At 56.7% G+C, this 57671-nt stretch carries 37 protein-coding genes, 2 riboswitches and 1 other annotated feature (2 of these 40 cut by a window edge); of the genes, 19 read left to right on the top strand and 18 right to left on the bottom strand.

The genetic code is table 11. The features are described 5' to 3' along the window. Positions 1 to 80: the beginning of a sugar phosphate isomerase/epimerase family protein gene (locus BN3911_RS00945; protein WP_066860093.1), read on the bottom strand. It extends 781 nt beyond the left edge of the window; only the first 80 of its 861 coding nucleotides appear in the window; its start codon is at positions 78 to 80; its stop codon lies off the left edge, out of view. 208 nt (positions 81 to 288) lie between these two features. Between BN3911_RS00945 and BN3911_RS00950 the strand changes: the two genes are divergently transcribed. Next, positions 289 to 1140 carry an AraC family transcriptional regulator gene (locus BN3911_RS00950; protein ID WP_066860096.1) on the top strand — a complete coding sequence of 284 codons (852 nt, stop codon included), beginning with the start codon at positions 289 to 291 and terminating at the stop codon, positions 1138 to 1140. A gap of 105 nt (positions 1141 to 1245) precedes the next feature. Here the strand turns inward: BN3911_RS00950 and BN3911_RS00955 are convergent, their stop codons facing one another. The 8 genes from BN3911_RS00955 to BN3911_RS00995 all read right to left on the bottom strand — a co-directional run bounded on the left by BN3911_RS00955 (position 1246) and on the right by BN3911_RS00995 (position 11452). Beyond that, on the bottom strand, positions 1246 to 1896 hold the full coding sequence (locus tag BN3911_RS00955; protein WP_066860099.1) for a hypothetical protein: 651 nt from the start codon (positions 1894 to 1896) through the stop codon (positions 1246 to 1248). A gap of 429 nt (positions 1897 to 2325) precedes the next feature. Continuing rightward, positions 2326 to 4614 (bottom strand): AMP-binding protein, encoded by a 2289-nt coding sequence (locus BN3911_RS00965; RefSeq protein WP_074039095.1) that lies wholly within the window; start codon positions 4612 to 4614, stop codon positions 2326 to 2328. Between the two features lie 571 nt (positions 4615 to 5185). After that, a complete protein-coding gene (locus tag BN3911_RS00970; protein ID WP_082941994.1) occupies positions 5186 to 6610 on the bottom strand; it encodes a GntR family transcriptional regulator in 1425 nt (474 codons plus the stop codon). 292 nt (positions 6611 to 6902) lie between these two features. Further along, a complete protein-coding gene (locus BN3911_RS00975; protein WP_066860525.1) occupies positions 6903 to 7754 on the bottom strand; it encodes an aldo/keto reductase in 852 nt (283 codons plus the stop codon). A gap of 201 nt (positions 7755 to 7955) precedes the next feature. Continuing rightward, entirely contained in the window at positions 7956 to 8606 is a 651-nt protein-coding gene (locus tag BN3911_RS00980; protein WP_066860103.1) for a rhomboid family intramembrane serine protease, read from the bottom strand. Between the two features lie 225 nt (positions 8607 to 8831). After that, positions 8832 to 9404, bottom strand: a complete 573-nt coding sequence (locus BN3911_RS00985; protein ID WP_066860105.1) for an N-acetylmuramoyl-L-alanine amidase family protein — start codon at positions 9402 to 9404, stop codon at positions 8832 to 8834. Between the two features lie 152 nt (positions 9405 to 9556). After that, positions 9557 to 10849, bottom strand: a complete 1293-nt coding sequence (locus BN3911_RS00990; RefSeq protein WP_066860107.1) for a glycosyltransferase family protein — start codon at positions 10847 to 10849, stop codon at positions 9557 to 9559. A 144-nt stretch (positions 10850 to 10993) separates the two neighbouring features. Next, on the bottom strand, positions 10994 to 11452 hold the full coding sequence (locus BN3911_RS00995; protein ID WP_066860109.1) for a hypothetical protein: 459 nt from the start codon (positions 11450 to 11452) through the stop codon (positions 10994 to 10996). A 220-nt stretch (positions 11453 to 11672) separates the two neighbouring features. Here BN3911_RS00995 and BN3911_RS01000 point away from each other — a divergent pair, with 220 nt between their 5' ends. Together BN3911_RS01000 and BN3911_RS01005 are read left to right on the top strand one after the other, a co-directional pair. Beyond that, positions 11673 to 12512: a DegV family protein gene (locus tag BN3911_RS01000; RefSeq protein WP_082941995.1), complete on the top strand. Its 840-nt coding sequence runs from the start codon at positions 11673 to 11675 to the stop codon at positions 12510 to 12512. A 103-nt stretch (positions 12513 to 12615) separates the two neighbouring features. Continuing rightward, positions 12616 to 12894 (top strand): hypothetical protein, encoded by a 279-nt coding sequence (locus BN3911_RS01005; RefSeq protein ID WP_066860111.1) that lies wholly within the window; start codon positions 12616 to 12618, stop codon positions 12892 to 12894. A 210-nt stretch (positions 12895 to 13104) separates the two neighbouring features. Here BN3911_RS01005 and BN3911_RS01010 read toward each other — a convergent pair whose 3' ends face one another. Beyond that, positions 13105 to 14172, bottom strand: coding sequence for a CAP and S-layer homology domain-containing protein (locus BN3911_RS01010; protein ID WP_066860113.1), 1068 nt, complete (start codon positions 14170 to 14172; stop codon positions 13105 to 13107). 378 nt (positions 14173 to 14550) lie between these two features. Here BN3911_RS01010 and BN3911_RS01015 point away from each other — a divergent pair, with 378 nt between their 5' ends. The 6 genes from BN3911_RS01015 (at position 14551) to BN3911_RS01040 (ending at position 20261) form a co-directional block, all read left to right on the top strand. After that, positions 14551 to 15891 (top strand): hemolysin family protein, encoded by a 1341-nt coding sequence (locus tag BN3911_RS01015; protein WP_082941996.1) that lies wholly within the window; start codon positions 14551 to 14553, stop codon positions 15889 to 15891. 67 nt (positions 15892 to 15958) lie between these two features. Further along, a riboswitch (TPP riboswitch) is annotated at positions 15959 to 16066 on the top strand. A gap of 76 nt (positions 16067 to 16142) precedes the next feature. Continuing rightward, the gene (locus tag BN3911_RS01020) at positions 16143 to 16781 is read left to right on the top strand and encodes a YkoF family thiamine/hydroxymethylpyrimidine-binding protein (RefSeq protein WP_082942010.1); all 639 of its coding nucleotides are present in this window, start codon (positions 16143 to 16145) and stop codon (positions 16779 to 16781) included. 61 nt (positions 16782 to 16842) lie between these two features. Further along, positions 16843 to 17427, top strand: a complete 585-nt coding sequence (locus BN3911_RS01025) for an ECF transporter S component (RefSeq protein ID WP_207644489.1) — start codon at positions 16843 to 16845, stop codon at positions 17425 to 17427. A 1-nt stretch (position 17428) separates the two neighbouring features. Beyond that, positions 17429 to 18892: an ABC transporter ATP-binding protein gene (locus BN3911_RS01030; RefSeq protein ID WP_066860119.1), complete on the top strand. Its 1464-nt coding sequence runs from the start codon at positions 17429 to 17431 to the stop codon at positions 18890 to 18892. Continuing rightward, positions 18868 to 19593 (top strand): energy-coupling factor transporter transmembrane component T family protein, encoded by a 726-nt coding sequence (locus BN3911_RS01035; RefSeq protein ID WP_187127657.1) that lies wholly within the window; start codon positions 18868 to 18870, stop codon positions 19591 to 19593. Before BN3911_RS01030 ends, BN3911_RS01035 begins: the two co-directional genes overlap by 25 nt. Before the next feature lie 137 nt (positions 19594 to 19730). Next, on the top strand, positions 19731 to 20261 hold the full coding sequence (locus tag BN3911_RS01040) for an HdeD family acid-resistance protein (protein ID WP_066860122.1): 531 nt from the start codon (positions 19731 to 19733) through the stop codon (positions 20259 to 20261). Between the two features lie 264 nt (positions 20262 to 20525). Here the strand turns inward: BN3911_RS01040 and BN3911_RS01045 are convergent, their stop codons facing one another. Further along, positions 20526 to 22223 (bottom strand): proline--tRNA ligase, encoded by a 1698-nt coding sequence (locus BN3911_RS01045; RefSeq protein WP_066860124.1) that lies wholly within the window; start codon positions 22221 to 22223, stop codon positions 20526 to 20528. Between the two features lie 108 nt (positions 22224 to 22331). Further along, positions 22332 to 22592, bottom strand: a binding site (T-box leader). 198 nt (positions 22593 to 22790) lie between these two features. Here BN3911_RS01045 and BN3911_RS01055 point away from each other — a divergent pair. After that, positions 22791 to 23141 carry a sporulation initiation factor Spo0A C-terminal domain-containing protein gene (locus BN3911_RS01055; RefSeq protein WP_187127658.1) on the top strand — a complete coding sequence of 117 codons (351 nt, stop codon included), beginning with the start codon at positions 22791 to 22793 and terminating at the stop codon, positions 23139 to 23141. Positions 23142 to 23309: 168 nt separating this feature from the next. Here BN3911_RS01055 and BN3911_RS01060 read toward each other — a convergent pair whose 3' ends face one another. The 4 genes from BN3911_RS01060 to BN3911_RS01075 all read right to left on the bottom strand — a co-directional run bounded on the left by BN3911_RS01060 (position 23310) and on the right by BN3911_RS01075 (position 32833). Next, positions 23310 to 29000 (bottom strand): leucine-rich repeat protein, encoded by a 5691-nt coding sequence (locus tag BN3911_RS01060; RefSeq protein ID WP_066860133.1) that lies wholly within the window; start codon positions 28998 to 29000, stop codon positions 23310 to 23312. 299 nt (positions 29001 to 29299) lie between these two features. Beyond that, the gene (locus BN3911_RS01065; protein ID WP_066860135.1) at positions 29300 to 30145 is read right to left on the bottom strand and encodes a tyrosine-type recombinase/integrase; all 846 of its coding nucleotides are present in this window, start codon (positions 30143 to 30145) and stop codon (positions 29300 to 29302) included. Positions 30146 to 30405: 260 nt separating this feature from the next. Then, entirely contained in the window at positions 30406 to 31887 is a 1482-nt protein-coding gene (locus BN3911_RS01070) for a DUF1846 domain-containing protein (RefSeq protein ID WP_066860138.1), read from the bottom strand. Positions 31888 to 32050: 163 nt separating this feature from the next. Further along, a complete protein-coding gene (locus BN3911_RS01075) occupies positions 32051 to 32833 on the bottom strand; it encodes an AraC family transcriptional regulator (RefSeq protein WP_242871051.1) in 783 nt (260 codons plus the stop codon). Between the two features lie 400 nt (positions 32834 to 33233). On the opposite strand from BN3911_RS01075, the gene melA reads away from it, so the two are divergent. The 7 genes from melA (at position 33234) to BN3911_RS01120 (ending at position 53593) form a co-directional block, all read left to right on the top strand. Continuing rightward, positions 33234 to 34556, top strand: coding sequence for an alpha-glucosidase/alpha-galactosidase (gene melA / locus BN3911_RS01080; protein WP_066860141.1), 1323 nt, complete (start codon positions 33234 to 33236; stop codon positions 34554 to 34556). Positions 34557 to 34825: 269 nt separating this feature from the next. Beyond that, complete coding sequence (locus tag BN3911_RS01090) at positions 34826 to 36592, top strand: phosphoenolpyruvate carboxykinase (GTP) (protein ID WP_066860147.1); 1767 nt, start codon at positions 34826 to 34828, stop codon at positions 36590 to 36592. Positions 36593 to 36833: 241 nt separating this feature from the next. Beyond that, positions 36834 to 37682: a tyrosine-type recombinase/integrase gene (locus BN3911_RS01095; RefSeq protein ID WP_066860149.1), complete on the top strand. Its 849-nt coding sequence runs from the start codon at positions 36834 to 36836 to the stop codon at positions 37680 to 37682. 380 nt (positions 37683 to 38062) lie between these two features. Further along, positions 38063 to 40321, top strand: a complete 2259-nt coding sequence (locus BN3911_RS01100; RefSeq protein WP_066860152.1) for an S-layer homology domain-containing protein — start codon at positions 38063 to 38065, stop codon at positions 40319 to 40321. Positions 40322 to 40406: 85 nt separating this feature from the next. Next, complete coding sequence (locus tag BN3911_RS01105; RefSeq protein WP_066860155.1) at positions 40407 to 45146, top strand: S-layer homology domain-containing protein; 4740 nt, start codon at positions 40407 to 40409, stop codon at positions 45144 to 45146. A 411-nt stretch (positions 45147 to 45557) separates the two neighbouring features. Beyond that, positions 45558 to 46601, top strand: a complete 1044-nt coding sequence (locus BN3911_RS01110; protein ID WP_066860158.1) for a sugar-transfer associated ATP-grasp domain-containing protein — start codon at positions 45558 to 45560, stop codon at positions 46599 to 46601. 386 nt (positions 46602 to 46987) lie between these two features. Then, positions 46988 to 47075, top strand: a riboswitch (cyclic di-GMP riboswitch). Positions 47076 to 47401: 326 nt separating this feature from the next. Beyond that, a complete protein-coding gene (locus tag BN3911_RS01120) occupies positions 47402 to 53593 on the top strand; it encodes an S-layer homology domain-containing protein (RefSeq protein WP_066860163.1) in 6192 nt (2063 codons plus the stop codon). A 398-nt stretch (positions 53594 to 53991) separates the two neighbouring features. Here BN3911_RS01120 and BN3911_RS01125 read toward each other — a convergent pair whose 3' ends face one another. From BN3911_RS01125 to BN3911_RS01135, 3 genes are read right to left on the bottom strand one after another with little or no spacing between them, the layout of a single operon-like run. Beyond that, positions 53992 to 54447 (bottom strand): hypothetical protein, encoded by a 456-nt coding sequence (locus BN3911_RS01125; protein ID WP_066860166.1) that lies wholly within the window; start codon positions 54445 to 54447, stop codon positions 53992 to 53994. A 14-nt stretch (positions 54448 to 54461) separates the two neighbouring features. After that, the gene (locus tag BN3911_RS01130) at positions 54462 to 54884 is read right to left on the bottom strand and encodes an HAAS signaling domain-containing protein (RefSeq protein WP_066860168.1); all 423 of its coding nucleotides are present in this window, start codon (positions 54882 to 54884) and stop codon (positions 54462 to 54464) included. After that, positions 54871 to 55230, bottom strand: coding sequence for a PadR family transcriptional regulator (locus BN3911_RS01135; protein ID WP_066860172.1), 360 nt, complete (start codon positions 55228 to 55230; stop codon positions 54871 to 54873). Before BN3911_RS01135 ends, BN3911_RS01130 begins: the two co-directional genes overlap by 14 nt. A 252-nt stretch (positions 55231 to 55482) precedes the next feature. Between BN3911_RS01135 and BN3911_RS01140 the strand changes: the two genes are divergently transcribed. Then, positions 55483 to 56547 (top strand): sigma-E factor regulatory protein RseB domain-containing protein, encoded by a 1065-nt coding sequence (locus BN3911_RS01140; RefSeq protein WP_147578476.1) that lies wholly within the window; start codon positions 55483 to 55485, stop codon positions 56545 to 56547. A 373-nt stretch (positions 56548 to 56920) separates the two neighbouring features. Then, positions 56921 to 57671, top strand: the start of a protein-coding gene (locus BN3911_RS01145) for an S-layer homology domain-containing protein (RefSeq protein ID WP_066860178.1). It continues 824 nt past the right edge of the window; 751 of the gene's 1575 nt are visible here — the first part of the coding sequence; its start codon is at positions 56921 to 56923; its stop codon lies beyond the right edge, outside the window.

A 57671-nucleotide genomic window follows, 5' to 3' on the forward strand; every position in this document is an offset into this window, starting at 1 on the left:
CCTGCCTCATGAAGCTGACGGAACATCTCTTCAAACCCGGTTTCAGGGTCCACAGCCCAGGCATTGATCGATTTTTTCATGGAAATGCGTCTCCTTTCCAGTTGCCGCGGGAGGCACGGTTGATTCAGAGGCCGTCTGGAAACGAACCTATTTGCCTCTCAAAAACACCCTCGCCTCTTGTTTCTTCTGTGATTTCAGTATAGACTGGGACCAGGGGAAAGCATATACAGAAAACGCCTTATTCTATGGATAAATCGCCTGTTATAAAACGGAAAGGAGTGACGGCGGATGCCTACGGAGCAATCCTACTATCTCTCCCTGGAGGTGGAGGGGAACAACGTGTGCCGTACGGACCGCAGGCTGGTGATTAACTGTACCGGCGTCTGCGTCCTGCCACGGCCCTTTGAAACCCGCCTGCTGGCGGGCCGGGAGGATTACTATCTGCAATATCTGGTAAAAGGGGAGATGCGGGTATGGCTGGACGGGGAGGAACGGCTGATGCAGCCGGGGCAGGCGGTGCTCTACTACCCCCATACCGGTTACCGCTACGCCATGAAGGGCAGGGAAGAGGTGCAATACTATTGGGTTCATTTCACAGGTACAGACGCGGACTCGCTCATTGCCGGCTGCCGTCTGCCCACCTGCACGCTTCTGCAGGTGGGCGGCGGGGCGTCCGTCGCCTCCGGCTTTGAGGAACTCTTTCATGATTTTATCCTTCGCGACCACTGCTTTGATCTGTCGGCGTCCTCCAAACTTATCTCCATATGCGTGGAAATCAGCCGCTGCCTGGATCCGGTGCAGGGCGGCCGTTCCGGCGCCGGAGGCCGCATCCGCCGCGCCCTCATCTATATCCACCAGAATTATGAGAAGGAGATCAGCGTCCCGTTTTTGGCGGAATTGGCGCATCTGAGCCCGAGCCGCTTTCGCGCCCTGTTCCGGGAGGCAACCGGCCTTTCTCCTCTGGACTACCTGTTGGTTTTACGTCTGAACCATGCCCGCCAGCTGATGCTTCAAACAGGGAGTTCCATCGGAGAGGTTGCCAGGGCGGTGGGCTACGAGGATCAGCTCTATTTCAGCCGTATTTTTAAAAAACGTACCGGACTTTCCCCCTCTGCCTACCGCCGCGGCGCACAGAGGTGAGGCGTTTCGGAAGCGGACGGGTACGCCGTGGGGAATAGGAGAAGGGGCTGATGCAAAACGCTGCGTTTTGCATCAGCCCCTTCTAAAATGGGAGTAATCTCTTGTTTACGGCAGCTTGGGCTTCCAGCGAAACCAGAGGGAGAGGATAAAGGTGCTGCCATCCTCCGGGCCCGAAAGCATGCTGTTTGGAATCAACTCTGCAGACAGTACGGCCTCCATTCCCTTGTGGCCGGTATCCGCCCAGCTGTCCACGCACCGGCTGACCGAAGGGCCCTCCTTGAGCTCTTCCAGCCTTTCCAGGGACTGAAAGTGTTCGTTGCCGTCCTGAACCGCCAAAGGCTCGGGATCTCCGTATTCCGCCTTTATTCCCGCATAGGCCGCGTTGGCCAGTTCGTACTCCTGCGGCCCGGGTTCCGGGGAACTATGGAGGAATTTGACAGAGACCAGGAGCGGGGCGTCTGTTGTCTCGCCGGTTTCCGGATCGGTACTGTCGAAAAAGAGCTGTGTGGAAAATTTTTGCCCGCAGAATTGCTCGTTGCTGTCCAGAACAGCGCAGATATCCGTGCTGTCCGGGGAGAGGTCCCCTTCGGCGAGCTTCAGTCCCGTCAAAACCTCTTCCCGGGTTTTCCCCAGAAAGGCAAGATATTTTTCTGCCGCCGTACGAAAGCCGGCTTTTGGTTCTCCGCAGGCCGAAAAACAGGCGCAGAGAATCAGAATGGCCGGAAGAAGGAGGGAAACGCCCCGCTTAATGTTCATCCCATGCACTCCTCTCATCTCAAGGAGCGGCCGCCGCAGGCAGCCGCCCTAAGGGTATGCTCCGGATTACTCAGGCAGGCACTGGCGAAATCCGGTGAACAGCCTGCGAACGGCTTTTGAGGCAGGAACGCCCTAAAGCTGTCCGCAGAACCTGCACGTACGGAAGGCGCAGTTGATGCAGCGGTTTCCCCGGACAGCGTCCTCAGTACAATTCCATGATAGGCCTTTTCTACAGACCTGTCAAGGAGAAACCGGAGCAGGGCGGGCCCCGTTGAAAACAGTCCGGGGAAAGGCCTGCGGAAGAAACGGAAAGGAGGCGCTGCAAAGCTCAGCCTTTGCAACGCCTTCCGGGGAATCTACAAATTTTTCAAGACGGGGGTCTTTTCCAGCGCGCCCTTCGGGCAGGGCAGGCTCCGCTCGCGTCGTGTATCAGCCCTTCAGTTCCACCCTTCTGATCTTGCCGCTGATGGTCTTGGGCAGATCGTCGCGGAATTCCACAAGGCGGGGGTATTTATAGGGGGCGGTGTGTTTTTTGACATAGGTCTGAATCTCTTTTTTCAGCGCGTCGGTGCCTTCCGTGCCCTTGGTAAGCACAATGAAGGCTTTCACCACCTGGCCGCGTACGGGGTCGGGGGCGCTGGTGACGGCGCATTCCAGCACATAGGGCAGTTCCATGATGACGCTTTCGATCTCAAACGGCCCGATGCGGTAGCCGGAGGATTTAATCACATCGTCGGTGCGGCCTACATACCAGAAGTAGCCGTCCTCATCCCGCCATGCGGTGTCTCCGGTGTGGTATACATTGTCGCACCAAGCTTCCTTTGTCCTGTCTTCGTCCCTGTAGTAGCCCATAAACAGGCCGCAGGGGGTCTTCCTGTCCGTGCGCACCACGATTTCTCCGGTTTCGCCCACCGGGGCGCTGGAACCGTCGGGCAGGATGATGTCCACGTCGTACAGGGGGCTGGGCACGCCCATGGAGCCGGTCTTGGGCACGCTGCCCACAGGGTTGTAAACGGTGAGGGTGGTTTCGGTCTGGCCGAAGCCCTCCATCAGGGAAAGGCCCGTGGCCCGCTTCCACTGCTCATAAACTTCGGGGTTCAGCGCCTCGCCTGCGGTGGTGGAGTATTCAATAGAGGAGAGGTCGTATTTCGACAGATCCTCTTTGATGAAGAAACGATACATGGTGGGCGGCGCGCAGAAAGTGGTGATGTGGTATTTTGCAAACATGGGCAGGATGTCGTTAGCGTCGAACTTGTCAAAATCGTAGGTAAAGATGGCGGCCTCGTTCATCCACTGGCCGTAATATTTTCCCCACAGGGCCTTGCCCCAGCCCGTGTCGGAAATGGTGAAGTGCAGGCCGTCCGGATTTACGTTATGCCAGTATTTGGCGGTGATATAGTGGCCCAGGGCATATTTGTAGTTGTGCTCTGCAATTTTCGGATAACCCGTGGTGCCGGAGGTGAAGAACATCAGCATGGGATCGGAGCCGCAGGGTGCGTCCGGCTTCCTCCCGTAGGTGTCGGGGAAGCTTTCCACCTCTTTGTCAAAGTCATGCCAGCCCAGGCGGTTTTCCCCTACCATGATCTTCACGTCCACGGTATCGCTGTTTTGGGCCGCCCGGTCCGCCTCGTCGGCCACCTGGCCGTCCGAAGTGCAGATGACCGCTTTGACGCCGGCCGCCTTGTAACGGTAGTCAAAGTCGTGCTCCATCAACAGGTTGGTGGCGGGGATGATCACCGCGCCCATCTTGTGCAGGGCTGTGATGACGAACCAGAATTGATAATGGCGCTTGAGCACCACCAGCACCCGGTCCCCCCGGCGGATGCCCAGGGATTCCAAATAATTGGCGGTTTTCGACGACCATCTGCTGATATCGCCGAAGGTGAAGCGGCGCTCTGTCTTATCCCGGGACACATGGAGCATGGCAAGCTTTTCCGGGCATTTTTCCGCCAGCTTATCCACGATGTCAAAAGCAAAGTTAAATTTTTCCTCATTTTTGAAGGTCATGCCGTTTAAAATCCCGTTTTCGTCCAGGGTGGTCTCCACAAAGGGGGTGGACACGGTTTCCCGGTCCTGCCGGGCAATCTTTGCGTCGATGAGCTTCTGGAAGCGGTCCTGCTCGGGGACGAATTCCTCCGCGCCCTTCAGGACGATAGCGTAGATCTGGCAGTCCGCGCCGCCTGTGGCGATCATGCCGTGGGGAGCGGCGGAGTTGTAGTAAATGGAATCCCCCTCATGCAGCAGCTCCACATGGGAGCCAACCTGCATTTTCATGGAACCCTTCACCACAATGTCGAACTCCTGGCCCGCATGGGTGGAGAGCTTGATAGCCACGTTTTGCTCTGCCTCAGAATAGGGCATGGTGACGAAAAAAGGCTCTGCTGTCTTGTTTTTGAACAGGGGGGCCATGTTCAGATATTTGAATCCGTGGCGCCGGGTGATGGGCAGGCCGTCGTCCTTGCGCACGATGGTGTAGGTGGAAAGGGTGGGGCTGACGCCCTTGATCAGGTCGGTGGGGTCGATGCCGAAGCGCTGCGCGCATTTGTAGATAAAGGTAAAGCTGAAATCCGCTTCGCCCGCCTCGCATTTCTGATATTCCTCTTTGGTGACGCCGGTGCATTTTGCCATTTCATCCTCAGAAAGGCCCGTGATTTCCCGCATGGTGCGGATGCGTTCCGCGACCTCTGCTAGCTGGGTCTTCAAATCTGTTTTCTCCATGGTAAGTTTCCCCTTTCTTTGGCTTATTATGAATGAGAAGCCGTTTAAATTGAATGACGCGCTGGCAGCTTTGTCCGGCGGCGTTGGCTTTTCGTTTTATCCGCGGATTCTACAGGACCAGGCCAAATAAAAAACCGTCTCAAAAGATGATATGCTCATCTCTTGAGACGGAATAAACTCCGCGGTACCACTCAAATTGCGCTTTCGCGCCACCTTGTCGGGCTCCAGCAAGCCCTATGCACTAACGCAGCATACGCAGGAAAGGCTTACTGCCCGGGAGCTCCGGGATTCGGCTTTCCGGCTCGGAAGGGATGGGCATAAGCCCCCAGAAGGGAAGGGCTTCAGGAATTCTCCGCATTGGCTCGCAGCAGCCGCCAACTCTCTGAAACGGATAAAATTCAGGCCGTCTTCGTCATCGCCTTTTCTTTTATACAGTTGTAAAAGATTGTAATTGATAGTACACCAACTTTCGCAGGTTGTCAAGAGCAATCCTGCAAAAAATTTTCATCTTCAAGGCGTTTCGGAAACGAGAACGTCAGAGAAAACCGGAATGGCGCGGCGATTCCTAATTTTATAGGGAAAGTGCCGCAGGCCCGGCGGATTCCGGCAGCAGGCTGCTGAAATAGTTCCGGAGCTTCTGTTCCTCGCCAGCCAAAAAGCTGCCCCAGGCGGCGGAAAAAATTTCCGGTCCGTCCTGCAGGCATTGCTCCAGATGGTAAGCCCTCTCAGAATATTCGTCATGGAGGCAGCGGCCCTTTAAGCGCAGCAGGGTAAAGGGATATCCCCAGAGGAGCAGTTCCCGGATTCTGCCGTAGCATTCCCGGATGGAGGCGAGAGGGCACTGCTCTTCTACAAAGGTGAGGCAGATGTCAAAACAGAGATATTCCTGCTTTTCCTCCCTCAGCCGTTTGAAACTTTCCAGCAGCCACAGGCGCTGTTCCGGAGAGACAGCCTCCAGCGTGTAGCGGGATACCTGGGGGATGGTCAGCGTCAGCAGCTGCAGGCTTTCCAGATAGAGCCGCAGGCCCACCTGGATTTCCGGCCTGGAATAATCGGTTTCCCGGGGCTCCATATAGACCAGCGTTCCCTTTCCCTGCTGGGGCAGTACAACGCCCAGCTGTTCCAGAATATCCAGGGAACGCCGCACCGTATTGCGGGAAACCCCGTATCGTTCCATCATCTTGGGGAGGGAGGGCAGATAGCTCCCCACAGGATATTGGCCTGAGAGAATGCCGGAGATCATCCGGGAAGCCAGGGAGTACCGCAGCTGGGGACGCAGCCGGCTGACGGTCCATCGGAAAGGCACCGGCTCTTCCTGATCCGGAGGGCATTCCGCTTTGACCTCCCGGAGAAAGGCAAACAGCGCCTCGGACGCCTTCCTGCAGGAGGTTTCAAAACGCCCGTTCAGGAGGGCTGCGATGTCTTCCCGGGAGCTTATGCCAGGCTCCAGACGAAAGGGCACCTCCCCTTTCGCCCCTTCCAGGTAGGGGAACTGAAGATAGCGGATGGCCTCCCAGTAAAGATTCAGCGCCAGCCGGTTTTTGAGAGAGCGGATGGCCAGCAGATGGAATTCCACCGGCAGGGCCGCCGGACTGTGAGCGGGGTCCTCCAGACCGTGCCGGAGCTGCGCCCAGTCCTCCTCCTCCCAGCAGTCCAGCCCCGCCCTCCAGAGAGGCTCCAGAAGAAGCTTCGCGGACAGCGCCAGATCCCGAATCCCCTCCTCGCGGGGAACAAAGTATCTGGCGGCGTTTTTCCGGAAACTGCCCTTGGGAACCCGGCAGGCTACCTTTGCCGTCTTTCTGGCGTCGACCTTCAGATAGCCCTTCTTCTCCAGTTCGCTGAAGGCACAGCGAACCGTGGCGGGCGCCAAATGAAACATGGCGCAAATTTTGGGAATAGAGGGCAGGCTGTCCCCACAGGAATAGAGTCCGTACAGAATACCGGCTTCATAATATTCGGAAACGAGCTTATAAAGACCTGCATCGAAATCCATCATTTTCACCCTGTTCTATCATATCACAAGTTCCAAAAAGTTTCCTCCAAGATTTTCTAAATACCACAGGGAAGAGTTCGCAGCCGCCTGCTTTTTAAGAAGCTGATTCCGGTTAAACTCACGAAACTGAAACAGACGGCAAAGGTTTCACCGTCACAAACAGCTGCCGGAAGTATAGCCCAAGCCGGGAGCTTGGGCTATACCCGGGCCGGAGCAGGGCGCCGGAAGATAAAACAAGGAAACCTGCCGGCAGGCAGGCTTCCTCGGAGGGATCGGCGGCATTCAGCCGGACCCGTCAGAACGTTGTGGTATCCGGGTCGGAGGAATAGCCCACGCAGCCCTTCAGGTCTGCAATCAGCTGCACGTCGGAGGAATCCAGCTCGAAGTCAAACACCTGGGTGTTCTCCCGGATCCTGGAAGGCGTAACGGACTTCGGCAGGGGAAGGTATCCGCGCTGCAGGCTCCAGCGGATACAGATCTGCGCGATGGACTTCTGGTACTTTTCGGCGAGCGCCTTCATTTCCGGCACCTCGAAAATCTTCCCCACACCCAGAGGGCTGTAGGCCTCCAGCAGGATATTGTGAGTGCGGCAGTATTCCACAACCTCATCCTGGGTATCTCCCGGGCACAGGCGGATTTGGTTGACCATGGGGGCGATTTCCGCCGTCCTGCTCAACTCCTCCATGTGGCGGGGCCGGAAATTGCTGATGCCGATTGCGCGGATCCGCTTGCTCCGGTACAGCTCTTCGAAGGCCTTCCAGGTGCCTGCGTTGGCCTCCTGCCAGTGGTCGCGGAAGGCGATGGGGTTGGGCCAGTGGATCAGGAACAGGTCCAGGTAATCCGTCCCCAGTTTCTCCAGGGTCGTCTCAAAGGCGGCAAGGGTTTTCTCGTAGCCATGCTCGCTGTTCGTCAGCTTTGAGGTGAGGAACAGCTCCTTCCGGTCAATGCCGCTCTGCTTTACGGCAATGCCCACGCTCTCCTCGTTTCCGTAGCCCTGAGCCGTATCGATATGGCGGTAGCCCGCTTCAAGGGCGCTGAGGACCGAGGAGACGGCCACTTCCCCGTTGGGCGTCTGCCAGGTTCCGAACCCGATGCAGGGGATTTTTACGCCGTTTGCCAGGGTATAGCAGTCTGTCAATGCTTTCATCATTTTAAATACCTCCCGTGTTTTGAGCCGGCATCTGCCGGCCCTACCGCTGTTTTCTCAATCATATACCTTAACGTCGGGGAGAAGTCAATAGGAAAAGGGGCCGCGGGAAAAATAAATTCTGGAAAAGCCGTCCTGTCGGAAACCCCCAGGGATGGGAAATGCCCTCCCGGGATCCCGGGAGGGCATAAAACAGGCAGCTCAGTACCGCCGGTTATTTTTCCGAAAGTTGTACCTGGTTTTCCAGAAACCCGCCTGCTGCTTTGCGTTGCGCAGGAGATCACCGCCGAAGAACAGCACGATGTTCAGCAGGGCGAACAGGATGGCAAGCTTTGAAGGCCAGCCACCCGCGAAGAATGCAAAGATAAAATACAGGGCGTCCAACAGGGCCAGCCATTTGATTTTGATGGGCAGGAAGAAGAACACCAGCACCTGATTGTCGGGATAGATGGCGGCAAAGGCCAGAAAGAGGGACATGTTGAGAAATCCGTTCGCAGCGTAGCCTGTGATCAGCCCGGAGCAGACGGCGCCCAGCACGCCCACCAGGTAAAAGATGTTGAAGCGGAAGCTGCCCCAGGCACTTTCCAGCCCGTTGCCGATCAGGCAGTAAAAATAGAGGCTGAACAAAATCCAGATGGGGGAGCTGTTTGGGGGGAGAAAGAGAAAGGTGACCAGCCGCCAGACCTCTCCCCGGAGGATGAGAGACCGGTCGAAATAGAGCGCGGCGGAGACCTGGCCGCCCAGGACCAGATCCGTTACATAGACGGCAAGCATGACGCCTGTGATAAAATACATCAGATGAGGGATGGAATGCCTGCCGAATTTGCGTTCGAGAGAGTCAATCCAGTTCATAGAGGGAATTCCTTTCTGCCTGTAAGCTTTGTTACAGCATACCAGCCTTTTGAGAGGCTGTCAAATCGCCTCGGCTTTTCAGAAAGGTTGCAGGAAAGGCCTTGCAGAGAAAGCCCCGTCCGCCTCCCCTCGGGCGAAGGGAAGGAAGACGGGGCCGTCGTGTCCCGGGCGTCCGGCAGAACCTGCAGGCGGGTGCGCCCCCGCTGCACCCTCAGCAGGGCGGAGTTACACCGGCCGGAACCCGAAGTAGCTGAGCAGGCCGTAGTAAATGCCCCGGGCAAAGCCCGGCTGGTCGTCCCGCAGCTTCCGGGCGTCTTCGGTATTGGAGAGATACCCCAGCTCCACCAGTACGGCAGGCATGGCGGTGCGGCGCAGGACGTAAAGGGATGGGTTCAGGCGTACGCCGTTATCCCTGGTGCCTGCCTGCGCCACAAGGGAATTCAGGATGTGCTGGGCCAGCCAGTAGGCTTGGGTGTAAGTCTGGTAAACGTAGACCTCGCTGCCGTTGATGGCGGGGTTTGTATTGGAATTGCAGTGGATGCTGACAAAATAGTCGGCGGGCCAGGAGTTGGCCATGCTGACCCGCTGCTGCAGGCTGCCGGCATTGCTGGTACCCAGGCTTTCCGTGGGCGTGGTGCGCGAGGTGCGGGCGGTAAACCGGGGATCGTCGTTGAGCAGCTCCGCCAGGTAGATCCCCACATTGTAGGTGACGTCCTGCTCCCGCAGGCCGTTGCCCTCCGCCCCCGCGTTGGGGCCGCTGGGATTGTGGCCCTGGTCGATAAAAATGCGGATTGGCAAGAAAAAGCCCTCCTTTCTTACTTTCTTTTACTCTATCCTATTCCGGAGAAACGCCGGAAGTGCGGAAAAGGCCTGGAAAGCAAAGGGGGACTGGCTGTGACGTCTTCCGCGCTTTTCCGCCATGTAGGCATGTCCTGTCAGCAGGAACATGCTTACATGATCTGCGCGCCGGAGACATAGGCGGACAGCATGACGCCCAGAAAAACGGCTTCCCCGGCCAGAAGCAGCCGCCGCAGGGTGGGACGGTTCTCTGTGAGGGCCGCCAAAAAAAGGAAGAAGACGAAGCCGCAGGAGAGATACCTGCCGCCGCTGATCAGCCAGGAAAGGGAATAGTTGGCGATCAGATAGCAGAAGCCGTAGGCCAGCAGGCTTGCCGGAAGCTTTCTGTTCCGGATGCCCGCGGCCAGCAGAAGGAAAAAGGCGGGAAGGAGAAGCAGCTCCGGCAGCCAGATGGCCCAGCCCAGGGTATTTCCAAAGTTTTTTACGAGGTAATTCCAGAGCGTGACCACCACCTTGGAAATCCACATGGGCCCCTGGTACCAGTGCTTTTGATGAGTCACAAAGGCAAAGGCGTCCCCGTCCACGATGAAATTCAGCAGCAGATAGGAAAGCGTCCCCAGCAGAGGGCAGAGCAGCAGCGGGATTTTGCGGGCAAGCGCCTTCCAGGCCGCCCGGAGGGACTGCCCTGCCGGGGGCCGCAGGGGCTGTACGGTTTTCAGCAGCTCCACAGCCGCCGGGACCAGGACCAGAAAGCCCGTCATCCGGGTCATGGCGGACAGGCAGCCCCACACCGCGTAAGCGGCCCATTTGTGCCGGAGCGCGCAGTAACAGGCGGCTGAGGTGGTCAGCAGGAACAGCCCCTCCGTCATCACGGTACCGAAGAAAAAGGAGTAGGGGAAAAGGGAGAGGAACAGCACCGCGTCCTCCGCTGTCTTTTTTCCGCTGCATTCGACGCCTGTTTTGTAAACCCAGCAGCAGCCCCAGGCATAACAAAGCGTGGAGAGCAGCGCGCCGGCCAGGGCGGTATTTGGGAGCACCCAGGAAAGCAGCCTGACCAGCCAGACGTAGCAGGGAAAGAATACGAGAAAGAGGTGTTGTCCGTCTTCCTGATAGCCGGAATAGCCCTGGCCGGCCAGATTGATATAGTGCCGCACATCCCAGAGTTCCAGCCGCTGGAAGCATTCCTGAAAAGAAATGGATTCCCTGGCCTGCAGCATGACGCAGGCTACTGCGGCAAAGAGCACCAGAAGCCGTATGGCAAGGGCGGTCAGGAAAATTCTCCGTTGTTCCGGACAGCGTTCCTCTTCCGTCCTCTGGGGTTCGCCCCACAGGGAGGGGAATCGTCGAAAGAGATTTGGGGAAGCCCCCCAGGCCGCGGCGCAGCGGAGGAGAAGGGCGGCCAAACAGAGCAGCATAGGCAGGGTGAGCAGCAGGTGGGACAGCACGGCGCTTTCTCCTTTCCGGGGGTTTATGCAGATCCGTCATCCTTTAGACGAACTGCCCGGGGAGTTCCTTACGGGGCTTCCGGCAAAAAAGGCCCGCAGATTATCTCTGCGGGCCAGAGCGGATTTTTCTGCCGCTTTTGGGGCTCATTCTTTTGTCCTGAGACCCGAACGCAGAAGGAATTCCCGCTTTGCAGCGGGGAACTTTCTGGCGGGATAGAATTTGGAGACAGAGGAACGGCTGAGCGCGGCGAATTGGAAACCCCGGAACAGTCCCAGATCGATCCCCAGAAAGTAGACGCCGTTGGCAAAGGCCAAAACCCTGCTGTCGGGGAAAATGGAGATGCCGTCGATTTCCACGCCGTTTTCGTAGAGCGTCAGAAATTCACAGACAGCGTCGTAGGCCTTGCGCAGCTTTTTGAGCATGGCCTTCTGGGCGGCGGTTTCCGTGCCGTCCGCCCGTCCGGCATAGGCGCCGTCCGGAAAGACGACGGCAAGCACCTCGCCGTCCAGGTGGAACTCAAAGGATTTGTCCTCCCGGCAGTATTTTGCGGTGCAGCCCAGCCTGGCGGCCTGGCGGGCAAGTTCAAAGGGCACTCTGCTCATGGCGATCCCTCCCAAAATAAGCTCTTGTTCCAGAGTATGCCGGGATTGGAATTTTGCCCCGAAAAAGAAAGAGCTGGGCCCGGCGTATAGAAAAAACTTCCAGCGCACAGACTAGAAAAGCATGGAGTAAACCCGGCGCGGTTTGTGCATCGGTCCCCAGGGAGGAACGGGTGCGCGCACGGCGGGCGCTCAACAAAAAACGAAAAGAGGAGGGGTTCTGATGCGGATTGTCACGGATTCGGCGGCAGATTTTGAACCGGAAGAGCTTGTCCGGCTGGGTGTGGAGAGCGTCTCTCTGGGCGTATCCTTCGGAGAAACCTTTTACCGGGAGAATGAGACGCTGACGAAAGCGCAGTTCTATACCCAGCTGCAGGAGCACAGAGAATTTCCCCAGACCTCGCAGCCCTCCCCTCAGGAATTCCGGCGGGTCTTCGGCCAGGCCCAGGAAATGGGGGAGGAGACCCTGGGGGTGTTTTTGTCCTCAGGCCTCAGCGGTACCTTCCAGGGCGCGGAACTGGCAAAAAGCGACCTGGAATACCAGGGCTGCTGTCTGGTGGACAGTCTCACCGCTTCTGCAGGGCAGCGGATTCTGGTGGAGCATGCGGCCGCCCTGCGGGAGTGCGGGAAGAGCGCAGTCGAAATCGCCGCCGCGTTGGAACAGCTGAAAGGGAGAGTGGTCCTCTATGCCTGCCTGGACACCCTGAAATATCTCCAGAAGGGCGGGCGCATTTCCACGGCGGCAGCTGTGATTGGGGCGGTGGCCGGCGTCAAGCCCATCCTCACCGTCACAAGAGAGGGAAAGCCGGAGATTGTTTCCAAGGCCCTGGGGATGCGGAGGGCCGTCGCCTATCTGCGGAAACAGCTGAGAGAAAAGAGGCCGGACGGCAGCTTCCCGGTGTACTTGATGTACACCCATGTCAGGGAAAACGCCCTGCTCCTGCAGCGGGCGGTGGAAGAGGAGGGAATCCTCGTGCCGGACGGCGCCCTTCTGGATGTGGGCGCCGTCATCGGCAGCCATATCGGCCCCAACGCCTGCGGGCTTGTCTATGTCAGGGAATAAAGGGAGCGCCGTCCTCCGGCAAAAACCGCCTTTCGGGCCAAAACCTTGATGCGCAGCGTCTTGTCTGGTATACTAAGCAGAGTATAAGCGGGAGATGATACCGATGGCACAGAAAACAGAATTACCGGATATCGCAAAGCTGAACCATTTTACAGAGGGGAACCTGTATACGGGCAGCAAGACCAAGGACTGGGAAAAGGGGACGGTGATCCGCTACAAGGTGTGGCCGGACAGGGAAAATGAAAAGCTGATTGCCAGCTGCTGGGCCCAGGACGTCTGCTATGAAAAGGCCCAGGATAAGGAGGAGCGGGAATTCCCCCTGACGGCGGAGGGCGTGGACGCCGTCAGGAACTGGCTGATGGAGCGTTATCTGCAGCTGTAGGCAGGGCGTTTTTGGAGAGACGCCCCGGCGCTTGAGCGAAAGGACGCAAAAGGACAAAAAGACACCCCTGGGGCAGGAAAGAAATGAACCCAACCAGTAAAAACGGACAGTGACAAAACACCCCCTGAAGTAGGAAAACAGACTACATCAGGGGGTGATTTCCAGGCTGGAGGCCGGACGGATGTGGGAGGGAAAGCGCGCTGACGGAGATCAGCCTGCAAAACGCTGCAGCATGGCGGCGGCTTCGGCGCGGGTGGCGCGGCCCTGGGGGTCCAGGCGGGAACCCTTTCCGGTGAGAATCCCCCGGTTTACGGCCCATTGAACGGCATCCTGCGCCCAGGGACTGACGGCTTCTCCATCAGAAAAGGCGGAGAGGCTGCCCTGAACCGGACCCTGTAGATTTGCGTAGCGGTACAGCATCGCTGCCAGCTGTTCCCGGGTGATGGGAGAGGACGGCTCGAACCTGCCGCCTCCCACGCCGGTGACGATGTTCCGCCGGGCCGCCCAGGCCACGGCTTTGGCATAATAGGCGTCCGGGGATACGTCGGTAAAGCCGGAAGCGGCGCTGGAGGCGGGTTTTCCTGCCAGGCGGTAGAGCACCTCTGCCAGCATTCCCCGCTCCAGCAAGGTGTCCGGAGAGAATGTTGCGGCCGACACACCGCCGAAAAGACCCCGTTCATAGGCCCAGCGGATGGATTCCCGGCCCCAATGGCCGTCGATATCCGTAAACGGCGTGCCGGGATAGGGCTGGGGCCCGGGGGAGGGCTCCGGAGAGGGTTCTGGCTTGGGCTGGGGATTGGAGCCCGTGTAGAAAATCTGCACCCAGTAATAGGTTCTGCCGGACTGGAACAGGCCGATCCCCACCTGTTCAAACTCCCCGTTTAAGATGTTGGCCCGGTGTCCGGGAGAATTCATCCAGTCGCTCATGGTTTGGGCCACCGTGTCGGCATAGCCGGAATTGTAGGCGATGTTCTCCCCTGCCCTGCGGTAGGAAAGGCCCAGGTCGTCCAGCGCGGTAAAGGGGCCGCGTCCGTCCGGGCGGGTATGGGAAAAGAGCCGCGGCAGCTCTTCCGCCCTCACATCGGCGGCCTGCTCCAGCAGGCTGTTGTCTGCTGTCACAGGGGTAAGCCCCGCGTTTTTTCGTTCTTTATTGATCAGCTCCACCATGCGGGCGGCCTTCTGGCGAAGGTCCGCGTCCTTGGCGGAGACGGGCAAGGCCGGCAGGACGCCCAGCAGAAGTGTCAGCGTCAGCAGCCAAGCGGCAAATTTCTTTTTCATGGAAATCTATCCTTTCCATCATGAGGATGCTATTATCATACAGGCTGTACCCGGCTTTTTCAACCCGCAGAATTTGGATGCGAAACAGGGATCTTGACAAAAGGCCGTTTTTCGTTATAGTATATATAATATAGATTTTATATTTCTGAATGAGAAAGGATTTTTGAGTTACCATGGACGACGCCGACGGCGGCTCAGACGGGGACGGCAAAGCCAATTGTTTTGACAGCAGAGTGATAGAATACAGGCATAGCTTGTGGAATCCGGATTCCACAGGTTATGCTTTTTTGTGTTTTGCAGTCCAGCTCCGGAAACGGTGTTAAAGAGGAACCGGAGAACTGTGGAAAAAATTTATTCTGCTGAAGAAAAAAGGAGTGCATGAATTTGAGTTCCATCCCTGCCCAGCTTTTGCTGCAGGCTGTTTTAATTTTGATCAACGCGTTTTTTGCCGCTACGGAGATCGCCGTAATCTCTCTGAGTTCCGCGAAGCTCAAGCGGCTGGAGGAGGAGGGCGACAAGACCGCCCCGAAGCTTTTGAAGCTGGTGGAGGAGCCCTCCGGCTTCCTTTCCACCATTCAGGTGGGCATCACTTTGGCCGGCTATTTGGGCAGCGCCTTTGCAGCGGAAAACTTTTCCGGCTATTTTGTCTCCTGGGTTTACGACGGCTTAGGATTTCACGCCCTCCCGGAAGGCGTGCTGAACGCCCTGGCCATTGTGGTCATCACCATCATCCTTGCCTATTTCACCCTGATTTTCGGCGAGCTGGTTCCGAAACGCATCGCCATGCAGAAATCCTTTGAAGTGGCGAAATTTGCCTGCCGTGTGGTATCGGGCATCTCTTTTGTCATGCGCCCGGTGATCTGGTTCCTGTCGAAATCCACCAATGGGGTTCTGCGGGTGCTTCGGCTCAAAACGGAAGCGGAAGAGGAAGCGGTCACGGAGGACGAAATCCGCATGATGGTGGACCTGGGCGGACAGCGGGGCGCCATCGACGAAGACGAGCAGGAGTGGATTCAGAACGTGTTTGAATTCGGGGACATGACGGTGCGGGAAGCCATGACGCCCCGTGGCGACGTGGAGGCCTTTTCTGCGGACGCTTCCCGGGAGGAGGTTCTGGAGACCATCCGGCGGACCGGCCTCTCCCGGTTCCCGGTGTATGAGGGAACCGTAGACACCATTGCAGGCGTGCTCAATACGCGGGATTTTCTGCTGAGTGTGGGCAGCGGGGAGGAGAAGACCGTGCGGGAACTGATGCGTCCGGCCTATTTCGTGCCGGAGTCCATCCATGCGGACCATCTGTTCCGGGAGATGCAGCAGAAAAAGGTGCATATGGCCGTGGTGGTGGACGAATACGGCGGTACCGGCGGCATCATCACCATGGAGGACCTGCTGGAAGAAATTGTGGGGAACATCTACGATGAGTTCGACCCGGCGGAATCCCCGGAAATCGAACAGCTGGGGGAAAACCTGTGGAGGGTGTCCGGCGGCGCTTCCATCGGAGACCTTTCCGAGGCGCTGGGGGTGAAGCTGCCGGAGAGTGAAAGTTACGACACGGTTGGCGGCCTGATCTTCACCCAGCTGGACTTTATCCCCAGGGACGGCTCTCAGCTGGACCTGGAGCTCTGCGGCCTTTCCCTGCATGTGGAGGAGGTTCGGGAGCACCGCATCGAACGGATTCTGATAAAAAAGCAGGAAAAGCCGGAAATCTCTGAAATTTGACAAATCCTGCGGCTTGTGTTACGATACTCCTGCCAGAAAAAGGTTCCGTCCGGAGCCTGAAAAAGTGAATCAGAACCAGGGGAGCCGGTTGTCCGGCTGAGAGGAAGCAATGGAACTTCGACCCTTTTAACCTGATGTGGGTAATGCCAACGTAGGAAGACGAAAAGCTTTAAAAAGCTCTTTTTGCGCAGGCATGCGCAGAAAGAGCTTTTTTGATGCGCCGGGACGGAAGAGGAAAAGGAGCGTTTTATATGCCGGAAAAAAAGAAAAAATACGTGGAATATGGGTGCTGCTGCGGATCCTCCTGCGGCAGGGTCGGCGGGCCTGAGGGTATTACAGGCTGCCGGTTCAGCCTGTCCCCCATGAGCGACGCCTATGTGGACATTATCCTGGAGGCGGTGCGGCAGGCAGACGTGTCGAAGGTGTACTCCCTCACCGACGAGCTCTCCACCGTGTACCGCGGCAGGCGGCAGCATGTGCTGGACGCGCTGAAGGCGTGCTTTACCGGCGCTTACCGGGAAGGGGTGCACATGGTGCTGGAAGCCACCCTGTCCAAGGGCTGCCCCGGCGATACAGAAGGGGAGAGCTATCTGGCGGCGGATGATGTCCTGCAGAACGAGCCCAGGATCCGGGACGTGCACTTCCCGGTAACCTCGAAAATTTCCCTGTACCCCATGGGGATGGAGGACTATATGCCCCACATTGCGGCGGTGGTCAACCGTGCGGTGGATCTGGGGATCTATGACCGCTCCGCCCATTATGTGACGGTGCTCAAGGGCGACGTGCAGGATCTGTTCTCCTATTTCGACTGGGTGCTCTGCTACTGCGCGGAGCATTTGGGGCACGCGGTATTCCAGGTCACCCTGAGCGTCAACAGCCCCAGCGAATGAGACGGGAGTCCGGATATTTTGAAAAAAGGCCGCTGCTGCGGCAGAAGAGAGGATGTCAGCCATGAAACTCAAACATATTCTGTTCATTGCCATTACCGCCGTGCTGTTCGGCGTGTTTTATCTGGGAACCACCTATGCGGGCACGTTCCTCACCGGGGTGCTCACGCCCATGGGCCTGGGTATCCTGGGGTACGAGCCCTTTTACGGCATCTGGTTTATGGCGGCGGTTTTCATCACCTATGTGATTCAGAAGCCCGGCGTAGGCCTGATCGCCGAAATGCTGGCATCCTTCCTGGAGGTGCTGATGGGAAACATGTTCGGCCCCATCATCTTCCTCAGCGGGCTGATTCAGGGCCTGGGGTCCGAGGTGGCGTTCGCCGCGTTCCGCTATAAAAAGTTCGGCTATCCCCAGACCATGCTGGCGGCTGTGGGCTGCACGGTGTTCAGCTATATCTGGACGGGGATCCGCCAGGGCTACCACACCTTTGCCCCCGGAATCCTCATTGCCATCTTCGCGATCCGGCTGCTCAGCTCCCTGCTGTTCTGCGGCGTGTTGTGCAAGCTGCTGGGGGATGGCCTGGCGAAGGCGGGCGTGCTCCGGGGCTTCGCGCTGGGCGACAGGCAGAAGCTGACGGTAGAAGACTGACATGGCGGCGTATCTGGAGCTTTGCAACGTGAGCTTCCGCTATTTGGAGGAAGCGCAGGCCGACGTGCTGCAGCATGTGAATTTCGCCCTGGAAGAGGGAAAGGTCACTGTGCTTTTGGGGGCCAGCGGCTGCGGGAAGAGCACCCTGGCCCTGTTGGCGGCGGGGATTTTTCCGGAAAACGGCGGGGTGATGGAGTCGGGGGAAATCCGGCTGCTGGGGCGGCCTCTCGCGGAGTACGCCATCCCCCAGCGCACGAAGGCCCTGACCGTGCTGTTTCAGAATCCGGACCTGCAGTTCTGTATGGACACCCTGCGCAAGGAGCTGTTTTTCTGCCTGGAAAACCTCTCGGTTAGTCCGGAGGAAATGGAGGCGCGGGTGGAAAAGTTCGCCCGGCTGTACGGGGTGGAGGAACTGCTGGACAGAAAGCTCTCCACCCTGTCCGGGGGAGAGAAGCAGAAGGCGGCCCTCTGCTGTCTTCTGCTTTTGGAGCCCCGGGGGATGATTCTGGACGAGCCCTTTGCCAATTTGGACCCGGAGTCCGCCGCGGGGCTGCTGGAGCTTCTTCGGCGGTACCGGCGGGAGCAGGGGGCTACTGTGGCGGTCATCGACCACAAATTGGACCGCTGGCTGGATTTTGCCGATGAGATTATGGTGCTGGGCAGCGGAGGAAAAACGCTTGCCCGGGGAATCCATCCGGAAAGTCTGGGGGAATACCGGCGGCTGTTTCAGGAGGAAGGGCTGTTTTTCCCCGGGGAGCCCCAGGCTTTCGAGGCCCGGGAGCAGTCCGGCGAGGTTGTGTTGGAGCTTCGGGATGCTGCCTATGGCTACCCGGGCCGGACGCTTGCCCGGGGGCTTTCAGCTTCTTTCCGCAGAGGAAGCGTCTCCGCCATTTTGGGGCCCTCCGGCTCCGGGAAGACCAGCCTGTTTTCCGTGATTCTGGGGCAGCTGCCCTACAGCGGCTCGGTGCGGGTGGCGGGCATGGAGGTCAAAAAGGCCGGAAAGAAAAAGCTGTACCGGGAGGTTTCGGCGGTGTTCCAGAATCCGGGAAACCAGTTTATTGCGCTGAATGTGCTGGACGAGGTGTTCAAAAGTCTGGAGCTCTGGAATCCACGGGAAAACGGGGAGGCGCTCCGGAGCAGGGCGCTGGAAATTCTGGACCGGTACGGTCTGAAAAAATACCGGCGCTATTCGCCCTACATGCTCAGCCAGGGCCAGCAGAGGCGGCTGGCGGTGCTCTCCGTGCTGGCTGGCGGCCAAAGGCTGCTGCTGCTGGACGAGCCCACCTACGGGCAGGACTGCAGGAGCACCAGGGCCATGATGGAACAGCTGAGGCAGCTGTGCGCGGAGGGCCTCACCGTGGTTTTCTCCACCCATGACAGGGAGACCGCCTGTCAATACAGCGACGCGGTCTATGAATTGCAGGAGGGAGGGCTGAGGCCGTGGAACGGATCAATCCGGCGGTAAAGACGGCGGCGTTTTTGCTGCTGGGCCTGGTGCTCTCCTTTAACGGCAGCATCGTGGCAAACCTTTTGCTGATCGTGCTGGGGCTGCTGTTCCTGTTCCTTGCGCCGGGCAGCAAAAAAAGGGCGCTTTCCATCGGCGGCGGGGCGCTTCTGGCGGCGCTGAGCCTGTTTTTTACCTCCCTCTGGTTCGGCAGGGAGGGCGGCGGAAGCCAGAGCGTCAATTTTGCCATGGCCGCCGTGTCCTCCGGCTCCCTGCGCAGCGGCGTGCTGCTGGGCACGCGCATTCTGGCCTTTGCCGCCATAGGGCTGCTGTTTGCCTTCACCACTTCCAGCGACCTTCTGGTGGCCTCCTACATCCAGCAGTTCCGTCTGCCGCCCAGGTATGCCTACGGCATTTTGGCAGCCTACCATTTTTCAGGGAGCCTCGCCCGGGAATTCCGGAAAGTGCGGCTGGCCTTCCGGGTGCGGGGAGTGAGGGTGGGGCCGCTCTCCCTGAAGCCGCTGTTCGTCATGCTGGTGAACGCGCTGCACTGGTCCGGGGACATTGCAGCGGCCATGGAATCCAAAGGATTTGACGGCAGCCGGAACCGGACCTACCGGCTCCGCCCCCGGGTGGAGCCGCGGGACTGGGTGTTTGCCGCCGGGGTGCTGGCGGTCATGGGCGCCATGCTGGGCTGCAATCTTCTGCCCGGCGTTTTGTAACCGGCGCGTGAGGTGCGCCCGGCAAAAAAGCAGGCGTCTATTTCAAACTTCTTACAGTTTTCTTTTTCCGTTGTAATCCCGGTGAAAAGCACCTATAATAGAAGAAAGTGAAATTCTGCCGCAGGGAGGCTTTCTTTATGTTAAAAGGGATTCGAAACAGTATTATCTTGACTTCGCTGCTGTACATTGTTCTGGGCGTCGTGCTCATCGTGTTCCCCGAGGTGTCGCTGGGGCTCGCCTGTATCCTCATCGGCGCGGTGACGCTGATCTACGGCGTGGTGCGCATTGTCGCCTTTGTGCGGGACGGCGGCGAGGCGTCCGGCCGGTTTGACCTTTTCGTGGGTGTGCTGCTGGCCGCTCTGGGCATCTTCCTGCTGGTCTGCCCGCAGGTGATCGTATCGCTGATCCCCATCGCCCTGGGCATCTATATCATCGTGGACAGTGTTTCCGCCGTGAAGAAAGCGCTGGATCTGAAGGCGCTGGGCTTTGAGCACTGGTGGGTCTCCTTTCTCGTGGCGCTGGCCCTGCTGATCCTGGGCGCGGTGATGGTGGTGCGGCCTTTGGCGGCGGCCAGCGTTCCGGTGGTCTTCATCGGCATTGTGTTCCTGTTTGACGGGGTTTCCACTCTGGCGAACACTGTGGTGGCCGACCGGGTCTTCCGGAACTGAGCGCACCGCAGGAGGGGGCCTCTCCCCAAATGCGGACGGGGCACAGCGTGCCCGTGAAAATGGGATCACAAGAGAGAAAAATTAAAAAATAGTTTCCTGAAAACACAGCGCGCAAAACCGGCGCCTTTTCAGAGCGGTTTTGACAGGCGCCCTATTTACTGGACGATTCAGTAGAGAGGGCGCCTGTCCTTTCAGCTCAAAAAGGACGCCGGTTTCTTTTTTAAGGGTTTTCCCGGCAGGCGGCGTTTCTGCCTTTCCGTTTCTTTATATCAAGCCAAGCAGATGGACGGCCGCTCCGGCCAGAGGGACCTTTTGGGTAAAGCTGTGGTCCCTGGCGGCAATTTCGCAGTAGCCCTCCCGCAGGTTCCGGGGGCTGACCACCACCCGGAAGGGCACGCCCAAAAGATCGGCGTCGGAGAACTGGACGCCGGCGCTCACCGGGCGGTCGTCGTACAGCGTCTCCACGCCTGCGGCCTGAAGCTCCCCGTAGAGACGGTCCGCGGCCTCCTTCACATCCGGGTTTTCGGCGCGCACTGCGCAGAGGTGCGCTTGCCAGGGAGCGATGGAGAGGGGCCAGACGGGTCCGAATTCATCGTGGCGCGCCTCGCACACCGAGGCGGCAAGCCGTCCGATCCCAATGCCGTAACAGCCCATCAGGGGGAAATGGAAATTGCCTTCCCGGTCCAGGTACCGCATGCCCATGGCTTCGGTATACTTGGCGCCCAGCTGGAAGATGTTTCCCACCTCGATTCCCCGGGAGATGGAAATGGATCGCCTGCCGCAGCGGGGGCAGATTCCTTCGTCCTGCAGTTTTGCAAAATCCTCATAGCGCAGCTCCCCCAGCTCCCGCCGGAGGTCCAGGCCCGTATAATGGAATCCCTCCCGGTTGGCTCCGCAGCAGAGGTTGTTGGCGTTCTCAAGGGAGCGGTCGAAGAGCAGGGTAAGCCCGTCCGGCAGCCCGCAGGGCCCCAGAAAACCGGGGTGCAGCCCGCTTTCCTCCGTGAGGGAGGCCGGGCGGATCCCGCAGCCCAGAAAATTCGTCACTTTGGTCTCGTTCACTTCCAGGTCGCCCCGCAGGAACAGCAGTACCAGGCCGCCGTCCGTCTCCTTTTCATAGGCCACTGCCTTACAGGCCTTCTCCCGGGGCAGATGCAGGAGCTGGCAGACCTCCTCAATGGTGTGGGCGCCGGGGGTGCCCGTCAGGGTCAGCGGCTGTGACTGTTCGTCCCGGCGGTTTTCCACGATGCACTCCGCCGCCTCCAGGTTGGCCCGGTAGCCGCATTCCCCGCATAGGGCGATGGAATCCTCCCCCACGGGGGTCAGCAGCATAAATTCATGGGAAAGGCTGCCTCCCATCATGCCGGAGTCGGAGGCTACGGAGATCACTTCGGGAATGCCTGCCCGGGCGAAAATGCGTTCATAGGCTTGCAGGCAGCGCTGGTAGAACGCCTCCAAGTCCTCCTGGGAGGTGTGAAAGGAGTAGGCGTCCTTCATGGAAAATTCCCGCACCCGGATCAGCCCGCCCCGGGGACGCGCCTCGTCCCGGAATTTTTCCTGAATCTGATAGAGGAAAAAGGGGTATTTGGCATAGCTTTGCCCGTACTCCCGCACCAGCTGTACCGCAGCCTCCTCATGGGTCATGCCCAGCACCAGGGGCGCGCCGTTCCGGTCGGAAAACCGCAGCAGCTCGCTGCCGATGGTATCGTACCGGCCGGACTCCTGCCACAAAGCGGCCGGAAGGGCAACGGGGAACTGTACCTCCTGGCCATCCAGGGCGTCCATCTCCTCCCGGATAATCTGTTCAATTTTCCGAGTGATCCGCCGCAGGGGCGGGTATTGGGAATAGATGCCGGAGGCCACGTATTTCATATAGCCGCCCCGAAGCATCAGGACATGGCTGTCGATGACGCAGTCCGCCGGCCGCTCCTTAAAACGGTCTCCAATCAGCTGCTTTATTTTCATAGTTCTTCTATTCCTTTCTCCCTGCCGGTTGTTTTGTACAGGCGCATGGCCTTGCCGGAAGAGGGGTGCGCAGGGGAAAAAGAAAACGCCCTAAACCGGTTTCAAACGGTTTAGGGCGAACAGGGTTCTGTCCGTGGTACCACCTAAATTCGGAAAATCCGCACTGAGGACCTTCCGCACTTTTCCGCACAGGGCTTTTGCCCGATACGGCTTCCCCTGTGACGGGAGGAACCCGGTGAGGCTTACAGGAAAAAATCGTTCGGCCCACAGCTCGAAGAGGGGTTCTGCGTCCTTCCAGCAAAGGCTTGCACCTGCCGCCTTCTCTCTGAGCGTTCCGGAACGCTTACTGTTTCTTCTCATCGCTTTTTTCATTTAATTTGCCCCATTAAACCACAGCGGATGGAAAAAGTCAAGGGGGAATTCCAGGCGGGGGCTGTCCTTTTTTGTCACATTCCCCCGAATTCAGGGAAAAACGGGGTAGAATTGACCGGAAACACCGGCAGGAACAGCGGCGTGATGCTTTTATCAAGCCGTCTGCCGGATTCTGTGACTGTAGGAGGGAGTTTGGTGACAAATTCGACCGGCACGGCAGGCGGGCTCTTGGACAGGGTGGCAAAACACCGCACCAGAATCGGATATGGTTATTTGGAAACCGCAGTCGAACTGGTGATCCGCAAAGGCGTCTTTCCTGCCAAAGGCCTGATGAAGCTTTACGGGGAAATTGCCGAGCGGGAGAAAAAGTCGGCGCGCACGGTGTCCCGGGATATCGCCCGGGCTGTGGAAGATCTTTGGGAATGCGGGGACGTAAAGCTATTGCAAAAGCTTTTGGACAGGCAGATGATTTCCGGAACCTCGCCCGGAGAAACCATTTTTCTGCTGGCAAACTATCTGTCCGGCGGGAAAATCCGGCTGAAATGAGAGAAACGGCCGGATTTTCCTCTTCAAGGGATACCTGGGCCAGTCAGACGGTTTCTTATCATCCGGCGGTTATACTCTCTTTGGGCCGCCCTTTGGCAAAGCGCCGCCCCCATTGCCGGCTGGCAATGGGGGCGGCTTGTTTCAGCCCAGTTGTTTTTTACAAGACTGTTATTTCACCAGGTTTTCCACAAAACGCATCAATATGGCGGCCACTTGGGCACGGGCGGCGTTGTCCTGGGGAGCCAGAACGCCCGTTCCCGTACCGCCGATAATGCCGGCGCTTACGGTCCAGCATATGGCGTCAACAGCGTATTCGCTAGTGCTTCCCGCATCCATGAAGCCGGACAGAGAGCCCTCTGCGGCAGGGCAGCCTGCGTAACGCCAGAGCATGGCGGCGGTCTGTTCGCGGGTAACGGCATGGTTGGGGTTTGAGCCGTCGGATACGCTGTTGGCGACTGCCCATTCCATCCCCTTCTCATACCAGACTGCTCCGCCCTCGGTATCCTGTCCGTCGAATCGGGCCAGAACCGTCATCAGCATAGCGCGGGTCATGGGGCTGTCCGGGGCAAAGGACGTCTCGCTAATGCCGCCGAACAACCCGCGTGCCGTGACGAAATCGATGGCGTCCTGGGCCCAGTGGCCGGTGGTGTCGGAAAAATCCTTGGCGTTGTTCACCAGCACCAGTTCAGCGGAGCCTTCCAGCTTGACCAGCATGCCGTCCCCGGTGGGAAAGGACAGCTTGATGAGTTCGCCGGTGTCCTCGTCTCTTGCCACCATGCCGTAGTCCACATCGGCGGGTATGGTCACAGTGGTACCGCCCACGTTCTGGGGGATGGTGACTTCGGCCGTCACATCCCTGCCGGGCTCATCCACGGTTTTGACCTTGACGCCGTCGGCGCGGGTCTCGGTGGTAATCACAGTGCCGTCCGCCATGGTCTCCACCACCAGCGTGGAACCGTCCGGATTGGTGGTGGTCTCCGTAGTGGAGCCGCCGCTGGAGGAGGAATGGGTGCGGATCGTCAGAGTGCCGCCCACATAGTTGAAGTCATAGTTTGTGGCGCTTCCACCGCTGGGGGTCAGCGTGTAGCTGCCAGCCGCCGTATGGCTGTTCTTGACGGAAGGAGCCGTATAGCCAGCGGCTGTGCCGGCTGTCTCGTTATTCACAAAGCCGGTGACGGTCACTTTCAGCGCAGGCGTTCCGCCCACATAGATTGTCTCGCCCGCGTAAGTGGCGGTCAGGACTGCTTTGTTAACCGTCAGGGTAAAGCTGTCAGAGGCGGTGGAATAATTGGCATTGCCCGCGAAAGTCGCCGTGATGGTGGTCGTACCCGCGCCGACGATGGTAACGGTATCTCCGCTTACAGTGGCGACTTTCTCATTGGAGCTGGTCACGGTTGCGGTTTTGTTGTCGCTGACGGTGTAGACAACATCAAAAGCTGCGCCGCCGTAGGCCGCTGTTTTGGCGTCCTCTGCCGGGCTGGTGATTGTTACATTCCCGGTATTAGTTGCCTTGGTGATGGTCACGCCGGTGCTGGAGACAGAATCGCTCTTGTCAGCGCCGTTCACAGCCGTCACCTTACAGTAGTAGGTGCTGTCGGAGGTCAGACTGCTGACGGTGTAGGTTTGACTGGTCGCGCCGCTAATTGCGGAGCCACTGTCGGGAGTGCCTGTATACCACTGATATTCATAGGTCACGCCCTCAAGCTCATGGATGGCTGCGGCGGTCAGAATCGCGCTCTGGCTGCTGGTGATGGAGGATGCTGAGGCGGTTACTTCAACTTCGGGTTTACCCAGCGTCCACTTGGCGTAGTAGGCCGTGGCGTTCTGAGGTGCTCCGCTCAACTTGGGTCCACTGAAATCCGCATTAACATACCACCCATCAAAGGTATAACCTTCTCTAACCGGCGCGTTCAGCGCTTCGGTTGTAAATTCTCCTGCGGGGACAACGCCTCCGTTGGTAATGGCGTATACCAACTGTCCGTAGTTTGTATCATTATGGGCCAGCTTTATTTTTGCGGCCTCCGATGCAAGATAGACCACAGTCCCATGAGCAAGCGAGCCCAGACAGCCTGTAAATTCAGCATCATCCGTAAGAGCAGACATGTTTATGGTAGCCAGTCGGTGGTCATGAAACATATTTGTGCCGATTTTTTTTACCGTTGAGGGGATGGTGATAGCGGTTATAGTGGACTGCTGGAAAACAGAATTACCGAGCTCTTCCAGGCCCTCCGGCAGAGAGATGGATGTTATAAGAGAGAACTTAAACGAATTGTTTCCTATTTTTTTAATTTGACTGTTCTCAGAAAAAACTACATTTGCAATCGTATTCGCATCTTTAGTTGATGAACTAAAAGCGGAATCCCCAATTTCGGTAACTTGCGAGGGGATGACAATGGAGGTAATCGGTACGTTGGAGAAAGCGCTCGTTCCAATGGAAGTGAGTTCGGAGGGAAGCTCAATTTCTGTGATGCCTTTACAACCATTGAAGGTATTCGCCCCCAGCTTTGTTAATCTGGAATTATTTGCAAATGTAATCTTTGACAGCTTTGCACAGCCCCAAAAGCTGCCGGTCAGTTCTTCAACCGCTGATGGAATTGTGATTTGTCCAATCATGTTGGAACAGTTTTGAAAAGCGTTTGGTCTAATTTCCGTGAGCGATTGCGGGAGGATTTCTTTCGCGTCTGATTTCTCAGTGTTGTTGAAATAGACCAGCTTGCTGCACGCCCCAAATGCGCTTTTACCAATTGCCGTGAGAATGTCTGGGTTTTCGAACGTGACGGTTTCCAACGTTGAGCAGCTATAAAAAGCCGCTTCTCCAATCACCTCCAACTGTGCGGGAAAAGTGATTTCGGTTAGTTTAGCCATAGAGTGAAAGCCATTGAGCCCGATCTCCCTCAACCGGCTGCCTCCTTCAAATTCCACAGCGGAAACATTCTTGCACCAAAGAAATGCGCAGCTTCCAAGTTTTGTAATGCCTGCGCCAATGACTATTTTCGTAATCTGGTCCTGATACGCATTATCAGGCAGCGCAATACACCACGGATTGTCTTTTTGATCAGAATAATCCGCCATTGCTCCGTTTCCGGAGATAGTGAGGGCATAGGCGGTTTTTTCTTCGCCATCTACCGTTACTGTTCCATTTTTGGTTAACGCCCAAGTGACATTTCTTCCCTCATTGACGGCAGGATCACCGCAGAAGCCGCCGGTGATGAGCCACTTGGCGTAGTAGGTGCTGTCAGCCGAGACGGTGGTTGCAGGTGTTCCGGTCAATTCCGCGTTATCATACCATCCATCAAAAACATAGCCTGTTTTAGTCGGTAGAGGGATTGCGGTTGCTTTAAAGATAGCCTCCTGTGTAAAGCTACCGCCTTTCGCATCGACTCCAGCACTGTTCTGCACGGTTCCTTGTCTGGTGCTGTGGGATGCGGGGCCTATAGAAAAGCAATTAGTAACCTTCTCTGCGTTCCAAATGCAGTTTTCGATCATTCCGCTTTCATTCGTCCATACGAAAGGGCCCTTGTCATTACCGCTATTGTTTCCAGTTACATATACATCGGAATAGCAATTTTTGATGGTTCCTGCATTTGTGCCTCCAAGGCCTCCAGTCATGATATTTGGCCCTGCGTTTCGTGTATCGCCAGTACTGTAGCATTGGGAAATACTTCCACTGTTCTTTCCAAAAATAAGTCCGCTGTAATGTCCTATGCCACCAAGAAATGCCGAGTTTGTTACAGCGCATTTGGTCACTTTTGCGTTTTCCGAAATTGTTCCAACCAACACTCCGCTGTTTGGTCCGCCGTTTAGATATGCATTATCTAAATAGAGGTCTGTAATTTTTCCTGATTCTTCTAATGCCTTAAACAGGCCGCTTCCTTGTGTATACTCATCGGAAATTATAAAATTAGAAATTGTGTGTTGGTTGCCTTGCACATTCATTACTGCCGGCACAGGTGTAATGCTTTTTCCCAAGCAATCAATATCAGCCGTAAACGAAATAAATGCGTTAGGAATATTTCTTTGACTTATATTTTCCGAGAGAACCTCCAAATCTTCCAAATTTGAAACGAGGATAGGACTTTGATCCGTCCCCTCTCCGGAAAGAACTTTCGGTCTATTTAATGTAATGCGAAATATTTTCACGGTTTCTCCAGGATATGTGACCTGGAATGTGCAGGATTTTACCGTATCCAAAGATTCAAATTCCACTGTGGCTGGAAGTCCAGTAAGCGTTGCGCCTGTACTTGCAGAGGCAGAAATCGCAACAGAACCGCAATTCATGGGAATGCTAATTGAAAGTTCCTGCGCCACAGCAGAACCCGTTCCATCATAACCGCCAATTACGGCATCTCCATCCATGATTTTTAGCTTTTCTGCATAAAATACAGTTGGAAAACCCGTCTTTGCTTGAAGTACAAGCCCTTGCGCTCCGTCAATACTCCAAATATTATCAAAATCTAATGCTGGAAAGTTAGAAGCATCCTTGAATTGATTGGCGGAAAGCGTCGTTACATCTGTTTCAGCACCCGCTCCAATTGGAGAGTATGTTTCATGGCCCTCAGCATAACACCGCATAATAGAACCACTGTTGTAATTTCCGACCACTGAGCCTATATTCATGACCGGATTCTCAGCGTTGACGGACGCGGAAAAGTTTAGGACGCAGCATTGCTCAACGCTTCCACCCAGGTTGAAGCCGGCAATACCGCCGACATCGAAACTCCTGCTTGATACACTATTTGTTAAACAAAACGTTACATCATAAACGAAGCAGTTTGTATATATATTTCCCTGACGAAGTTCTCCAGCGATTCCGCCGCCTCTGATATTGCTGTTTCCTGATAAATTAAATGTAAAGTCCGAAACAGAACAATAGGAGATAATTCCACCCGTATCTAAAATTGTCGAACCTACGATACCGCCCACGCCACTTCTTACTGTAACCGTGCCATTTGAAATACTGCAATTTGTAATGGTTCCATCTTGCAGTTGAGGAGAAATCACACCACATGTATCGACTACATGTCCTTCTTCTGCCGAAATATCAATCTGGGAAACCTTTAAATTTTTTATAGCGCCTCCATTCTTAATGATAGGGAAAAGGCCTTGCCAACTTGAAGTAGCGGAAATATAAAGATTAGAAATTGTGTGTCCATTCCCATTAAATTCTCCAGAAAACGCATAAGTATTATTCCATGATGCCCAATAGTGTGCACTCAGGTTAATATCAGACTCTAAGCTGACGCTATAGCCAGTATAGGCGTTAGTTTGAAGCTGCTTTGCAAACCATGCCATTCCCTCGGAAGATGAAATTGTGACTTTTTTATTTTCCTCGTCAGCAGTATACCCATTAGGGCATTCTGTAACAGCCTCAATCCATGTGCCTTCTGGCATCGGCTCACTGAAAGTATCGGTAGAATATAGAACAGTAAGGATCCTTTCAATGACGATTTCCTGCTCATTAGTCAATGTCAGTCCGTTCTCATCAGAAAAGGCGTAAATGTCGGTAATCTGATTGTAGACCGCCTCTATCTGCCCCTCATCCTCCGGGCTAATGTCCGTAAGGGCGGGCAGAGCCGCGACTAGCTCCGAAAGCCGCTCCTCAGCAGAGGACCCCTCGCCGGGCTCCGTCGGCTCCTCCGCAGGGGGGGCCGACGGTTTCACATAGAGGGGACAGCTCTCGTCGTGGGTATCCTCCGTACAGCCTTCCAATTCTGTGCAGACAATGGGCGCTCCGCCGTCCTGCGGTTCATCCTCCGCCGCCAGTGCAGCCGTGGGCAGCATACCGATCAGCAGGCACAAGGCCAGCAGACTCGACAGGATTCGGCTACTATAAGGCTTCCATTTGCGTTGCTTTTTCATAACGTTGTTTCCCTCCTAATATTGTCAACAGAATCAACATTCCGCATATTGCCCGGCCATCATTTATGGGCTGGATGTGAACGGAAATGGAAAAACATACGGCCTCATCACTCCAAAAAGGAGTGAAAGGCCGTAGAAAAATAGGCCGCAAAAAATCATCTTTTCGCGGCTGAATTTTTTGCGCCGAAAAGCCATGGAATACTTGCGTTTCTGCGGGATACATGCTACAATTTTTTTACAATATGTAATCCTGATAGTTCTATGTCTGTAGGCTATCTGGACGGAATGTTGATTTCGTCCTATGAGACGAGTCCCAGCCGGTTAAGCTGCCGTTGATGCTCCGCGCCGGAGGTCAGCAAATAAATCCGGGTCGTCTCAATGGTGGAATGTCCCAGCACGTCGGCCAGTTTGGCAATATCCTTGTAGGCCCGGTAATAGGCGGTTGCAAAGAGGTGGCGCAAATTGTGGGGGAACACCCTGGAAGGCGCCACGCCTGTATATTTGCAAAGCCGCTTCATTTCCGCCCAGATCTGACGGCGCGACAGACTTTTTCCGTTTCCAGTGAGAAAGATCTCACCGGAGACGTTTTTTTCTTTTCCGGCGAATTTTAAGAGCTTGCGGGCCAGCTTGTTGGGAATTAAAATGGTGCGTATTTTGCCTTTTAAGCGGATCTCTGCCCGTCCCCGCTGGACGGCCTCCAGGGTGATATACCGAACTTCGCTGACCCGTATGCCTGTGGCGCAGATGGTCTCCATGAGCAGGGCCAGCCGATCCCGGCCCAGGTCCCGTGCTGCTGCAATGAGTTTGTCATAACTGTTCCGGTCCAGTTCCCGGGCCGGGTCCCGGAACAGCCGGCGCTGGACCTTGAGGAAGCGGGCGTGGCAGCCCTCCCAGCCCAGAAAGCGGAACAGGCCGTTAAGGGCGGAGAGGGCGGCGTTCACTGTGGAGGGAGAGCGGTGCTCTTCCAGCAGCCCCTCCTTCCAGCCTGCCACGGTTTCCTTTGTCACAGCCCGGCCGTCCAGCCATGCGGCGAAGGAATGGATGCTCCGCAGGTATTTTTCGATGGTGGCCGGAGCCCGTTCCTCCTGAATCAAATAGCGGCCATAGGCCGCAATCCGCTCCGGGGTCAGTTTGTAATTCTCCATGTTGAAAACTCCTTTCGCAAAGTATAGGGTTATTGTACCTTGCAGAAAAGGCTCTATGCAGGAAAGCCTTAGGGCATACCGGGTACAGGTCTGCGGTTTTCTCAGAGAAATTTACAGTGTGCAAAAAAATCTGGGGCGTGCTCCGTGCGGCCCGCCTTTTCAGGAACAAGTCCATGGAAAAACCGGTGATTGGAAGGCTTCTTGAAAAAAGGCGAAGCCCTGCAGAGATCATCTCTGCAGGGCTTCGCCTTTTAATTTTTTTATTTATGGTAAAGCTTTTTGGACTGGTACTGGGGCTCGCAGGTCAGGTTGACTCCCAGCTTGCGGAAGGTGCCCTCGTCCACATGGGACAGGATGACGGAGGAATGGGCCTCGCAGCCCCGCAGCTTGGGCAGCTGGCGCAGGGCCAGCTCGGCGGTGGGGTTGGTGGCCGCGCTGATGGACAGGGCCACCAGGATTTCATCGGTGTGCAGGCGCGGGTTCCGGTTGCCCAGATGCTTGATTTTCAGGTTCTGGATGGGTTCGATGACAATGGGGGAGATGAGGTGGATGTCTTTCTGAATGCCGCCCAGAGCCTTCAGGGCGTTCAACAGCACGGCTGCGGAAGCGCCCAGCAGGGAGGAGGTTTTTCCTGTGATAATCCGTCCGTCAGGCAGCTCTACGGCGGCGGCGGGCATGCCGGTTTCTTCCGCCCGGCAAAGGGCGCGGGCAATGACGGGCCGGTCTTCGGAAGTGATGCCGGCCTTGTTCATCAGCAGCTCCACCTTGTAGACCACCTCTTCGCTGCCGTTGCCCTGGCGCTGCTCGCACATGGCGCTGTAATAGCGGCGGATGATCTCCTGCCGGGCGGCCCGGCAGCAGGCCTCGTCGTCGATGATACAGTTTCCGGCCATATTCACGCCCATATCCGTGGGGGATTTATAGGGGGAGGCGCCTGCGATTTTTTCAAACATGGCGTTGAGGACGGGGAAAACCTCCACGTCCCGGTTGTAATTCACCGCGGTCACCTCGTAGGCGTCCAGATGGAAGGGGTCGATCATGTTCACGTCGTTCAGGTCGGCGGTGGCGGCCTCATAGGCCAGGTTCACCGGGTGCTTCAGGGGGAGGTTCCAGACGGGAAAGGTCTCGAATTTGGCATAGCCCGCGGTGATGCCCCGACGGTGTTCGTGGTAGAGCTGGCTCAGGCAGGTGGCCATCTTTCCGCTGCCCGGCCCCGGGGCGGTCACCACCACCAGGGAACGGGAGGTCTCGATATATTCATTCCTGCCGAAGCCCTCGTCGCTGACAATGAAGGGGACGTTTGCGGGATAGCCCGGAATGGTATAGTGGCGGTATACCTTGATGCCCAAAGATTCCAGCCGGTTCTGGAAAGCCTCCGCTGCGGGCTGGGAATTGTACTGGGCCAGCACCACGCTGCCCACGAACAGGTCGATTTCCCGGAAGGCGTCGATGAGCCGCAGTACGTCCAGATCGTAGGTGATGCCCAGATCGCCCCTTACCTTATTTTTCTCAATATCAGAGGCGTTGATGACGATGACGATTTCCGCCTGTTCCTTGAGCTGGAGCAGCATGTTCACCTTACTGTCCGGCTTAAAGCCCGGAAGCACCCGGGAAGCGTGAAAGTCGTCAAACAGTTTGCCGCCGAATTCCAGGTACAGCTTGCCGCCGAATTGGTCGATGCGCTCCCGTATCTGCTGAGACTGCAGCTTTAGATATTTGTCGTTGTCGAACCCGATTTCCATGAATCTTTCCCCCTCGAATCCTTAAAACTCAATCGTTCCAAATTATATCACAGAAGATACGCCAATGCAAAACAGATTCCGAAAGAAAACGTCCCTTTTTCTATTCAGCCGCCTGCCAGTTCCGGCGGGCACAGTGCTGAAATGGGCCGCAGGAGAAACCACATCAGCATTTTTTCAGATATTCTGTGGGGGAGACGCCGAAATACCGTTTGAACATCCGGGAAAAACTGAACACATCGGAATATCCCGTGGAGATAGCGGCCTCGCTGGGGGTCTGGCCGTGCTCCCGCATAAGCTCGGCACCCTTTTCCAGGCGGAAGCCGGTCAGGTATTGCTGCGGAGATTTTCCGGTCTCCCGCCGGAAGAGGCCGCTGAAATAGCTGCGGTCAAGATTGAGACGCCGCGACAGCTCTGAGATGGAAATGCCCCGCATATATTCTGTCTCCAAATAGGTTTTTGCCGCGTTGACATAGTCCTGGCCGCGGCCCTGGCATTCCTGGAAGGGGCCGGACTGAAGCAGGGCCAGGAGCTCCCAGATTTTTCCGCAGAGAAAGGCCTCCCTCCCTGCGGTCAGGGAGGCTGCCTGCCGCATGGAGGAAAACAGCTTTTCCGCCTGGGGGAGGAGAAGCACGTCCCGGGAAAGTGCTTCGGGAAGGGGCAGGCCCAGCTCAAAGCCAATCCAGAGGTAGTGCCAGGGGGCTTCCCGGTCCGCCTCATAGTAGGTCATATCATAGGGGTGGATCACAAAAATCTGTCCCGGACCCAGGTCATAGCTGCGCCCGCCCACCGTAAAGACGCCTTTGCCTGACACCACATAGTGCAAAAGCAAATAGGAACGGGAGGCCGGGCCGAAAGAATGTCCCGGCGCGCAGTGCTCCCACCCAAACTGGATGGGGTTAACCTCCTTCCATCTCTGGTTTGACAGCAGAACAGTTTGCATCTCCATCTTCACACCTCCTTCCGCTTTCTTTCGCAGAAAGCTTGGCAAAGAACTCTGAGCTCCAGCCCTCACGCCTTCGGATTCCGGGCTGGAGAAGGGCTGCCCTTAGCCTTCCCCTTGAGGGGAGAGGGGAAACAGATTCCCTGTGGGAATCTGCTGGATGAGGTGGAGTGTCTTATTCACTCCACCTCATCAGCCGCCTCGGCGAAGATCTCTGAACAGAGCGAAGAGATCTTTTGGACAGGCTTCCCCTCAAGGGGAAGCCTTACCTGAGATTTGACGGCTAACATCTAGCATCATACCAAAGAAACCTCACATTGTGCAATACCCAATACGGGATTTCCGTGATAAGCTAAAGCCGGAGTGGGCAGGAGCCCACGAAACGCGGAAAGGATGTTGTTTGAAAATGAAGAAAATAACTTTTATGGGCGCGGGCAGCACGGTGTTCGTGCGCAATGTGCTGGGGGACTGCCTTTGCAGCGAGGTGCTGCGGGACGCGGAATTCGCCCTGTACGACATTGACGCCAAAAGGCTTTCGGAAAGTGCGGAGATCATCGGCGCCATGAACGAAACCATGGGCGGGCATGCGAAGGTCACCGCGCATCTGGGGGTGGAGAACCGGAAAGAGGCGCTGCGCGGGGCCGATTTCGTGGTGAACGCCATTCAGGTGGGGCTTTACGACCCCTGCACCATCATCGACTTCGAGGTGCCGAAAAAATACGGCCTGCGCCAGACCATCGGCGACACGCTGGGCATCGGCGGCATCATGCGGGCGCTGCGCACCATCCCTGTGCTGGCGGATTTTGCCAGGGATATGGAGGAGGTCTGCCCCGACGCCCTTTTCCTGAATTACACCAACCCCATGGCCATGCTTACCGGCTATATGCAGCGCTATACCGGGGTGAAGACCGTGGGCCTGTGCCACAGCGTGCAGACCTGCAGCGAGACCCTTCTTAAAGAACTGGACATGGAGGATAAGCTGCAGGACCGCAAGGAGCTCATCGCCGGCATCAACCACATGGGCTGGCTTTTAAAGCTGGAAGACCGGGACGGAAACGACCTGTATCCCGAAATCCGCCGCAGAGCCAGGGAGAAGAACGCCTCGGAAAAGCACAACGACATGGTGCGTCTGGACTACATCGAAAAATTCGGCTATTACTGCACCGAGTCCAGCGAGCACAATTCTGAATACAACATGTTCTACATCAAATCCAAATCCCCGGAGCTCATTGAGCGGTTCAACACCCCCCTGGACGAATACCCCCGCCGCTGCGTCAACCAGATCGAGGGCTGGGCCAAGGAACGCGACGAACTGCGCAAGAACCGCCGGCTGGAGCACGAGCGTTCCAAGGAATACGCTTCCCACATCATGGAATCCATTGTGACGGGCGATCCCTACAAGATCGGCGGCAATGTGCTCAACGCAGGCGGATTGATTGAGAACCTGCCCCAGGACGCCTGTGTGGAGGTGCCCTGCCTGATCGACGGCATGGGCGTGCATCCCTGCAGGGTGGGCCGCCTGCCTGTGCAGTGCGCCGCCATGAACATGACCAACATCAACGTGCAGCTGCTGACCATCGAGGCCGCCGTCACTGGGAAGAAGGAACACATTTACCAGGCCGCCATGCTGGACCCCCACACCGGCAGCGAGCTGGATATTGACACCATCGTGAAAATGGTGGATGACCTGATAGAGTCTCACGGCAGCTGGCTGCCGGAGTACCGCTGATCCAAAAAGGCAGGGCGTGTGCGCCCTGCCTTTTTGCGTCCCCCGCAGGAAAGCTTCACCGGGAAAGTCTTAAACTTATAAAAAATGTTTTGAGCATCGGAGGAAGGTTTTCCCTGGCCGGAGGCCTCTTCCGTTACTTTTTGCTTTGCCACAATTTTAACAAATTGGTCATTGATTCTTTAGAGGCTATGTGCTAAAATAGATGCTGGGTAACAAGTGTTCATTTTCACATGCATTTTTTTGCCATTGGGCGAAAGGAGAAATTTATAATGACCAACAACAAGACTGTGCTGAGCTGGCTTGAAGAGATGAAAGCGCTGGTCACACCCGACGAGGTTGTGTGGATCGACGGCTCCGAAGAGCAGCTCGAGGCGCTGCGCAAGCAGGCCTGCGAAACCGGCGAGATGATTAAGCTCAACGAGGAAAAACTCCCCGGCTGCTATCTGCACCGCACGGCTGTCAATGACGTGGCCCGCGTGGAAGGCCGCACCTTCATCTGCTCCCAGAAGGAAGAGGACGCCGGCCCCACCAACCATTGGATGGACCCCCAGAAAGCCTACAAGATGCTTTTCGACATTGCCCGCGGCAGCTACAAGGGCCGTACCATGTACGTGATCCCCTACTCCATGGGTCCCATCGGTTCTCCCCTTGCCAAGATCGGCATTGAGGTTACCGACTCCATCTACGTGGTGCTGAACATGGCCATCATGACCCGCGTGGGACAGGCTGTGCTGGACGTGCTGGGCGACAGCAGCGACTGGGTCAAGGGCCTGCACTGCAAAGTGAATATCGAGGAAGAGAACCGCTATATCTGCCACTTCCCCGAGGACAATTATATCATCAGCGTGAACTCCGGCTACGGCGGAAACGTGCTGCTGGGCAAGAAGTGCTTTGCGCTGCGCATCGCTTCCTTCCTGGGCAAGAACGAGGGCTGGATGGCCGAGCATATGCTGATCCTGGGCATTGAAAATCCCCAGGGCGAGGTCAAGTATGTGTCCGCGGCGTTCCCGTCCGCCTGCGGCAAGACCAACCTGGCCATGCTCATCCCGCCGGAAGGCTACCGCGAGAAGGGCTACAAGGTCTGGACTGTGGGCGACGATATCGCCTGGATGCGCCAGGGCCCCGACGGCCGCCTGTATGCCATCAACCCGGAGGCCGGCTTCTTCGGCGTGGCTCCCGGAACCAATATGAAGTCCAACCCCAACGCCCTGATCTCCACCCAGAAGGGTACCATCTTCACCAACGTGGTGCAGAATCTGGACGACAACACCGTGTGGTGGGAGAGCCTGGACAAGAATCCGCCTGAGCACGCCATGAACTGGAAGGGCGAGCCCTGGAACGGGAAGACCTCCGATCAGAAGGGCGCTCATCCCAACAGCCGCTTCACCGCGCCTGCCAAGAACTGCCCCTGCATCAGCCCAGAGTTCGAAAATACTGCAGGTGTGCCGATTTCCGCCATCATCTTCGGCGGCCGCCGCGCTCAGACCACCCCGCTGGTCTATCAGTCTAAGGACTGGAACAACGGTGTGTTCGTAGGCTCTATTATGGCTTCTGAGACCACTGCCGCCGCCACCGGCGCTGTGGGCGTTGTCCGCCGTGACCCCATGGCAATGCTGCCCTTCTGTGGCTACCACATGGGCGATTACTTCAAGCACTGGTTCGAAATGGGCGAGAAGCTGGGCGACAAGGCTCCCAAGATTTTCAACACCAACTGGTTCCGTCTGGATGACGAAGGCCACTTCATTTGGCCGGGCTTCGGCGACAACTTCCGTGTACTGGAGTGGATTATCCGCCGCTGCGAGGGCAAGGTGGACGCTGTGGAAACTCCTATCGGCTTTGTGCCCAAGGCTGAGGACATCAATCTGGAGGGTCTGGAGGACTTCACGGTGGAAGATCTGCAGAAGATTCTGGATGTGGACAAGGCTGCCTGGGCCAAGGAGGCCGAGGGCATTGAAGAGTTCTACAAGCAGTTTGGCGACAGACTGCCTCAGGAGCTTCGCAATCAGCTGGAGACCCTGAAGAAGAACTGCCAGTAAAATCAGCTTACAAGGTTATACTCACGCAGTAATTTCAACCTCTTTCATAAAAGCGGCGGCCGGGCTTAAGCCCGGCCGCCGCTTTTTTGTGCCCGGCTTCGGCATGGGAAGACCGGAACACTGGAAAGGCATACTTTTGCCAATATATGGAAACAGGAGCTTTTCTGCCCTTTCAATGGTACTATTAGGAAAAGAAAAAGCCTAATTCAGACGAAAACAGGCCCTTGGAAAGGAAGAGACTATGGAGGAGTTCCGGCGGGTTACAGGCAAGCAGGTGGAAGAGTTCCTGGCTTACCTGGTTCGGGAGGAGAAAAGTGAGCGGACGGTGGAGAAATACGGCAGAGACGTACGTGCCTTTTGTGCCTTTCTCCCGGTGGGGAAAGCGGTGGAGAAGGAACGGGTGCTGGCCTATAAGGAGCACCTGGTTAAGAGATATGCGCCTTCCAGCGTGAATTCCATGCTGGCGGCGGTGAACAGTTTTCTCGGATTTTTGGGAAGGGAAGACTGCCGGGTAAAAAAGCTGAAGATCCAGCGGAGGGCTTTCTGCCCGGCCGACCGGGAATTGAACCGGGCGGAGTACCTGCGGCTGATCCAGGCGGCAGAGGCCACGGGGCGCAGCCGGACTTCCCTGCTGCTTCAGACGCTGGGCTCCTCCGGCATACGGGTGTCGGAAACCAGCGCCATTACAGTGGAGGCGCTGCGGCAGGGAAAGGCCGTGATCCGCCTCAAGGGAAAGATACGCACCATCCTGCTGCCGCAAAAGCTGTGCAGGAAGCTCCTTCGCTATGCAAAGCGGCAGAGGATTTTTTCCGGGCCGGTATTTCTTACCAGGAACAAGCGCCCCATGAACCGCAAAGAGATTTGGGCCGCATTCAAAAGCTTGTGCAGCCGGGCGGGAGTGGCAGCGCAGAAGGTGTTCCCCCACAATCTGCGCCATCTGTTTGCCCGTACTTTCTACGAGGCGCGGCACGACATCGCGAAGCTTGCGGATGTGCTGGGGCACAGCTCCATCGACACCACCCGTATCTATATCGTGACGTCGGGTGAAGAGCACTGCAGGACGCTGGAGCAGATGCATCTGCTGTTGTAGCGGTTACCGGGCGTGGCCACCCGTTTTCAGGCAAAAAAGAATTGGGACATAACGCACATTATGTCCCAATCTTACCTTGTCCGCCGGTTGATTCGCCTTCATTATGCCATACTATAACTGGAAAATCAAGGGATATGGAAATGGTTTTTCACATAAAAAACTGGAAGCGAGGCAGGTTTGCCAACGCATTTTACAATATACACAAAACAGGCGGGACATAATGTGCGTTATGTCCCGCTCTGATTTTATTTTGAAGAGTTTCACTGCAAAAAACCTTTCGTCAAAATTGCCTTGGCCGTGGGTCGTATCCATAACAGCGGCAGACAGGACTAAATTTTTGCTGCCGTTACATCATGCTACAGAGAAGTGGAGGAAAGAGTATGAAAAAGAGACGTTTGCTGGCAGTCACCCTGGTGCTGGCATTGGTGCTCGGTTCTGTGGCGCTGCCCGCAGGGGCCGCGTTCCAGGACGCAAAGGGCCACTGGGCGCAGGAGGCTATCGAGCGCTGGGAGGGCAGAGGCGTTGTCAAGGGGGACGAGAAGGGCTTCCGTCCTGACGATCCCATGACCCGTGCGGAGTTTGCCGTGGTGCTGGACCGGCTGATGGCCTATGCGGAGACCAAGGTGAATCCTTTTAAGGATGTGCCGGCGGGCACATGGTATACCAAGTCCGTACTGGGTGCGGCTGCAGCGGGAATCCTGCTGGGAACCGACGTGGACAAAGCGTCCCCCGGAGATAGAATCACCCGGGAGCAGGCCTTCACTTTGATGGGCCGGGCGCTGATGGTGAAAGAGAACGAGGCCGGCACGGCTGCCTACAGCGACGCGGCTGAGATCAGCAAGTATGCCAAAGGCTATATCGGCGGCATGACCGCGGCCGGGATTCTCCACGGCAGCAACGGGAAGTGCAGCCCCAAGTCGAACATCACCCGCGCCGAGGTAATCACTGTGGTGGACAACGCCATTGGGGACATCGTGGACAAGGCCGGGGAATATCAGAAAGATTCTGAAAAATCAGTGATTGTGAACGCGGCGGGCGCCGTACTCAAGGATATGGCCGTCAAGGGCAACCTGATCATCGCGGAAGGCGTGGGCAGCGGCGATGTGACGCTGGACGGCGTCACCGTGGAGGGCAGCCTGGTCCTGCGCGGCGGCGGGGAGCATTCCGTCGTCATCAAGGGAAAATCCAAACTGGGCACGGTGCTTGTAAACCGCAGGGACGGCAAGCTGCGGGTTGCCGTGGAAGACGGCGCTGAGGTGGAAATCATCACCGTGGAGGACGGTTCCGACGACGTGAGGATAGAGGGCGAAGTGGGAACCCTGATTGTGGAAAATACAGAGGCTGCCGTGGAAGTGGCGGGCAGTGCCGGTAAGGTGGAGGTGCCTGAGACGGCGGCGGGAGCCCAGGTTAAAGTGGCCGAAGGCGCCAGTGTGGGCACATTGAACGTGGCCGCACCCAAGACGAACGTAGAGGTGTCCGGTTCGGTAAGCAGCCTTACTGTGCAGGAGACGGCAGAGGCCGCCGCAGTGACCGTAAACGCGGCCGCGGCAGTATCCAGTATGACTTCCGCAGCGGATAAGCTCAATGTGGACGGCAAGGGAACCGTGCAGAATCTCACCGTCACAGGCGGCGAGGGCGTTGTGGTTTCCGGCGACACCAAGGTCAGCAACGTGCAGAACAAGGGTGACGACAGCATCCTGGTGGGCGGCGAGGAGGTAAAGCCAGATACGGGTTCAGGCGGCGGAGGCGGCACTGTGACGCCCCCGGTAACACCCGCGCCCACAGAAGCTGAGCTGAAGAAAGCTTTGCTGGACAAGGTGAACAGTGAGATTCCCGGGGTCAACGGCGTTATGAGCTATGCGAAGCTCAGTGCTGCTGAAGCCCAGGGAAGCGGTTATGCGGTATCCGTAGAGGTATATGAGCCGTCCACAAAGCTGTCGGCCGTGGCAAACGATGTGCTGGCGAAAGTGATCGGCATTGTAAAGAACTATGGGCAGATTGAAACTCTGGACGTTGCCAGTACCACGGGAATTTCTCTGAATGCGGCGGACTGCGACCAGAAGATCATCGCGGCGGTGAAGGCCTGGGGCGGCAGCGGCTGGAATGGGGACACCACTCTGGCGGATGTGGTCGGCAAGGCGGATTTGACGCTCACCCTCCATGGAGCCAGCGGCGGCACCTCTTATACGGCTTCCTACACGCTGAGCTTTCAGGATATGTCAGAACCGGCTCTGCAGCAGAAAGTGGCGGCTAGCTTTACCGGGCTGGGAACCAGTGTCGGCGAGTTTGCAAATCTGAGCGCGGAAGGAGCAGCGCTCAAGGTCACCGTAAAGACAGCTGCTGCGAACAAAACTGTTGGAGAGGTGTACGATAAGCTGTTCAATCCTTTGATAACGGCGGTGGGCGGCTATGAGGAATTCAAAACAGTGAGGCTGGGGGATTCCGGGGCACTCACCAAGGAAGAGCTTAAGGATGCGGTGAAGCTTACCGCGGCGGTGAAGGGCTGCGGGCTCGGTGTGGCCGGGACAACGAAGCTCAGCCAGCTTGCCGGTAAATCGATCGATGTTGTGTTAGCTTCCAACGCGGGTAAGACTTATACCTTTACCCTTTCCTTTGTTAATGAAACGACAGAAGCATAAATTTTAGAAACCGCAGGAAGACCCCGCGGGGGAGCTTGCCCGTTCCCCCGCGGGGTTCTTCACTTTTGAGATGGGGGAAAACAGGATGAAAAAAGGATTCTGCCGGAGGAAAGCGCTTTCCCTGGCACTGGCCTTCTGTCTGGCCCTGCCGGGCACGGCACTGGCCGCCGAACCGGAGCCTGTGGAAAAGGTCACGGTACAGGGGTATCAGGAAACCGACGCCTCTGAGTTTTATGGCCTTTTTACCCACAGCGACAGCGAGGTAACGGTCACCGTCAAAAACGACGCCAAGCAAAACGGGAACGGCTGGGAACAGGCAGGTTTTACCCACGCAGGCCGTCCCGTGGTGCAGAGCAGCGCGGAGTCGGGAAAATACGCGGGGCTTGCCCTGGAGGTGAGCAGGCCCTGTTATCTGGTCTATGATTATACGTTGGCCTCCAAGTCAAGCTCTTCCCTGTATCATAAGACGGCGGCAAACCTGACAAAGACCTCCGGTACAACTTCTTATACGAACCTTTCAAGCAGCGGGGCCCGGAGCGACTATCAGGATGAGGGCGAGGTTGCAGCCGGAGCATGGAAAACGGCAGTTGTGGATCTGACGGATGCCAACACCAGCAACCGTGTCCTATGGCTGGAGCACTACCGGTCTTCTTCCGATAAGAACCCAATTGCCAGGGCTTATGTTTCCAATCTCCGGTTCTATGAGTCTCTGGAGAGCCTTCCGGAGGCGTACAAGGCCACAGTGGACTTCCGGTTCAATCCGGAACACGGCTACGTGGAGAGCAAATATTACAGCAAAAAAACAAATATTGAAACGCCCTCGGTCCTGGTATTCCCCATCTACTCCAAATTGTCCCTGTACTTTCGTTATGAAGAGGAAATCGATGTTCAGGGCTGGAAAGTGACGGATTCCGAAGGGAATACCGTCAAGGAGGACCCGGAGTATTCCATCCTTTCCATTCCATTGGAAAAGCCGGATGCCTATACGGCGGCGCTGCAGTCGGTGCCGATTGCCCCCGCGCCGGAGAAGATGGAGCTTTACTGCCGGGATCCGGCAGGCACCTGGAGCCTTCTGGCCGGGGATGTGGCGGATTTCGACGGTTATTGGTGGAGCCAGGCTTATGAGAAGGACAAGAGCCGGGAGTGGAAAATAAAGGTTATAAAGGGCGCTGCCGCATATGACTCCGTCACCGTTACGGATAATGGCGAGCCTACTGCTCTGAATGAAGAAGGCTGCTATGAGCTTACACCGGGTAATGCGCAGCATGTGGTGGAGTTCCGCTTTCGGAAGCAGGACTTTTCGGACTGTGTCCGCACTGTACTGCTCTGGCCCACCGTCACCCTGGAGGAAGGAATACCGGGGTCAGAAGAGCTGGAGTTTTTAACGGATGACCCTCTGCAGCTCTATTGGGGAAAGGGATATCCCTGGCAGTACAGCAACGGGCTCAGCACACCGGAGCGGACTGTTTTTGCCACAACCAACCAGGAGGCTTACCTTTTTTCCTCCTGGCTGTCCGTCACGGCAAAGAACCCGGGGATCCTTTCCTTTGACTATATGGTGGATGGCAGTGAAGAAAACGATTTGAAAATCGCGGTCGAGGATGGGAACGAGCTGGTTACGATCAGTGGGAAAAAGGGATGGACCCATTTGGAAATCCCTCTGGAGGCTGCCGAAGGAAGCCAAACGGTCACCTTGAATTATACGAATTGGGACAAGGAATCGACAGACTCTTATGCCGCCTTTTCCAATATGAAATTTGAGACAGGGACGGCGGAGCTCAATCTGACCGTTAAGGGCACCGGCACGGTTACGGGGCTGCAGCCGGGAGCAAACAGCGCAGCGGTCGGTTCGACCGTAAAACTGACGGCGGTACCCGGAGAAAACAATCAATTTCTCGGCTGGCTGGATGAAAAAAATGAGCTGCTGTCACTGGAGGCCGAATTCGAGCTGATGGTCCGTGAGGACAAACAAATCACGGCGCTCTTCGCCGACCCCCGGAATGCCGTAGCACAGGCGGGGATCGAGCTGTTTGATACGCTGCCGGAAGCCTTTGACGCGCTGAAAACCGAGGGCGGCACGGTCCGGCTGATTCGGGACCTCACCCTGCAGGAGAACCTGGAAGTGCCGGAAAAAACCACTTTGCTTGTACCCTGTTCCGAATTTGATACCGGATATGACGCGCAGACCGGCTACAATCCGGACGGCACGGAGACGAGCCCTGCTACGGGGGTGTCCCCAAAGGCTAAGCTGTTCAAAACCCTGACGGTACCGGAGGGTGTCACGCTGACGGTGAAGGGGACGGTGCTGGTCAACGCGGTGACAGGACGTCCTGGGGCCGGGCATTATGACATGGATGTGACCGGAGGCTACGGGCAGATCGAGCTGGGCGGTGAAATTCAAATACCCAGCGGAGGCGTTTTGGATGTGTGCGGCTATGTGAAGGGGGGCGGCACTGTTACCGTAAAGTCCGGCGGCGAGGTACGGGACCTGTACGTAGTGCGCAATTGGCGCGGCGGCTCCCAGGCGTTTGAGGTCTTTCCAAGCGTGTACCCCATGAACCAGGCTGACATGCACAACATCACGGCTGAAACCCGGATTGAGGCCGGCGGCAGCCTGGTGGGCACGGTGAAGATGTATGCTTCCGGCAGCTATTATTACACCCGGTTCCCCCAAGTGGATTCTAAGAATGGGCTGATCCGCCTGCAGGAAGGAGGGGCCGCGGTAAAGACCTATGACGCGGAAAGCGGCAGGGAAAAGCTGGCGCTTTCCGGCGGGGGAACCGTGGCTTCCAGCACCTTGGAAATTGTGGGCATGGATTTGAGCACGGCGGGGTTTCTCTATCCTGTTGACGGGGATATGGATTTTGAGCTGATTTCCGGAGATTGGACAGTCAGCGAACGGCTAAAATTTATGCCGGGGGCCCAGGTGGCGGTGGATAACGGGGCCTCCCTCACCATTGCGGAAAAAACCGGCCACGATGGAAGCCTGCGGAACCAGGTTGTCTTTTATGACAGCTTCCAGCCTGAGGATCCGAAAAATACCAGTACAACCGCATATCCAAAGGATCGGGGCGCTGCGGTCCTCACGCTGGAGGGCGGCGCGTCGCTCACCGTTAACGGCAGCTTCGCCGGGAAGATTCTGCCGGGGCGGAGTGCATCCGCGGAGTCCCCGGTACAGATTGTCACCGGGGAAAACTGCGGTTTGACGGTGAACAGCCTGGAGGCCAACGGTTACTGCAACGGAACCCGGGAGCTGCTCTTTGCCGCCGGCCTGGGTACGGAAGCGCAGGGAATGGCTGCCGGGGAGGATTACCTCTGTTATTATGAGGATGGCGCCCTGGTGGTGAAGGACCGGGCGACTCAGAGCTTCGAAGGAGCCTGCGCCGCACTGGCGGAGGCCGACCCCCCGGCCACTTCCCTCAAGGGGGAAGCCGCGCTGATCGGATACATAACCGATTGGACCCGGGGCCTGGTTCGAGAAGAAGCAATCACAGTCGCTGTAGAACTGACGGAGGGCGGCTATGTGGAGCCCGAGGCCGGTACCGCCGAAAATCCTTCCGGCACACCGGGCAGCTTTGCCTTTACCATAACCCTTTCCCAGGAGGGGCTGGAGCCCTATACCACGGGCGTGATGACGCTGACGCTGGTGGCAGCGCCCTACACCCCGCCCTCCAGCGGCGGAGGTGGCGGGAGTTCGGTGACGGAGGAGACCGTGACAAATCCCGACGGGTCGCAGACCACCATTGTCACGGATCCCGGCGCGGGCACCGTGACAGAGACCACCAGGGGTACGGACGGCTCTGTTGCCGTCAAGGTGACCAGGGACGATGGTTCCGTCACCGAGAGCCGGGAGACAGCCTCGGGCGCGCATGCTGAGACCGAAATCGGGGCGGACGGTTCTGTCGGTATTGAGGCCGGAGTTCCGAGCACAGCGATAGAAAACGGCGAACGTTCCGTGGAAACTGCGGCGGGGACGATTACCCTGCCGGAAGCGGCGGGCGGAGAAACCAGCTTTGTGCTGCGGGTGGTACCCTCCGCCGGAGGAATTGCCGATATCTGGCTGGAAATCCGTGTGAACGGCATACCGCTTTCCGATTTGTCCGGCATGCAGCTGAGAATCGACCTGAAGCGGCTGCTGGAAGAGAAAAAACAGCTTTCTCTGCGCGGAGCCGGAGGGGACGCCGTCGAAGCGGGACTGCGGCCGGGTTTGGTGGCTGTGGAGGCGGACAGGGTGCTGCCAAACTCCTATGTCACAGGCACAGAGCTGGTGCTGCGTGGCGCGACCGGCGGAACGCTGCGGGTCGAAGAACGCGCCGTCAGATTTGAGGATGTGCCGGAAAGCTTCTGGGGCGCAGGGGATATTGCTTTTGCGGCGGCCCGTGAGCTGCTGCAGGGCACGGGCCCGGCGGAGTTTTCCCCGGAGGAACACCTGACCAGGGCCATGCTGATGACGGTGTTGGCCAGGATTGAAGGGATTGACACCCAGGGTACGCCCTGGTATGAAAAGGGGATTCAATGGGCCGTGGAGACAGGCGTTTCCGACGGCTCCGAGCCCCACGCCCCCATCACACGGGAACAGCTGGTGACCATGCTGTACCGCTATTTCAGGACGCGGTCTGACGCCGTGCAGTCTGACAATTCGGCCACGCTTTCCGGCTTTGCCGACGGCGGGGCGGTGAACAGTTGGGCCGCCGAAGCCCTGGGCTGGGCTGTGGAGCGGGGAATCGTACGGGGGAAGGAAGGAAACAGGATCGATCCCCAGGGTACGGCTACCCGGGCGGAAACCGCAGCCATGCTCCAGCGGTTTTTGCTGTTGGAATCGTGAAAAAAAGCAAAATTAAAAAGCGGATCCCGTGTCCGGCGCGCTGCCGGGCACGGGATCCGCTTTTCTGCGGTGTCATGCAACATGGCATATCCCGGACGGACGGGGGCATGCTGTACCGGGGGTATTGCAGCCGGAAAAACTTTTATAGCAGTCCGCTGTCCGCCCGCGTGGGCTGCAGCCTTTCTGGGAAACTACCTGTTTCTGGGATAATTCTTAAGGATTTTCTAGTTTTTTGCCGATCGATTGAATTTTTCGTCGTTTCATGGTACGATAGTCCGGCAAGAACAGCAGAACATGAGGGATCGGGGTTTGGCTTGTTTTCAGCCAGGCCCTGTATTTGATTTGAACTTTGCGGCTGCGTCCGGATGAAAGAGCAATCTGGTCCGGAGCAGGAAAGGAGAGGTCGGAACAATGGCGGAAAAGAAAGGCTTTCATCTGTTTGGCTACGTGGGCAGGATTCTGCGGGGCGTGCGGATTGACGAATTGAAAAAATCGCTGGACAAGGCGCGGGAGCGAAGCGGCAGGAACAGAGTTTCCCTGTTTTTTGACATGCTCTGGTGCGCCGCCCGCTATGGGGCGGGCTATCACGATTACGTGATGTTCGGTTTCTATGATATGGATGGAAAGCACAGAAAGACCTATGTGACGCGCATCAAGAACAAAAAGCTTATCACCCTGCTCAACGACCCGGACGCTGCGGACGGTTTCGACCGGAAGACCCTGTTTTACCCCAGGTTTCAGGAGTTCCTGAAACGCGATTTTCTCATCGTGGAGCACACCGATGAGAAAGCCTTCTGCGAGTTTATGGAAAACAGGGAGGTGCTCTTTGCAAAGCCGGACGTGGGCGAAAGCGGCAAGGGCATCGAGAGGCTGCAGAAATCCGACTTCACGGACCTGCACGCCATGTATACCTATGTGAAAGAACGCCGGTTCGGCACTGTGGAGGGAGAACTGAAACAGCACGAGGCACTGGCGAAGCTCTACCCCAACAGTGTGAATACCATGCGGGTGGTTACGCTGCTCACCGGCAGCGAAGCCCGGGGCTGGAAAGCGAACTGTGTGTACGCTGTGCTCAAAATCGGCAACGGCGGGAAATTTGTGGACAATCTGGAGAATGGGGGCATGTTCTGTCCCGTGAACCTGGAAACCGGAGAGCTGACCGCCGTGGGGCACACCTCATCCCTGGAGACGGTGGAGGCGCACCCTGTAACGGGCATCCGCCTGCCGGGCTACCGTATTCCCTTTGCCAAGGAGGCGGTGGAGCTGTGCAAGAAGGCGGCGCTGGTGGAACCCCGCATGCGCTTTGTGGGCTGGGACGTGTGCATCACGCCGGAGGGCCCCGCCATTGTGGAGGGCAACGACTATCCGGGCTACGACTTCTGGCAGCAGCCGGAGCATACCCCGGACCGTACCGGCCTCTGGCCCTACTATAAGAAAATGCTGCCGGAGCTGTGAGCTACGGCCTGTGGGCAAGGGCAATGGACCGCCAATGGAAGGAAAAGGCGCCCGGAAGCAGAGAAATGCTGCTTCCGGGCGCTCTTTTTGAGAGGCGGATGAAAAGCTGGAATGGCATGCTTTTTTCACAAAAAGTTTACCTGACAGCGGGCGATTTCACTATAAAACCAATTGCACAAGAATTCTGCTTGATTACACACAGAAGAGGGTCTATAATAAAAATAGTAAAAAATTAACTGATCGGAAATTTAAGTTTTTCTGAATTGACTGCCAAAAGGGGATGTACATCCCCTTTTGTGCCTTGGGATCCCAAGGCACAAAAACATCATGCTTGACAGGGTGCCGGATTTTCAGGCGAAAAGCTGTTTCAGGCTGATGAGAAAAAATGAATACATTAGCAATCCCTGTCGAAAGACGGAGTCGCAAAGCCGTGAGACTAACCCGCCCAAGCGGTATGTCTGTCTGGTTGCATTTTTTACCGGCGGGGGTTGGGCAATTCCTTCCGGTTTGTTTTTGCTTTCAGGGGAATTTTTCAGAAGAATAGAAGAAAGGTTGTGGTTGGATGAAAAGAACTGCGTGCCTGGCTGAGGATTCAGGGGCGCGGACAGGATGGCCTGCGCAGTTTCGGGCTGGAGCAGGCGAAGGCAGGGTCTGCAGCTTGAACAAGGTGAGAGGACGGGAGCAGGAGCTTTCAACGGAGGCTCAAGGCTTTCCGGCATAAAAAACGCAAAGTATTTACTGCGCCGGGAATAAAACCGCAGGAAAACGCGGTCCGGCGTGGAAAAGGGAGGATCGACAATATGAGGAAGACTGTACAGAAAAGGATTTGGGCCATCGTACTGACCCTATGTATGATGATATCGCTTATGCCATCGGCGCTTGCCGCGTCGGCGAAGGATTTTACCGATGTTCCCCCCAAGGCATGGTATTATGGCGCTGTGGATTATGTGGCGGAGCATGGGTATTTCAACGGCACCGATGTGGGAAAATTTTCGCCCGACAAACCTATGACCCGCGGTATGTTCGTAACCGTGCTTGCACGGGTGGACGGCGTGGAGGGAAATGACCAGGCGAACCCCTTTGAGGACGTGCCTTCGGGCATGTGGTACTCCGGCGCGGTGGCCTGGGCCGCGGAACGGGGCATCGTCCTGGGTGTGGGGGACAACAGGTTCGCGCCAGAGCGGCAGGTCAGCCGTCAGGAAATGGCCGCCTTCATCGCACGGTACCTGACCTATTACATGAAAGAGCACGGCGTGACCTTCCAAGCGACCGGAACGGCCCCTGCTTTTAAGGATGCGGACAAAATTGCAGACTACGCTGTGGAAGCGGTGGAGCTTTGCCGCACCTACGGCCTGGTGTACGGAGACGAGAAGGGCTGCTTTGTCCCCGGATCGCTGGCGACACGCGCAGAGGCGGCAACGGTGATTCAGCGGCTGGCCCTGCTGTTGGAAACCGGTGAGGAAGAGCCCTCCGGAGGCGGCGGGGGCGGAGGAGGCGGCGGTACATCCGCTTCCGCCAGCTCCGGCACCGCCGCCGGGTTTATCCAAGCGGCGCAGAAAGAGGCCGACACAGTCACCGCCACCGTGGAGACTGACAACAGCATCACGGTAAACGACGACATCGCCATCAGCAACCCAAGCGTCAAAACCCTGACGCTTGACCTGAACAACGCCAGCCTGGGAAACCTGACGGTCAATTCCACCAGCGCAACCCGGATCGAAATCAAGGGCGAAACGGCCTCCGTTTCCTCCCTGACCATCAACGCGCCCAGGGCTACGGTGACAAACGGCGTGGCCGTCAATGGTTCCGTCAACCTTCAGGCCGTGTCCAACAGCACCTTCAATAACACGGCCCCCATTTCTGGCAACATCACCGTAACCGGACCTGCCGCGGTGAACGACACGCAGGAGAACCCCGCCCCCGTGGTGATCGCCACGGAGAAGCAGGTGATTGTCCGCGGAAAATCCGAAACTATCAGCATTCAGGCGGACGGCGCAAAGCTGACTCTGAGCACGGCGGCAGCGGTGAACCCCACCGTCAGCAGCACCGCCGAAAATGTGACTCTGGCCGTCACCACGGGAGAGCAGACCACCATCAGCGGCACGGTGGAACAGGTTACAGCCACGGCCTCAGCGCCTAAGCTGAAGGTCGAAGGCACAGTGGCCGTGCTGGCCGCCAAAGCGGCCGCCAGCCTCAGTTTGACAGGCGGCGGTTTGGTGGAAAACTTGGCCGCAGGAAGTACAAACATAGAAATTCCGTTGGAGAATACGGCGCTGAGCATCGCCTCGGCGGAGCTCGTCGGCGGCAGCCTTACCGCGCCTGACGGCGTGGTGGACACGGTAAAGGCCAGCGGAACGGTGGAACTGAAAGCCAGCGTGAACAAGGCCGAAACCCAGCCCGGTACCACGCTGAAGCTGGCGGGGGAGGGAAAGACGGTCAACACCCTGACTGCCGGCGGCACTCTGACCATGGCCGGCCAGGGAACCGTGGGCCAGATCGACGTGACGGCGAACACCAGCAGCACCGTCGAGATTGCCCAGGAGATCACCGTCTCCGCCGTCAACAACACCGGCAGCGGCCAGGTGAAGCTGGAAGACAAAGGCAATGCGGGGCGCGTGGCAACCGAAAAGGCCGCGCCGCCCACAACCGTCCGCTTTGCCGCGCCCACTGCGGCAGGCGGCAAAGGGACGATCACCGGGGTGACCAACGCCATGGAATACAGGGCTTCCGGAGACTGGGAGCCGATCAACAGTGAAAGCATTTCAGTGGATGCCGGGACCTACCAGGTCCGCGTCAAAGCCACCGATACCAAACTGGCCAGCGAGGCCGTCACGGTTACCATTCCCGCCGCCGTCGCGGTGAAAGAGGCCGCCGTTCAAGGCAAGCCCTATGTGGGGCAGACCCTTACCGCTGTGGCCAATGCCGACGCCACCGGCACGCTGGCCTATGAGTGGAAGGCCGGAGAAACTGTAATTGCCGGCGCACAGGGAAAGACCTTTGTGCTGACGGACAAGCAGATCGGCAAGGCCGTCACCGTAACCATTTCCAACTATGAAGGTTCGGAAACCGCCACCAGTGCCCCCACTGCAGCCATTACCGCGGACAAGACCGCGCTGAAAAAGCTGCTGGATAAGGCGGAGGAGGTACAGCAGGGCGTGGTGGTTGAGGACCTTTCTGCTGAGAAAGTCGCGAAGGGTATCGTCTTTGTGACGGCGCAGGAAAAAGCTGATTTGACTACCGCAGTGGGCCATGCAAAAGAAATCGCAGATAATAAAGATGCTCTCGCCTCTGCGGTGTCCGGGCAGGAGAAAGCCCTGCGCGCCGCCGTGGACGCTTACACCGCGGCGAAAAAGGTGGGCACGCTCGATGAAGCGGCAACCCTGCAAAGCGCACTTGGCGAGCTGATCAACGCGGCAACTGGCGCAAAGGTTCAAACGACCGCTGCCGATGCCGCGGAAGTGGAGCCCGGCAAAGCATGGGTGACAGAGGAAGTAAAATCTGCGTATGAAGCAGCCATCAGCGCTGCGGAAGCGGCGAAAGACAGCGGCGACTCCGCTGTGCTGGCCAAAGCCATCACGGACCTGAACGCCGCCATGAGCGTGTACCAGAAAGCGGTTCGGAAGGGTGCGGCGCTGGACGACACAGCCCTGCTGGCAGCCGTCAACGCGGCGGAGCTGAACGCGGCCTCTGTGAGCATTTCCGCAGACGGCAAGGACGTCCTGCCCAGCCAGTCGTGGGTCACCGAATTGAATAAGGGAACCTACACGGCCGCGATTGCTGCCGCAAAGAATACGTCGGCAGCAACGCAGAGCGTGAATGCGAAAGCGCTTACAACCTTGAACGCGGCCACGGAGATCTTCAACGGCAAAAAGGAGCAGGGCACAAAGGACATCATTCCGCCCATCGTCACTGATGTATCCGCGGAGAAGCAGGAGACAGGTGCTCAGTACACGATTTCGTTTACCTCCAACGAGGCTGGAACGTACAGCTATCAGGTAGGCAGCACGGAAGGTGCGTGGACTGCGGGAGAAACTTTTTCTGAGGCCGATACTCCCGTTACCTTCGCCTATACTCCGGCCGCACCGGGCGCTGTCCTTTATCTTCAGGTCTCCGACGCAAGCGGCAACGCCTCCGTCGTACAGGTCAAGGTAGGGGAAGATCCGGAAACCGCCGAAGCCTCCATCGGCAGTGCCAAGTATGAGACGTTTGAGCAGGCCCTGGCCGCCGCTTCCTCTGGCCAGACCATCAAGCTGCTGAAGGACGTGGAGCTGTCAGAGGCAGTGACTATAACCAAGTCTGTCACACTGGAGCTCAACGGCCAAACCATCAACGGAACGGGCTTTTCCGCACGGGCGTTTACTGTGAACGCGCCGGGGAAAACAGTGACCGTGCTGGATTCTTCCTCAGACAGAACCGGAGCAATTAACTCAGAGAACGGCTCCTTCAAGGTGGACGCCGGTACGCTGAATATCGGTGCTGAGGGTAAGTTCGGCGGTAATTACAACAATACTGTACAAAACTGGGGCGGCATTAAGGCCACCGGAGAAAACGTCACAATCAATGTATGGGATGCAAAGATTACTTCCACCACCGGAGGCTGCTTTGCCATTGAAGGCGGAGCAGGCGACGTGCTGAACATCTACGGAGGTACTTTCACGCAACAGACATATTATGACTTCGTGAGCTGCTGCGTTGGCTTTGGTTCTTCCGCCACCATCAATATCTCAGGCGGAGAATTTACCTGCAAGGATGGTCAGTCGGTTCTTTCCGGCTGGGACAGCGGCGCGACGGTAAACATCACCGGCGGTGTCTTTACAGCAGAAGGCAAAGCCAAAAATGTTTTCCAGGTGGACGCCGTTCCGGGAAACATCAAGACTGTGGATGGCGGGGATGACGCACCGTATCAGGCTCCTGACTGGAACATCAGCGGCGGTACCTTTACAGGGCCGATCGAAGTGAGCGCGACCGTAAACGAAATCTTCCCCACAAGCGTGGAAATCACCGGCGGCACATTTTCCGTGGACCCCAGCGCGTATGTGGCCCAGGATTACAAGGTGGTTAAAAACACTGAAGATACCTATACCGTGGGAGTAAAAACGGAACCCGATGAAAACGACGTGGCAAGCGTGGGTGGGCGGTTCTTTACCACGCTTCAGGCAGCGTTTGACGCCGCACATGATGGGGAAACCATTCAGCTGTGCAAGGACGCAGTAGCAGAGGACGGCGTTGAAATGGAGCGTGCCGGGGTTACTCTGAATCTTGATTTGGCTAGGCATACCTATACAGTAACCAATGGCGCGAATGTCAATAACCGTGCGTTCAAGATTATCTCCGGTACGCTGAATGTTACTGGCGGAGGTAAAATCGTTGCGGTCGGAAGCGGAACCACGGCAGCGGAAGGTTCCGGCGCTTACGGCGCGTTCCGCGTAGAGGCGGAGGGCGTTCTGAATGTAAGCGGCGTCACCTTGGAAAACAGTCGTCCCTATGGACTGAACGTGAAGGTGTGTGGTGGTGAAGCAACCCTGAGCGGCGTTACGATTCACTCCAGCTATGGGGGCGGCATCGAGGTGACCGAATCAAAGCTTGGTGAAAAATCAAAGCTGGGTACGGCGACCGTGGCCGATTGTACCTTTACCCAGAAAAACTATTCTGACCATTGCAGTTCAACTCTGTCGGTTTCCGGCGGCAGTACCTTGAATGTCTCCGGCGGCACTTACACGTCGGAATCTGGACGGGCGCTGTACGTGTTCTCCTCCGGCGGTTATATCAACGTTTCCGGCGGAACATTTTCCGGGGTGAAGGACGTCATACGTGCGGAAATTGATACCAATACTTACCCTGAGTATGAAGGCGGACTTAAAATCACCGGCGGCGACTTTACGGGGCCGATTACGATCACCTCACCTGCTTCCCTCACTATCACCGGCGGCACCTTCTCTGTGAACCCCAGCGCGTATGTGCGGGACGATCTTACGGCCAAGGAAAGCGGCGGCAAGTGGATAATAGAGAAGAGAACGGCGGATGACCCCGGCACCGTGGCAAGCGTGGGCGAGCGGTGCTTCCGCACTCTTGCGAGCGCGGTGGAGGCCGCCCAATCGGGCGATACTATCAAACTGCTGCAGGACACAAAGCTTACCGAGATTGTCACTATTCCGGCGAGCGCTGAAATTACCCTTGACCTGAACGGAAAGACGCTGACGCTTGACGCGTCCGGGACAAGGTTAATCCAAAATGAGGGAAATCTTACCATCAATGGAAACAGCGGTAAGATTTCCGGTATCAACTCCGGTGCGTACGGGTTGATTGATAACTATGGATCGCTCGAGGCTAATCAAGTGACTTTCAAAGATGTAGGTTTAGATAACGGCGCATCAATCAAAAACCGGCCTGGCGTAAATTCCTCTCTGACGCTGAACCAGTGTTCCATGACAGCCACTGGTGAGAATAAGGGAAATGCCAATGTTTACAGTGATGGAACACTGACTATAAATGGCGGTACCTTTACCGATTATAGTAGCGGTGCTTATGCGGTGATTTGCAACAGCGGGGAAGCTACTTTGAGATCCGATTCAGAATCGCCGCTTACAGTTGAGGGGGCTAAAGGCGCTTTGGGGATCAATTCCGGCACTGTAACAATTAACGGCGGTACCTACACAAGCGGCACCTATTATGGTGTCTGGATTACCAATAATGGGGTAAACACCGATGTGACCATTAATGACGGCAGCTTTACCGGAGAGAGATATGGCCTTTATGCTTCGGTGGACGATGGCAAGCAGGATTCCAGCAACGCCAATATCCTTGTCCAAGGCGGTTCCTTTACCGGTAACACGGAAGCAGCCGCAGCGCTGAATGAGTCTCAATCGAAACTGGAGTGGTGCATGACAATCGTTGGCGGCACGTTTTCCACCAACCCCAGCGATTATGTGCCGGAGGGCTACGAGGCCACAGAGAGCAATGGCAGCTGGACTGTAGCTGCGGTTGCCCCGTAAGTGTAAGAACCGCAGATTTTTCGTTCAGAGCGGCGCACGGAAAACGCGCCTGCTTGTTCCAATAAAAACCGTCCTGCAGGAGAGTTATCCTGCGGGACGGTTTTTGCTGTTAAGACTTTTGGGGCGAATGCGGGCCGCTGTGTGCATGCCGCCTCATCCGGCACGGCTTCCCGGCGAGGGCTGTAGTTACGTCCTGGCCCTGTAAGGCTGAATTCCCAAAGGGTACTCTCCCGGGCGGCGGCATGTTTTCCGCGGCCCGGGCCCTGTAACGGACGGAAATCGTTTACCGCAGTTGTTCCTTTCTCTTGCTGCCGACTGAAGTCCGGCACCCCCCGGCTTCTTGGCATCCGGCAGGACAAAAAAACGGCGCCGGATATCCGACGCCGCGAATGTTTATCTCAAGAGAGGTTCCCGTAACTGTCGCAGGAGATGGAGACCGTCCTGCCGGTATTTGTGCCTTTATAACTCACACTGCCGTAGCCATAGGCGGATTTGCCGGAGGTCCAGGCGTCCTTTGAGTTAAAGGAGGCGGAGGTGGAATAGGTGGTGACCGTGCAGGAAGCGGAAGTGGCGGAGGAACTCACCCCATAGGAATAGGTGAAGGAACCGTGTACGGTGACCGCAAAGATCGCCACATCATTGCTATTGTAATAGGTCGAGGTTTTGGAGCCTCCCTGGCTGGAGCGCAGCAGGGAATTCTCCCGGGTCAGCTCTGTGACAAAATAACTGCCGTCCGGCAGGTACTCCACGGTCCTGGTCTCCGGCGTTTCCGGAACAGCCTTGGCGGAGGCAGGGAGAGTGGCCACTGCAAACAAAAGCGAACAGCACAAAAGCAGGGAAAGAATTTTTTTCATGATAAGTGCTCCTCTCAATACACCCCGACGACACTGCCGGGGTCCAGATCCATACTGGAATCCGGAACAATGGTTTCCACAAAATAGCCGTCGCGATATGCGATTTTATCCGCAATGTCAAACGCGTACAGGGCGGCCATCACGGCCAGCAAAACGACGATGAGGATACCGGCAATCCAGAAGAGCTTTCTGCGTTTCAGGCTTTGGCTCAGCTTGACGGGGTCCTCCGTCCCGATGTAAGCCTCCACCACTTCTTCCGGAGTACCGATTGCGGCGACGATTTCCTCATAACGGACGGAACCGTCGGGATGCAGGTGCTCCCCGATGAGAAGCTCAATGCCGCGCAGTATTTCCTTCTTGCGCTGACGCGGGCATTCCAAAAGAGAGCTCACCTTTTTCAGGTAGCTTTGAACCGCGGGGTTTTCAGTTGCGTTCATGGTCGTCCTCCGTATGGTAAGCAAAGAAATTCTGCATCCCCTGGGCAGAGCGTTTATAATCCGCCAGAATTTCCTGAAAGTATTCCATTCCGGATTCCGTCAGATGATAATAAACGCGCACACGGGACTTGACGTCTCCTGAAAGTTCCCGCCGGTCCGTGACCACGCCCCGTTTCACCAGCCGGTACATCGACATATAAATTGCCGCTTCCGCCATGGAAAGGAGCCCGCCGCTCCGCCTGAAAATTTCCTGAGACATCTCATACCCGTACATGTCCTTTTCCTGTAGCAAAGACAAGCACAGGAGTTCCACCGATACCTTTTTTGTAGGTTCACCGTTTGCCATAATTGTGTGCACACTCCGTAATATTACTGCCTTATCATAGCATTTTTTAAAAATTTTGTAAATATGTAAATTTATAAGTAAATAATGGTTGATTTGTCAAATGGATAATGATATTATACACAGTATAAAGGAAATTATGGAGAACATCCAGCAAAATTGCGAGAAAAGTGGTTCGGATGGGAGCATGAAAGCGCGGACAGCGGCAAAAAATACGTGCAAAAAAATTGGAAAGCCAGGAAGAGAGGGAACAACATGAAAAAGAAAATTGCACTGCTTACCGGAATTCTGCTGGCGATTTGCGTGGCTGCAGGGACCTTGGCTTCTGCGGATACGGACGCGGCGTATTTGGGAGATCTGGACGCTGCCGAGAGAGAAAAAATAATCGCAAACAAGGAAGCGGATCAGGCTGTTGTTTTGGATTCTCAAGGGATAGACTATACCAATAAGGAAACCATGTTTGCCTCTTTTGGATTCACAGAGGACGATCTCCGGCCTACAGACCTGACTCTGGTACAGACGAGAAGTAATTCAGTTTCCAATACCGCTGCAAATAAAGAATATATTTATGACAGAATGCTCAATACGATTGACTTTTACGACACGCTGCAGGGAAGCTTCGAGTTCAGTCAGGCGTTTTCCAATCTCAACTACACAGCAACCTATTGCGTGAGATCTGGAGAGGACAGGAAATCTTTTGAAAGTATTCTGTATGAACCGGATTCCGCAAGCTTACTGAGCGGCGAAGCCGCGTCAGAGGCTGAGCCAAAAAAGATAACGGCCTACTTCGACGGGCAGACCAAAACAGAGAAGGAGGTTGCGGCAAATGTGTTGACACGGGGAACAGAGGAGACTGAGAAGGTTCTCCGCACCGCACAGATCGATGTGGAGGAAAAAGAGGCCTGTGATTTTGTCTCCCTGATTCGTGCGGGATCCCGCGTGACCACGGATGAAGAGGGAATCAACACCTATTACTACCGGGAAAACCTGAACGGCTTAGGGTACTGCCGTGAGAGCATCGATCCCCAGGAACTGGCTATCGGGTATTTGAGAAATTTTGATACCTGGGATATCACAGGGGAAGAAGCGGTTGCAGGCAGAAACTGTCTTGTGCTGGAAGGCGAATTGTCCGGTTTCTATTCTGAAAAACGCCACACGGCAGAGTTTAAGCTGTGGGTGGACAGAGAAACCGGAATTCTTATAAAATCGGAACATTACGATGCGGACGGCAATTTGTCCGAATCCCTGACGACCACCAGCATCACGGTAAACGCGCCGGTGACAGACGAAACTTTTTTGGCGCTGGGTTGCGAATTCTGAATGAATTTGACAGGCATACGGCGCAAAGGGCGGCGTGGTTTGTACGGCATCTGGACGGAATAGAGGAATTGAGCAGAGCGGCCTTTCGTAAGGGAAAAGCCGCTCCTTTCATTGGAATATCAGACTGCAATACTGCATTCCGCCTGCCCGGCTATGGCATGTGAGATTGCGGTTGACTTATCCATGAAATGGTACTATAGTTGAATTATAGAAATTTATGTTAAAAAAATTTAGGAAAATTTATAATAAATTCCCGTGCGAAATTGTAACCCCGTATAGCTCCGGCTACTTTTCGGGAGGTGGGCGCATGCGTGCGCCTTTGGCATAGAAGCACAGCCGCAATGAGACATTTGAGGCGGAGAGGAGGAAAGCAATGAAAAAGGGAAGGAACAAAGCGCTGGCGGTCCTGCTTTCGGGCGTCCTGGTATTCGCGTTGGCTTCGCCGGCATTGGCGTCCGGGCGGTTTTCCGACGTACCGGAGACAGCTTGGTATGCCCCGGCGGTGGGGTACGCAGAGGAAAACGAACTGTTCCTGGGCGGGGGAGACGGAAAGTTCCATCCGGATTCCTCCATGAGCCGCGCCATGCTTGCCCAGGTACTGGCGAGAAATACCGCAGGGTACAGACAGGAGGACTGGGCCGGGGCGTCCGGATTCACGGATGTGGACCAGGCGCGCTGGTATGCGGAGCCCGTCAAGTGGGCCGTTACGTCAGGCGTTGCGAACGGAGAGGGAAATAACCGGTTCCGGCCGGACAGGCCGGTCACCCGGGAAGAGACGGCGGTGATGCTTTACCGCTATGCCCAGAGGACGGGCAACAGGATCGTCTGCACAGTGGATGCCGGAAAGAAATTCAAGGACGCGGGACAGGTCTCTCCATGGGCGGCCGACGCGGTTGACTGGGCCGCGTCCAACGGAATCTTGCAGGGATATCCAGACGGGACGCTCCGCCCGAACCGGGCCGTCAGCCGCGCAGAGGCCGCCTGCATGCTGTACGCGTCCGCAAGGGTTCTGGAAAGCACAAAGGTGCTGTACCCGGTGGGCACGCCGCTGCCGGAGGAGATCGGCTGGAGCGGCGCGGGCAGGGACATGTGGAAGCTCAATGCGTATCTCTGCAAGGATTTGG

It is taken from the genome of Neglectibacter timonensis, from assembly GCF_900048895.1.
Lineage (GTDB): Bacteria > Bacillota > Clostridia > Oscillospirales > Acutalibacteraceae > Acutalibacter > Acutalibacter timonensis.

Coding starts and splice junctions, on each gene's coding strand:
- BN3911_RS00950 (WP_066860096.1), top strand. CDS start 289: ATGCCTACGGAGCAATCCTACTATCTCTCCCTGGAGGTGGAGGGGAAC.
- BN3911_RS00955 (WP_066860099.1), bottom strand. CDS start 1,896: ATGAACATTAAGCGGGGCGTTTCCCTCCTTCTTCCGGCCATTCTGATT.
- BN3911_RS00965 (WP_074039095.1), bottom strand. CDS start 4,614: ATGGAGAAAACAGATTTGAAGACCCAGCTAGCAGAGGTCGCGGAACGC.
- BN3911_RS00970 (WP_082941994.1), bottom strand. CDS start 6,610: ATGATGGATTTCGATGCAGGTCTTTATAAGCTCGTTTCCGAATATTAT.
- BN3911_RS00975 (WP_066860525.1), bottom strand. CDS start 7,754: ATGAAAGCATTGACAGACTGCTATACCCTGGCAAACGGCGTAAAAATC.
- BN3911_RS00980 (WP_066860103.1), bottom strand. CDS start 8,606: ATGAACTGGATTGACTCTCTCGAACGCAAATTCGGCAGGCATTCCATC.
- BN3911_RS00995 (WP_066860109.1), bottom strand. CDS start 11,452: ATGAGCAGAGTGCCCTTTGAACTTGCCCGCCAGGCCGCCAGGCTGGGC.
- BN3911_RS01000 (WP_082941995.1), top strand. CDS start 11,673: ATGCGGATTGTCACGGATTCGGCGGCAGATTTTGAACCGGAAGAGCTT.
- BN3911_RS01005 (WP_066860111.1), top strand. CDS start 12,616: ATGGCACAGAAAACAGAATTACCGGATATCGCAAAGCTGAACCATTTT.
- BN3911_RS01010 (WP_066860113.1), bottom strand. CDS start 14,172: ATGAAAAAGAAATTTGCCGCTTGGCTGCTGACGCTGACACTTCTGCTG.
- BN3911_RS01015 (WP_082941996.1), top strand. CDS start 14,551: ATGAATTTGAGTTCCATCCCTGCCCAGCTTTTGCTGCAGGCTGTTTTA.
- BN3911_RS01020 (WP_082942010.1), top strand. CDS start 16,143: ATGCCGGAAAAAAAGAAAAAATACGTGGAATATGGGTGCTGCTGCGGA.
- BN3911_RS01025 (WP_207644489.1), top strand. CDS start 16,843: ATGAAACTCAAACATATTCTGTTCATTGCCATTACCGCCGTGCTGTTC.
- BN3911_RS01030 (WP_066860119.1), top strand. CDS start 17,429: ATGGCGGCGTATCTGGAGCTTTGCAACGTGAGCTTCCGCTATTTGGAG.
- BN3911_RS01040 (WP_066860122.1), top strand. CDS start 19,731: ATGTTAAAAGGGATTCGAAACAGTATTATCTTGACTTCGCTGCTGTAC.
- BN3911_RS01045 (WP_066860124.1), bottom strand. CDS start 22,223: ATGAAAATAAAGCAGCTGATTGGAGACCGTTTTAAGGAGCGGCCGGCG.
- BN3911_RS01060 (WP_066860133.1), bottom strand. CDS start 29,000: ATGAAAAAGCAACGCAAATGGAAGCCTTATAGTAGCCGAATCCTGTCG.
- BN3911_RS01065 (WP_066860135.1), bottom strand. CDS start 30,145: ATGGAGAATTACAAACTGACCCCGGAGCGGATTGCGGCCTATGGCCGC.
- BN3911_RS01070 (WP_066860138.1), bottom strand. CDS start 31,887: ATGGAAATCGGGTTCGACAACGACAAATATCTAAAGCTGCAGTCTCAG.
- BN3911_RS01075 (WP_242871051.1), bottom strand. CDS start 32,833: ATGGAGATGCAAACTGTTCTGCTGTCAAACCAGAGATGGAAGGAGGTT.
- melA (WP_066860141.1), top strand. CDS start 33,234: ATGAAGAAAATAACTTTTATGGGCGCGGGCAGCACGGTGTTCGTGCGC.
- BN3911_RS01090 (WP_066860147.1), top strand. CDS start 34,826: ATGACCAACAACAAGACTGTGCTGAGCTGGCTTGAAGAGATGAAAGCG.
- BN3911_RS01095 (WP_066860149.1), top strand. CDS start 36,834: ATGGAGGAGTTCCGGCGGGTTACAGGCAAGCAGGTGGAAGAGTTCCTG.
- BN3911_RS01100 (WP_066860152.1), top strand. CDS start 38,063: ATGAAAAAGAGACGTTTGCTGGCAGTCACCCTGGTGCTGGCATTGGTG.
- BN3911_RS01105 (WP_066860155.1), top strand. CDS start 40,407: ATGAAAAAAGGATTCTGCCGGAGGAAAGCGCTTTCCCTGGCACTGGCC.
- BN3911_RS01110 (WP_066860158.1), top strand. CDS start 45,558: ATGGCGGAAAAGAAAGGCTTTCATCTGTTTGGCTACGTGGGCAGGATT.
- BN3911_RS01120 (WP_066860163.1), top strand. CDS start 47,402: ATGAGGAAGACTGTACAGAAAAGGATTTGGGCCATCGTACTGACCCTA.
- BN3911_RS01125 (WP_066860166.1), bottom strand. CDS start 54,447: ATGAAAAAAATTCTTTCCCTGCTTTTGTGCTGTTCGCTTTTGTTTGCA.
- BN3911_RS01130 (WP_066860168.1), bottom strand. CDS start 54,884: ATGAACGCAACTGAAAACCCCGCGGTTCAAAGCTACCTGAAAAAGGTG.
- BN3911_RS01135 (WP_066860172.1), bottom strand. CDS start 55,230: ATGGCAAACGGTGAACCTACAAAAAAGGTATCGGTGGAACTCCTGTGC.
- BN3911_RS01140 (WP_147578476.1), top strand. CDS start 55,483: ATGAAAAAGAAAATTGCACTGCTTACCGGAATTCTGCTGGCGATTTGC.